This is a genomic window from Agromyces mediolanus (genome assembly GCF_023715325.1).
GTDB lineage: Bacteria > Actinomycetota > Actinomycetes > Actinomycetales > Microbacteriaceae > Agromyces > Agromyces mediolanus_A.
On sequence record NZ_JAMBNX010000001.1, the window covers coordinates 565,588 to 622,359 of the forward strand.

The 56,772-nt window shown below is 72.1% G+C and carries 50 protein-coding genes and 1 riboswitch (2 of these 51 cut by a window edge); of the genes, 27 read left to right on the forward strand and 23 right to left on the reverse strand.

Features of this window, described 5'->3' with window-relative positions:
- A protein-coding gene (locus M3147_RS02650; protein ID WP_251201912.1) for a TOPRIM nucleotidyl transferase/hydrolase domain-containing protein crosses the window boundary here: on the reverse strand, positions 1-124 show its beginning. 476 nt of this gene lie to the left of the window's left edge; 124 of the gene's 600 nt are visible here — the first part of the coding sequence; its start codon is at positions 122-124; its stop codon lies beyond the left edge, outside the window.
- Between the two features lie 130 nt (positions 125-254).
- On the opposite strand from M3147_RS02650, the gene M3147_RS02655 reads away from it, so the two are divergent.
- Positions 255-1,082: a putative protein N(5)-glutamine methyltransferase gene (locus M3147_RS02655; protein ID WP_251201913.1), complete on the forward strand. Its 828-nt coding sequence runs from the start codon at positions 255-257 to the stop codon at positions 1,080-1,082.
- Between the two features lie 10 nt (positions 1,083-1,092).
- Here M3147_RS02655 and M3147_RS02660 read toward each other — a convergent pair whose 3' ends face one another.
- Complete coding sequence (locus M3147_RS02660) at positions 1,093-1,770, reverse strand: phosphoribosyltransferase (protein WP_251201914.1); 678 nt, start codon at positions 1,768-1,770, stop codon at positions 1,093-1,095.
- A gap of 122 nt (positions 1,771-1,892) precedes the next feature.
- Here M3147_RS02660 and M3147_RS19470 point away from each other — a divergent pair, with 122 nt between their 5' ends.
- On the forward strand, positions 1,893-3,653 hold the full coding sequence (locus M3147_RS19470; protein WP_308201037.1) for a VWA domain-containing protein: 1,761 nt from the start codon (positions 1,893-1,895) through the stop codon (positions 3,651-3,653).
- Positions 3,654-3,760: 107 nt separating this feature from the next.
- On the opposite strand, the gene M3147_RS02670 is transcribed toward M3147_RS19470, so the two are convergent.
- From M3147_RS02670 to M3147_RS02700, 7 genes are all read right to left on the reverse strand, one after another.
- Positions 3,761-5,362, reverse strand: coding sequence for a DHA2 family efflux MFS transporter permease subunit (locus tag M3147_RS02670; RefSeq protein ID WP_439954176.1), 1,602 nt, complete (start codon positions 5,360-5,362; stop codon positions 3,761-3,763).
- Positions 5,363-5,494: 132 nt separating this feature from the next.
- The gene (locus tag M3147_RS02675) at positions 5,495-5,632 is read right to left on the reverse strand and encodes a hypothetical protein (RefSeq protein ID WP_189084548.1); all 138 of its coding nucleotides are present in this window, start codon (positions 5,630-5,632) and stop codon (positions 5,495-5,497) included.
- A gap of 39 nt (positions 5,633-5,671) precedes the next feature.
- Entirely contained in the window at positions 5,672-6,820 is a 1,149-nt protein-coding gene (locus tag M3147_RS02680; RefSeq protein WP_251201915.1) for a cysteine desulfurase family protein, read from the reverse strand.
- On the reverse strand, positions 6,817-7,683 hold the full coding sequence (gene nadC / locus M3147_RS02685; RefSeq protein ID WP_251201916.1) for a carboxylating nicotinate-nucleotide diphosphorylase: 867 nt from the start codon (positions 7,681-7,683) through the stop codon (positions 6,817-6,819). The genes M3147_RS02680 and nadC overlap by 4 nt, the downstream gene beginning before the upstream one ends.
- Positions 7,683-9,314 (reverse strand): L-aspartate oxidase, encoded by a 1,632-nt coding sequence (nadB, locus tag M3147_RS02690; RefSeq protein ID WP_251201917.1) that lies wholly within the window; start codon positions 9,312-9,314, stop codon positions 7,683-7,685. Before nadB ends, nadC begins: the two co-directional genes overlap by 1 nt.
- Positions 9,315-9,316: 2 nt before the next feature.
- Positions 9,317-10,666: a quinolinate synthase NadA gene (gene nadA / locus M3147_RS02695; RefSeq protein ID WP_251201918.1), complete on the reverse strand. Its 1,350-nt coding sequence runs from the start codon at positions 10,664-10,666 to the stop codon at positions 9,317-9,319.
- The gene (locus tag M3147_RS02700; protein ID WP_251201919.1) at positions 10,663-11,373 is read right to left on the reverse strand and encodes an NUDIX hydrolase; all 711 of its coding nucleotides are present in this window, start codon (positions 11,371-11,373) and stop codon (positions 10,663-10,665) included. The genes nadA and M3147_RS02700 overlap by 4 nt, the downstream gene beginning before the upstream one ends.
- Before the next feature lie 198 nt (positions 11,374-11,571).
- Positions 11,572-11,670: riboswitch (glycine riboswitch) on the forward strand.
- A gap of 132 nt (positions 11,671-11,802) precedes the next feature.
- On the opposite strand from M3147_RS02700, the gene gcvT reads away from it, so the two are divergent.
- From gcvT to M3147_RS02720, 4 genes are all read left to right on the forward strand, one after another.
- Complete coding sequence (gene gcvT / locus M3147_RS02705) at positions 11,803-12,969, forward strand: glycine cleavage system aminomethyltransferase GcvT (protein ID WP_251201920.1); 1,167 nt, start codon at positions 11,803-11,805, stop codon at positions 12,967-12,969.
- 54 nt (positions 12,970-13,023) lie between these two features.
- Positions 13,024-13,395 carry a glycine cleavage system protein GcvH gene (gene gcvH, locus M3147_RS02710; protein WP_251201921.1) on the forward strand — a complete coding sequence of 124 codons (372 nt, stop codon included), beginning with the start codon at positions 13,024-13,026 and terminating at the stop codon, positions 13,393-13,395.
- Between the two features lie 15 nt (positions 13,396-13,410).
- The gene (gene gcvP, locus M3147_RS02715) at positions 13,411-16,338 is read left to right on the forward strand and encodes an aminomethyl-transferring glycine dehydrogenase (RefSeq protein ID WP_251201922.1); all 2,928 of its coding nucleotides are present in this window, start codon (positions 13,411-13,413) and stop codon (positions 16,336-16,338) included.
- 122 nt (positions 16,339-16,460) lie between these two features.
- Positions 16,461-16,862, forward strand: a complete 402-nt coding sequence (locus M3147_RS02720) for a hypothetical protein (protein WP_251201923.1) — start codon at positions 16,461-16,463, stop codon at positions 16,860-16,862.
- Here M3147_RS02720 and M3147_RS02725 read toward each other — a convergent pair.
- Positions 16,801-17,565, reverse strand: coding sequence for a CPBP family glutamic-type intramembrane protease (locus M3147_RS02725; RefSeq protein ID WP_251201924.1), 765 nt, complete (start codon positions 17,563-17,565; stop codon positions 16,801-16,803). The genes M3147_RS02720 and M3147_RS02725 overlap by 62 nt on opposite strands.
- Positions 17,566-17,772: 207 nt before the next feature.
- On the opposite strand from M3147_RS02725, the gene M3147_RS02730 reads away from it, so the two are divergent.
- The 6 genes from M3147_RS02730 to M3147_RS02755 all read left to right on the forward strand — a co-directional run bounded on the left by M3147_RS02730 (position 17,773) and on the right by M3147_RS02755 (position 26,304).
- Complete coding sequence (locus M3147_RS02730; protein ID WP_251201925.1) at positions 17,773-19,398, forward strand: peptide ABC transporter substrate-binding protein; 1,626 nt, start codon at positions 17,773-17,775, stop codon at positions 19,396-19,398.
- Positions 19,399-19,580: 182 nt separating this feature from the next.
- Positions 19,581-20,510: an ABC transporter permease gene (locus tag M3147_RS02735; RefSeq protein WP_251201926.1), complete on the forward strand. Its 930-nt coding sequence runs from the start codon at positions 19,581-19,583 to the stop codon at positions 20,508-20,510.
- A complete protein-coding gene (locus M3147_RS02740) occupies positions 20,500-21,453 on the forward strand; it encodes an ABC transporter permease (protein ID WP_230766214.1) in 954 nt (317 codons plus the stop codon). The genes M3147_RS02735 and M3147_RS02740 overlap by 11 nt, the downstream gene beginning before the upstream one ends.
- A complete protein-coding gene (locus M3147_RS02745; RefSeq protein WP_251201927.1) occupies positions 21,450-23,228 on the forward strand; it encodes a dipeptide ABC transporter ATP-binding protein in 1,779 nt (592 codons plus the stop codon). The genes M3147_RS02740 and M3147_RS02745 overlap by 4 nt, the downstream gene beginning before the upstream one ends.
- A 159-nt stretch (positions 23,229-23,387) precedes the next feature.
- On the forward strand, positions 23,388-25,292 hold the full coding sequence (gene typA, locus M3147_RS02750; protein ID WP_251201928.1) for a translational GTPase TypA: 1,905 nt from the start codon (positions 23,388-23,390) through the stop codon (positions 25,290-25,292).
- A 337-nt stretch (positions 25,293-25,629) separates the two neighbouring features.
- Positions 25,630-26,304, forward strand: a complete 675-nt coding sequence (locus tag M3147_RS02755; RefSeq protein WP_251201929.1) for a M23 family metallopeptidase — start codon at positions 25,630-25,632, stop codon at positions 26,302-26,304.
- Positions 26,305-26,359: 55 nt separating this feature from the next.
- On the opposite strand, the gene M3147_RS02760 is transcribed toward M3147_RS02755, so the two are convergent.
- Positions 26,360-27,184: an enoyl-CoA hydratase/isomerase family protein gene (locus M3147_RS02760; RefSeq protein WP_251201930.1), complete on the reverse strand. Its 825-nt coding sequence runs from the start codon at positions 27,182-27,184 to the stop codon at positions 26,360-26,362.
- A gap of 87 nt (positions 27,185-27,271) precedes the next feature.
- Between M3147_RS02760 and M3147_RS02765 the strand changes: the two genes are divergently transcribed.
- From M3147_RS02765 to M3147_RS02785, 5 genes are all read left to right on the forward strand, one after another.
- Positions 27,272-27,721 (forward strand): hypothetical protein, encoded by a 450-nt coding sequence (locus M3147_RS02765; protein ID WP_251201931.1) that lies wholly within the window; start codon positions 27,272-27,274, stop codon positions 27,719-27,721.
- A complete protein-coding gene (locus M3147_RS02770; RefSeq protein ID WP_251201932.1) occupies positions 27,718-28,158 on the forward strand; it encodes a hypothetical protein in 441 nt (146 codons plus the stop codon). The genes M3147_RS02765 and M3147_RS02770 overlap by 4 nt, the downstream gene beginning before the upstream one ends.
- Positions 28,159-28,206: 48 nt before the next feature.
- Positions 28,207-28,527, forward strand: a complete 321-nt coding sequence (fdxA, locus tag M3147_RS02775) for a ferredoxin (protein ID WP_251201933.1) — start codon at positions 28,207-28,209, stop codon at positions 28,525-28,527.
- A gap of 2 nt (positions 28,528-28,529) precedes the next feature.
- The gene (gene dapC, locus M3147_RS02780) at positions 28,530-29,633 is read left to right on the forward strand and encodes a succinyldiaminopimelate transaminase (RefSeq protein WP_251201934.1); all 1,104 of its coding nucleotides are present in this window, start codon (positions 28,530-28,532) and stop codon (positions 29,631-29,633) included.
- A 146-nt stretch (positions 29,634-29,779) separates the two neighbouring features.
- Positions 29,780-31,111 (forward strand): citrate synthase, encoded by a 1,332-nt coding sequence (locus M3147_RS02785; RefSeq protein WP_251201935.1) that lies wholly within the window; start codon positions 29,780-29,782, stop codon positions 31,109-31,111.
- 79 nt (positions 31,112-31,190) lie between these two features.
- Here M3147_RS02785 and M3147_RS02790 read toward each other — a convergent pair whose 3' ends face one another.
- Both M3147_RS02790 and dapD read right to left on the reverse strand, forming a co-directional pair.
- Positions 31,191-33,758 (reverse strand): penicillin acylase family protein, encoded by a 2,568-nt coding sequence (locus tag M3147_RS02790; protein ID WP_439954177.1) that lies wholly within the window; start codon positions 33,756-33,758, stop codon positions 31,191-31,193.
- A gap of 93 nt (positions 33,759-33,851) precedes the next feature.
- The gene (gene dapD / locus M3147_RS02795) at positions 33,852-34,814 is read right to left on the reverse strand and encodes a 2,3,4,5-tetrahydropyridine-2,6-dicarboxylate N-succinyltransferase (RefSeq protein WP_251201937.1); all 963 of its coding nucleotides are present in this window, start codon (positions 34,812-34,814) and stop codon (positions 33,852-33,854) included.
- 83 nt (positions 34,815-34,897) lie between these two features.
- Between dapD and dapE the strand changes: the two genes are divergently transcribed.
- From dapE to M3147_RS02810, 3 genes are all read left to right on the forward strand, one after another.
- Positions 34,898-35,998 (forward strand): succinyl-diaminopimelate desuccinylase, encoded by a 1,101-nt coding sequence (dapE, locus tag M3147_RS02800; RefSeq protein ID WP_251201938.1) that lies wholly within the window; start codon positions 34,898-34,900, stop codon positions 35,996-35,998.
- An 8-nt stretch (positions 35,999-36,006) separates the two neighbouring features.
- Positions 36,007-37,251: a hypothetical protein gene (locus tag M3147_RS02805; protein ID WP_251201939.1), complete on the forward strand. Its 1,245-nt coding sequence runs from the start codon at positions 36,007-36,009 to the stop codon at positions 37,249-37,251.
- Between the two features lie 95 nt (positions 37,252-37,346).
- A complete protein-coding gene (locus M3147_RS02810) occupies positions 37,347-37,517 on the forward strand; it encodes a DUF3117 domain-containing protein (RefSeq protein WP_189084574.1) in 171 nt (56 codons plus the stop codon).
- Positions 37,518-37,624: 107 nt separating this feature from the next.
- Here M3147_RS02810 and M3147_RS02815 read toward each other — a convergent pair whose 3' ends face one another.
- Positions 37,625-38,257, reverse strand: a complete 633-nt coding sequence (locus M3147_RS02815; RefSeq protein ID WP_251201940.1) for an O-methyltransferase — start codon at positions 38,255-38,257, stop codon at positions 37,625-37,627.
- A gap of 86 nt (positions 38,258-38,343) precedes the next feature.
- Between M3147_RS02815 and M3147_RS02820 the strand changes: the two genes are divergently transcribed.
- Positions 38,344-38,736, forward strand: coding sequence for a sec-independent translocase (locus M3147_RS02820; protein ID WP_251201941.1), 393 nt, complete (start codon positions 38,344-38,346; stop codon positions 38,734-38,736).
- Between the two features lie 27 nt (positions 38,737-38,763).
- Here the strand turns inward: M3147_RS02820 and M3147_RS02825 are convergent, their stop codons facing one another.
- The gene (locus M3147_RS02825) at positions 38,764-40,314 is read right to left on the reverse strand and encodes a succinic semialdehyde dehydrogenase (protein WP_251201942.1); all 1,551 of its coding nucleotides are present in this window, start codon (positions 40,312-40,314) and stop codon (positions 38,764-38,766) included.
- A 56-nt stretch (positions 40,315-40,370) separates the two neighbouring features.
- Between M3147_RS02825 and M3147_RS02830 the strand changes: the two genes are divergently transcribed.
- Both M3147_RS02830 and M3147_RS02835 read left to right on the forward strand, forming a co-directional pair.
- Complete coding sequence (locus M3147_RS02830) at positions 40,371-41,777, forward strand: MFS transporter (RefSeq protein ID WP_251201943.1); 1,407 nt, start codon at positions 40,371-40,373, stop codon at positions 41,775-41,777.
- Positions 41,774-43,306, forward strand: coding sequence for a pyridoxal phosphate-dependent decarboxylase family protein (locus M3147_RS02835; protein ID WP_251201944.1), 1,533 nt, complete (start codon positions 41,774-41,776; stop codon positions 43,304-43,306). The genes M3147_RS02830 and M3147_RS02835 overlap by 4 nt, the downstream gene beginning before the upstream one ends.
- Positions 43,307-43,410: 104 nt before the next feature.
- On the opposite strand, the gene M3147_RS02840 is transcribed toward M3147_RS02835, so the two are convergent.
- Genes M3147_RS02840 through M3147_RS02850 form a run of 3 tightly spaced genes read right to left on the reverse strand, consistent with a single transcriptional unit; the run spans position 43,411 to position 46,469 of the window.
- On the reverse strand, positions 43,411-44,577 hold the full coding sequence (locus tag M3147_RS02840; protein WP_251202145.1) for an Mrp/NBP35 family ATP-binding protein: 1,167 nt from the start codon (positions 44,575-44,577) through the stop codon (positions 43,411-43,413).
- Between the two features lie 55 nt (positions 44,578-44,632).
- Positions 44,633-45,151, reverse strand: a complete 519-nt coding sequence (locus M3147_RS02845; RefSeq protein ID WP_251201945.1) for a DUF1003 domain-containing protein — start codon at positions 45,149-45,151, stop codon at positions 44,633-44,635.
- Complete coding sequence (locus M3147_RS02850) at positions 45,138-46,469, reverse strand: magnesium transporter MgtE N-terminal domain-containing protein (RefSeq protein WP_251201946.1); 1,332 nt, start codon at positions 46,467-46,469, stop codon at positions 45,138-45,140. Before M3147_RS02850 ends, M3147_RS02845 begins: the two co-directional genes overlap by 14 nt.
- Positions 46,470-46,815: 346 nt before the next feature.
- Between M3147_RS02850 and M3147_RS02855 the strand changes: the two genes are divergently transcribed.
- Positions 46,816-47,673 (forward strand): general stress protein, encoded by an 858-nt coding sequence (locus M3147_RS02855; protein WP_251201947.1) that lies wholly within the window; start codon positions 46,816-46,818, stop codon positions 47,671-47,673.
- A 178-nt stretch (positions 47,674-47,851) separates the two neighbouring features.
- On the opposite strand, the gene M3147_RS02860 is transcribed toward M3147_RS02855, so the two are convergent.
- Positions 47,852-49,426, reverse strand: a complete 1,575-nt coding sequence (locus M3147_RS02860) for an aminopeptidase P family protein (protein ID WP_251201948.1) — start codon at positions 49,424-49,426, stop codon at positions 47,852-47,854.
- 97 nt (positions 49,427-49,523) lie between these two features.
- On the reverse strand, positions 49,524-50,543 hold the full coding sequence (locus tag M3147_RS02865) for an endonuclease/exonuclease/phosphatase family protein (RefSeq protein WP_308201038.1): 1,020 nt from the start codon (positions 50,541-50,543) through the stop codon (positions 49,524-49,526).
- A gap of 150 nt (positions 50,544-50,693) precedes the next feature.
- Between M3147_RS02865 and M3147_RS02870 the strand changes: the two genes are divergently transcribed.
- Entirely contained in the window at positions 50,694-51,563 is an 870-nt protein-coding gene (locus tag M3147_RS02870) for a PHP domain-containing protein (RefSeq protein WP_251201949.1), read from the forward strand.
- A 118-nt stretch (positions 51,564-51,681) separates the two neighbouring features.
- Here the strand turns inward: M3147_RS02870 and M3147_RS02875 are convergent, their stop codons facing one another.
- Complete coding sequence (locus M3147_RS02875) at positions 51,682-53,175, reverse strand: DEAD/DEAH box helicase (RefSeq protein ID WP_251201950.1); 1,494 nt, start codon at positions 53,173-53,175, stop codon at positions 51,682-51,684.
- Positions 53,176-53,331: 156 nt separating this feature from the next.
- Between M3147_RS02875 and M3147_RS02880 the strand changes: the two genes are divergently transcribed.
- On the forward strand, positions 53,332-54,048 hold the full coding sequence (locus M3147_RS02880; protein WP_251201951.1) for a ferritin-like fold-containing protein: 717 nt from the start codon (positions 53,332-53,334) through the stop codon (positions 54,046-54,048).
- A gap of 51 nt (positions 54,049-54,099) precedes the next feature.
- Here M3147_RS02880 and M3147_RS02885 read toward each other — a convergent pair whose 3' ends face one another.
- The gene (locus M3147_RS02885; protein ID WP_251201952.1) at positions 54,100-54,408 is read right to left on the reverse strand and encodes a hypothetical protein; all 309 of its coding nucleotides are present in this window, start codon (positions 54,406-54,408) and stop codon (positions 54,100-54,102) included.
- A 1-nt stretch (position 54,409) separates the two neighbouring features.
- Entirely contained in the window at positions 54,410-54,634 is a 225-nt protein-coding gene (locus M3147_RS02890) for a DUF3107 domain-containing protein (RefSeq protein WP_251201953.1), read from the reverse strand.
- Between the two features lie 92 nt (positions 54,635-54,726).
- Between M3147_RS02890 and M3147_RS02895 the strand changes: the two genes are divergently transcribed.
- A protein-coding gene (locus tag M3147_RS02895) for a UrvD/REP family ATP-dependent DNA helicase (RefSeq protein WP_251201954.1) crosses the window boundary here: on the forward strand, positions 54,727-56,772 show its 5' portion. The gene runs 1,077 nt beyond the window's last position; 2,046 of the gene's 3,123 nt are visible here — the first part of the coding sequence; the start codon lies at positions 54,727-54,729; its stop codon lies beyond the right edge, outside the window.

Below are 56,772 nucleotides of genomic sequence, written 5' to 3' on the forward strand. Positions count from 1 at the left end.
CCGAGCCGTCGAAGTGGATGCCTCGCGAGGCCGCCAGGCGTTCGACGACGACCGCATCGCTGTCGCCCTCGACGAGCACGGCCACCCGGGGCGCCGTGCGGGCGGGGAGTTCGAGGACGCGCATGATGAGCCCAGCCTGACAGCGGCGGAGCCGATCCGCCAGCGCCCGCGGCTCCCCACCCCGAGTTGCCCAACTTTCATGAAAGTCGGGCAACTCCGGGGGTGGAGAGCCGCGGGGGGAGGAAGATGGTCGCGTGACGACCAGGCCCGCACCCCCGGAGCGCGATGTGCTCGCCGCGAGACTCCGTGCCGCCGGCTGCGTGTACGCCGAGGAGGAGGCGGCGCTGCTCCTCGACGCGGCCGGCCTCCTCGACGCGGCCGGCCCCTCGGGTGGTGGCGCCGCCGAGCTCGAGCGGCTCGTCGTGCGGCGCGAGGCGGGGGAGCCGCTCGAGCAGCTCCTCGGGTGGGCGGACTTCGACGGCATCCGGCTGCAGCTCGAGCCCGGCGTCTTCGTGCCCCGCGCACGCACCCTGCTCGTCGCCCGCGAGGCCGAGCGGTTGGCGCGCTCCGCCGCCGCGCCGGCCACGGTGCTCGACCTCTGCTGCGGCGCCGGCGCGATCGGCGCCCTGTTGCAACGGGAGCTGCCGGGCGTCGAGCTCGTCGCGGTCGATCTCGACCCGGCCGCGATCGCCGCCGCGCGTCGCAACCTCGAGCCGGCGGGTGGGGTGGTGCGCCAGGGCGACCTCTTCGACGCCGTGCCCATCGGATTCCTCGGCGGCTTCGACGTCATCGCGGTGAATGCCCCCTACGTGCCGACCGCCGAGATCGCGCATCTGCCGCCCGAGGCGCGCGAGCACGAGCACCGGGTCGCGCTCGACGGCGGCCCCGACGGGCTCGCCCTGCACCGCCGGATCGTGGCCGGGGCCCGGCGGTGGCTCCGACCGGGCGGCGCCCTCGTCATCGAGTGCGCCGAACGGCAGGCGGAGCACTCTGCGGCGCTGTTCGCGCGCGCCGGGTTCTCGAGCGAGGTGCTCGCCGACGAGACCCTCGAGGCGACGGCGGTGCGCGCCCGGCTGCGTTGAGCGCGACCGCTCAGCCGCGAGGCGCGCCGGGCGTCCGGCGCAGCAGCTCGTCGACGTCGGCGTCCGGCGTCTGAGCGAAGTCGAGGTACCAGGCCCCGACGGCGCCGAGCGCGGCCGGGGCGGACAAGACGACCGTCTCGTCGAAGCCGTCGAGCTCGGCGAGCGCCTGCGGGGACGCAACCGGGGCGGCGAGCACCAGCCGAGCGGGGCCGAGCGCCCGGAGCACACGCCCCGCCGCCGCCACGGTGGCGCCGGTCGCGATCCCGTCGTCGACGAGCACGACGGTGGCACCGCGGATCGTGCCGGCCGAGGCATCCGTGCGCCACCGCGCTGCGCGCCGCTCGACCTCCGCGGACTCGCGGGCGACGATCGCGGCGAGCTGCGCGTCGTCGACGTGCGCTGATTCGATCACCTCGTCGTTCCACACCAGCACCGCATGCGCCGCCGCGCCGGAGCCGGCCTGGCCGAGCGCGCCCATCGCGAGCTCGGGCTGATCCGGGACGCCGAGCTTCCGCACGACGACCGCCTCCAGCGGCGCCCCGAGGCGGGCTGCGACCTGGGCGGCGACGGGCACACCGCCGCGGGGAATCCCCACGACGACGAGCGGCTCCGGCCAGTTCGCTCGCCGGCGCTGCAGGGCTTCGCCGAGCAGACGCCCGGCGTGGGCTCGATCGCGGAACGGTTCCATGACGTTCTCCGTCGTGCCATCCTCGCACGATCCCCTATGCTGTTCTCGTTCTCTTCCCCCTCGAACGGGGGAGCCCGTTCGAGGGGCGGCGGCAAAGCGGCCGACGCTCACCTGGAGTGCAAGTGGGACGACACAGCGACCCGGTGCCCGAACCGGGAACCCGATCGCGCCGTGACGCGAGACGAGCCGAGCGCCGCGGCGCCGGCACGCCTCGTCGTCGGCGCGCCCTGATCGCCGGCGGCATCGCGGTGGTGCTGGTCGCCACCGGCGGCGCGCTCTGGGCCGGCGGCGTGATCGCGCCACCCGCGGCACCGGCCGCGGCCGAGGGCTGCGCCACCCCGCGGGCGATCGTCGTCGTCGCGGATCCGTCCATCGCCGACGCCGTGCGCGAGACCGCCGAACGGCTCGACGCCGACGCCGACGCATGCCTCGCCGCCGAGGTCGTCTCACAGGACTCGGCGGACTCGGCCGCGGCGCTGGCCGCGGGCAGTTTCACGGGCGATGCGTGGATCCCGGACTCGAGCGTCTGGGTCGCGAGGCTCGGCGCGCTCGCCCAGGCGTTCGGCCGGCAGGCGCCGGTGCTCGACTCCCAGGGCTCCGTCGCCGTCTCGCCGGTGGTGCTCGCGACCCCGAGCGCCGCGGTGGACGCGCTCCCGGTGGAGCCGAGCTGGGCGGCAGTCCGGGACCGGACGCTCACCGCACTCCTGCCCGACCCGGAGGCCAGTGCGGCGAGCCTCGCCGCTCTCTCCGCGGTGCAGTCGGTCTCCGCTCCAGAAGAACCACGGCAGCTCGCCGCGGCGATGCTCGCGCTCGGCCGGGTCATCCCCGCCTCGGCGGACGCGGCGATCTCCTCGGCGGCGGCCGGTTCGGTCGTGGTGATGAGCGAGTCCGAGGTCGCCCGCCACAATCGCGACCGCCCCGCGCAACTCCTCGTCGCGAGCTATCCGGCCGACGGCACCGTCGTCCTCGACTACCCGTTCGTGCGCGTGCCGGCGGCGGCCGGCTCCGGCTCAGCCGATGCCATCGCGGCCGCGCACGCCGACACCGCCACCGGCATCGCGGACTTCGAGACCGCCCTCCGCGCCGAGGCCGGTCCGCTGCTGCACGCGGGATTGCGCCGCCCGGACGGCTCCGGCACGATCACGACCTCCGGCGTCAGTGCGGAGCTGCCGTTCCCCGACACCGTGCTCGAGACCGCGCTCGCCGCCGACTCGCTCGGCGCGGGGCAGCTCGAGCTGCTGCGCCAGTGGGGGGTCATGACGCTCCGCTCGCGCATGCTGGCGGTCATCGACGTCTCGGGATCCATGGCGGATCCTGCGGGCGACGGCATGCGACGGATCGACTTGTTCCAGCGGGCCGCCGGGGGAGCCCTCGCCCAGTTCTCGGGGGAAGTCCAGCTCGGCGTCTGGATCTTCTCGACGGCCCGCGACGGCGAGCGCGACTGGGAGGAGCTCGCCCCGATCGCCCCACTCGCGGACGAGGGGCACACGGCGCAGGTGATGGGCGTGGTGGCCTCGCTGCCGGACCGGCTCGGCGGCGCGACCGGCCTGTACGACACGACGCTGGCCGCGGTCGATCGCGTGCGCGAGGGCTACGACCCGCAGAAGATGAACTCGGTGCTGCTCATCACGGACGGCCGGAACGAGGACGAGAACGGGCTCGAGCTCGATCAGCTGCTCTCCCAGCTCGCCGAGCGTCAGGATCCCGAGCGCCCGGTGCCGGTGATCATGGTCGGTTTCGGACCGGACACCGACCTCGAGGCGATGCAGCGCATCGCCGACGTCACCGGCGGGGCGGCGTACTCGGCGACGAGGCCGGAAGACCTCGGCATCGTGCTCGTGGACGCCCTCTCGCAGCGTGCGTGCCGCCCGGACTGCGGCTGAGCGGCCCGGCGGCGCCGCGGCCCGGCGGCGCCACGGCCCGGCGGGCGCCCGGACACGGCGACGGCCTCGGCACCAGAGGTGCCGAGGCCGTCGATTCTCGCCGAGGCTCAGTGCCCGATCGGTGCACCCTCGCCCATGTCGGCGGGCTTGCGCACGAAGAACGTGCCCACGACCGCAGCGATCGAGATGATCGCGCCGACGAGGAACGCGGCGCGGATGCCGGCCGCCTCAGAGGTCTCGAGCGTGGCCCCCGTCGCGGCGACCGCCGCCGACTGCGCCGTCATGACCGTGATGAACAGCGCGGTGCCCGCGGCGCCCGCCACCTGCTGCACGGTGCCGACGATCGCCGAGCCGTGCGAGTAGAACCGCGGTTCGATCGAGCCGAGCGCCGAGGTGAACAGCGGCGTGAACATGAACGCCAGCGCTGCGGAGAGCACGATGTGCGCGACGAGCATCATCCACCACGGCGTCTGCTCGCTGACCATGGTGAGTGACCAGAGCACGCCGCTCACGACGATGCTGCCCGGCACGAGCAGCGGCGCCGGGCCCACCCGGTCGTACAGGCGGCCGACGGTCGGCCCGAGCAGGCCCATCACGAGCCCGCCGGGCAGGAGCAGCAGCCCGGTGGCGAGCGGCTCCAGGTGCAGCACGTTCTGCAGGTAGATCGGCAGCAGGATGATCGTGCCGAACAGCGCCGCCATCATGACGACCATGAGCGCGATCGACACCGCGAAGTTGCGCGAGTGGAAGGTGCGCAGGTCGAGGAGCGCGCGGTCGCGACGCTGCAGCAGCAGCTGACGCCAGATGAACGATCCGAGGGCGATGACGCCGACGCCGAGCGCGACCCACAGCGGCACGGTGTCGCCGGGCGCCTTGCCGGTGACGACCCCGCCGAGGATGCTCAGGCCGTAGACGATGCCGCCGAAGCCGAAGGCCGACAGCACCACGGAGAACACGTCGAGGGGGAGCACGCGGGTCTCGCTGACGTTCTCGACCTTGCGGAAGCCGATCACGAGCATGACCAGGGCGATCGGCAGCACGAACCAGAACATGAATCGCCACGAGAGGAAGTTCAGCACGAGGCCGGAGATGGTCGGCCCGATGGCGGGCGCGACCGACATCACGATCGACACGCGGCCCATGAAGCGGCCGCGGTCGCTCGGGGCGACGACCGTCATGAGGGTCGTCATGAGCAGCGGCATCATGATCGCCGTGCCGGTGGCCTGCACGATGCGGCCGCCGAGGAGCACCTCGAAGCCGGGCGCCGTCGCGGCGATCAGCGTGCCCGCCGAGAACAGCGACATGGCCGTGATGAACATCGCCCGGGTCGGGAACCGCTGCAGCAGGAAGCCCGTGATCGGGATGACGACCGCCATCGTGAGCATGAACGCGGTGGTCAGCCACTGCGCGGCCGACAGCGAGATGTGCAGGTCGTCGACGAGGTGCGGGATGGCGACGCCCATGATCGTCTCGTTGAGGAAGACGACGAAGGTGGCGCCGAGCAACAGCCAGATGACCTTGGTGTCGCGGGCGCCGTGCTCGGGCTGGCCGGCGCGGATGGCCGCGTCCGCCGCGGCGGCTGCGGGCGAGTCGGCGAGGGCCGCGTCGGCGGCGGCGGCGGTCGAAGCGGTGTCCGTCCGGCCGGCGGACGGGGCGGGCTGAACGGAGTCGAGGTCGGAAACGGCGCGTTCGGTCAAGGAGGTTCCCATCGAGAAGGGCGGCGCGGACGAGCGCCTGAGAGTGGTGCGTCGGTGGAGAGTGCAACCCGCCCAGGTTCAGGCGCTATTCCCAGATCCGCAGATCGATAGGAACGAATACGAAACGCGAGGAATCGCGGCGAGTTACGGCGCGGGCGCGGGCCCGTCGGTCGGGCTCGGCTCGGGGAGCCAGCCCTTCAGCAGCTGCTCTTCGGGAGCGAGCTCGTCTTCGATGCGGCGCTCGCGCTCGTCATCGGAAGGGGTGGGAGTTGCATCGCTCATGGTTCCAAGATAGCGCGGGCCACCGACACGCGCACGGGATCAGCTGCCGGAGCCGAGGCCACGCACCGCTGCGACCGCCCGGGTCGCCGCGGCCACGGTCGCCTCGATCTCCTCCGGCGTGGTGGTCGTGCCGAGGGTGAAGCGCACCGCGGTCCCCGCGAGCTCGGCCGGGACGCCCATGGCGGTGAGCACGTGCGAGGCGTCGCTGCGGCCGACGGCGCATGCCGAACCGCTCGAGGAGAGCACGCCGTCGCGCTCGAGCTCGAGCAGCACCGCCTCGCCGCTCGCCCCCGGGAAGAGGAACGACGCCGTCGACGCGAGCCGCCGGACCGGATGGCCGGTGAGGCGGGCGTCGGGGATGCCGGCGACCACTCGGGCCACCAGGGTCCGACCGAGCTCGTCCACCCGGGCCGCGGCCGTCTCCCGCTCCCGTTCGGCGAGCTCGAGCGCCGTCGCGAAGGCCACGGCGCCGGCCACGTTCTCGGTGCCTGAGCGTCGGCCGCGCTCCTGCCCGCCGCCGTGCAGCACCGGCTCGAGCGCCACCCGGCCGCGCACGACGAGCGCCCCGATGCCCTTCGGGGCTCCCACCTTGTGCCCGGCGAGGCTCAGGGCGTCCACCCCGAGGACGTCGAGCTCGAGCGGCAGCCGGCCGGCGGCCTGCACGGCGTCGCTGTGCACCACGGCGCCGCGATCGCGGGCGAGGGCGGCGAGTTCGGCCAGCGGTTGCACGGTGCCGACCTCGTTGTTCGCGAGCTGGATCGACACGAGCGTCGTGTCCGGGCGCAGCACCGCGGCGAGCGCGTCGGGGTGCACGAGGCCCGAGGCATCCACCGGTACGACGTCGAGCGCGAAGCCGTGCACGCGCTCCAGGAACCGCGCCGACTCCAGCACCGCCTCGTGCTCGATCGCGGAGACGACGAGGTGCCGCCCGCGCGGCACCGCAAGCGCGGGGCCCTTCACCGCGAGGTTGTCGGCCTCGGTGCCACCGCTCGTGAACACGACCTCGCCGGGCCGTGCGCCCGTGACCGCAGCGACCCGCTCGCGCGCCCACTCCAGCGCGGTCGCCGCCTGCTCGCCGAGCCCATGGCTGCTCGAGGGGTTGCCGAATGCGCCCGTGAGGTATGGCCACATCGCCTCGAGCGCCTCGCGGCGGACGGGGCCGGTCGCGGCGTGGTCGAGGTAGATCACCGGGCGCCGTCCGCACGCACGTCGAGATCGAGGCCGAGATCGAGGGACCGCACCGAGTGGGTGAGGGCGCCGACCGAGACGACGTCGACCCCGGTCGCGGCGATCGCGGCGACGGTGCCGAGGTTCACGCCGCCGGAGGCCTCGACGATCGCGCGCCCGGCGATCCGCTCGACGCCGGTCGCGAGATCCGCCAGCGAGAAGTTGTCGAGCATGATCGTGTCGGCCCCGCCGTCGATCACGGCGTCGAGCTGGTCGAGCCGGTCCACTTCGACTTCGAGATGCACGGTGTGGCCGAGCCGGTCCCGAGCGGCGCGCAGCGCCGTCGCCAGGTCGACCCCGCCGGCGGTGAGCACCGCGAGGTGGTTGTCCTTCGCCATCACGGCGTCGGACAGCGAACGACGGTGGTTCCGCCCGCCGCCGTCGCGCACCGCGCGCCGCTCGAGGCTGCGGAGGCCGGGGGTGGTCTTCCTCGTGTCGACGATGCGCGCGCCGGTGCCGGCGACGGCGGCGACGTACTCGGCGGTGAGCGTGGCGATGCCGCTCATCCGTTGCACCAGGTTGAGACCGACCCGTTCGGCGGTGAGCACCCCGCGCGCGGGACCGCGCACCGTTGCGAGCACCTGCCCGGCCTCGAAGCGCTCGCCGTCGTCCACCTGGAACTCGACCACGATCGCGGCATCGACGAGCCGGAAGGCGGTGCGGAACGCATCCGAGCCGCTGAGCACGCCCGCTTCCCGGGCGACGAGGGCCGCGTCGGCGGTGGCGTCCGCGGGGATGAGGGTCTCCGAGGTGAGGTCGCCCCAGGGGGCATCCTCGTCGAGCGCGGCGGCGACGAGGCGGTCGAGCTCTCGGTCGGTGGTCATCAGGCGGCCTCCTCGAACGGCGCGGTCGGGTTGTCGACGGGTGCTGCGCTCGGATCGTCGGTGCGGAAATGCGCGCCGACGCTCGTCGTCCGGGTGAGCGCCGCAGCCACGGTGCGGCGGGCGAGCTCGAGCAGGTTGCGGTCCTCGGCGGTGCGTCGGTCGCGGACCTCCGGTGCGCGCCAGGCGTCGAGGGCGGATGCCGCAGCTTCCAGTCCGGGGCCCGAGCGCTCGAGCCCGGCGGCGTCCCACATGAGCGCGCGCAGCGCCTCCCGGTCCATCGCTCGCCCCGCCTCTCGACTTGCCCGACTTTCATGAAAGTCGGGCAACTCAGGGGTGAGGTCTCGACTTGCCCGACTTTCATGAAAGTCGGGCAACTCAGGGGTGGAGTCTCGACTTGCCCGACTTTCATGAAAGTCGGGCAACTCGGAGACTGAGGCGGGGATGGCGGGGGTGGCGGGGGCAGCGACGAGGGCGCGCGCGGCGCGCTCGGCGAACACCGCAGCCTCGAGCAGCGAGTTCGAGGCGAGCCGGTTCGCCCCGTGCACGCCGGTGCGGGCGCACTCGCCGACGGCGAAGAGGTTCGGCAGGCCGGTTCGCGCGTCGAGGTCGACGACGATCCCGCCCATCGCGTAGTGCGCGGCGGGTGTCACCGGGATCGGCTCGCGCGACCAGTCGAACCCGGCGGCGCGGACGGCGCGGTCGAGCCCGGGGAACCGCCGGGCGAGCGCGTCGCGGCCGAGTGCCGTGGCGTCGAGCAGCACGGGCTCGCCGCCCTGCTCGGCCATGGCGTGCCACACGGCGCGCGCGACGACGTCGCGCGGGGCGAGCTCGGCGAGCGGGTGCAGATCAGCGAGGAACCGTCGCCCCGAGGCATCCCGCAGCACCGCGCCCTCGCCGCGCACGGCCTCGGAGATGAGCGGGGTCCCGGGCACGGCGAGCGCGGTGGGATGGAACTGCACGAACTCGAGGTCGGCGACCGCTGCGCCCGCGCGGGCGGCGGCGGCCACCCCGTCGCCCGTCGCGACGGCGGGATTCGTCGTGTGCCGGTAGAGCTGCCCCGCCCCACCGGTGGCGAGCACCACCCGATCGGCCCGGCGCTCGACGATCGCCCCGTCGGCGTCGAGCAGCACGGCGCCGACGACGGCGCCGCCCTCCACGAGGAGTTCGAGCAGCATGGTGCGCTCGTGCACCGCGACGGCGCGCCGGCGGACGGTCGCGACGAGCGCGGCCTCGATCGCCGCTCCGGTGGCGTCTCCGCCGGCGTGCACGACGCGCGCTCGGGAGTGCGCCGCCTCGAGCCCGCGCTCCAGCCCGGAGTCGTCGCGATCGAAGCCGACGCCGAAGCGGATGAGGTCGCGCACCCGGGCGGGCCCCTCCTCGCAGAGGACGCGCACCACCCCGGGGTCGGCGAGCCCGGCGCCCGCGGCGATCGTGTCGGCGTAGTGTCGCTCGGCGGAGTCGTCGGGGAACAGGGCGGCGGCGATCCCGCCCTGCGCGTAGCGGGTGCTGCCCTCGGCGAGCTCGGTCTTCGTGACCAGTTCGACGGCGCAGCCGGCCTCGGCGGCGCGCACCGCCGTCCAGAGGCCGGCGATGCCGCCGCCGACGACGAGCACGCTCGGGGCGCTCGGCACGGTCAGCTCCGGCTCGAGAGCGGCGCCCCGCTCACGGGCGCTCCGCTCGGCAGCGCCCGCAGCATCCGCTCGAGGGCGACCTTGGCGTCGGCGGCGACGGAGTCGGGCACCTGGATGCGGTTGACCACGCGCCCCTCGACGAGCTCCTCGAGCACCCAGGCGAGGTACCCGGGATGGATGCGGTACATCGTCGAGCACGGGCAGACCACCGGGTCGAGGCAGAAGATGGTGTGCTCGGGGTGCTCGGCCGCGAGTCGCTGCACGAGGTTGATCTCGGTGCCGATGGCGAAGGTGGTGCCGGCGGGCGCGGCCTGGATGGCCTTCACGATGAAGTCGGTCGAGCCGGCCGCGTCGGCCGCGTCGACGACGGGCATCGGGGACTCCGGGTGCACGACGACCTGCACGCCCGGGTGCTCGCGGCGCGCCTGCTCGATCTGCTCGACGGTGAAGCGGCGGTGCACCGAGCAGAAGCCGTGCCAGAGGATGACCCGGGCATCACCGAGCGCCGCCGCGTCGTTGCCGCCGAGCGGCTGACGCGGGTTCCACATCGGCATCGCCTCGAGCGGCACTCCCATCGCCTTGGCGGTGTTGCGGCCGAGGTGCTGGTCGGGGAAGAAGAGCACGCGCCGGCCGCGCTCGAACGCCTGCTCGAGCACGGTGCGGGCGTTGGAGGAAGTGCAGACGATGCCGCCGTGCCGTCCGACGAATCCCTTGAGCGCCGCAGAGGAGTTCATGTAGGTCACCGGCACGACGGGAAGGAGCCCGTCGGCGTCGGGCACGTCGAGCTCGCCGTAGACGGTGGCGAGCTGCTCCCAGCACGCCTCGACGCTCGCCTCGTCGGCCATGTCGGCCATCGAGCAGCCGGCGGCGAGGTTCGGCAGGATGACGGCCTGCTCGGGCCGGGAGAGGAGGTCGGCGGTCTCGGCCATGAAGTGCACGCCGCAGAAGACGATCGCCTCGGCGTCCGGCCGGGTCAGCGCGGCGTTCGCGAGCTGGAACGAGTCGCCGACGAAGTCCGCGTGCTGCACCACCTCGTCGCGCTGGTAGAAGTGGCCGAGGACGACGACGCGCTCGCCGAGCGTCTGCTTCGCGCGGCGGATGCGCTCGTGCAGCTCTTCGTCGCTCGCGAGCCGGTACGCCTCGGGCAGCGCCCCTTGGCGGGGCGAGCCCGTGGGGATGACGTCGCCCATCGACGCGCCGGGGCCGTAGGTGGCGGGGCCGGCATCGAAGGTCCAGGGGCCGTCGGCGAGCTCCGGCGCGCAGCTCTCGCCGCCGCTCGCACCGCTCGCGATGAGGCGGATGCTGCGATCGACGGATGCCGCGCGGCGGACATCGAGGGAGGTGGGGCTCATGACGCGGTCCTCTCGGTGGGGCGGAACGGTTCCCGCGCGCCCGGCGCCGTGGCGGCCGGGGCGTAGCGGTACAGCTTCGGCGGGCGGTGCGGGGTGCCGGCGCGGTGCTCGCCGGTTTCCTGCAGTCCGCCCGAGGCGAGCATGGTGCGGCGGAAGTTCGCCGGGTCGAGCTGGCGGCGGAGCACGGCCTCGTAGACCTCGCGCAGTTCGGCGAGGGTGAAGGTGCGGCCGAGCAGGGCGTGCGCGATCTCCGAGTACTCGACTTTCGTGCGCAGCCGCCAGAGGGCGTAGGCGATGATGTCGGCGTGGTCGAACGCGAGCTCGGGCAGGGTGTCGGCGGGGACCCAGCGCACGTTCGGCCCGATCGTGGCTCGCGCGGCCTCGTCGTTCGGCAGCAGCGCCCAGTACACGACGGAGACGACGCGTTCGCCGGGGGAGCGGTCGACGCCGCCGAAGGTGTAGAGCTGCTCGAGGTAGCTGGGTGCGAGCCCGGTCGTCGATCGCAACGTGCGGGCCGCGGCGGTCTCGAGCTCCTCGTTCGGCGGGAGCCAGCCGCCCGGCAGCGCCCAGTGGCCGAGTTGCGGTTCGCGGGTGCGGCGGACGAGCGGCGTCCAGAGTGCGGGAGGGCCGCCTGCGCGATCGGCGCGGAGGGCGAAGATCACTGTGGAGACGGCGAGGCGCACCGTGCTCGGCGGGGTCGTCGGCATCTGGCTCTCCCTTCGCTCCGGTCGGCGGCCGCTCCTCCGACCACGGGCTTCGAGTCAGAATGACTCGAAGCTGGATTGATCTGCAGCTTACAGTCGCATTGACTCGAAGGCGAATCCCTTCGGCGTCGGGCGCGTGGTCGCCGCACAGCGGGGCGACGGGTGGGGTAGGATCGGGCACACAACCGCATACCGGGCCATCGACGCGTCGCGGGAGAGCCACCGGCAGTGAACGTCGGGGGCACCGAAGGAGCAAGCCTCCCCGCCAATCTCTCAGGTACACGACACCGCGATGACGAGGCCGCTCTGAAAAGTGCCCGTTCGGGCCGCCCACGGTGAAAGCGCACATCCCGCGCGAAACTCTCAGGCTCATGACAGAGGGGGAGTTCTCACGCGGCATCCGCCGCGCGTCTCGACGATCGAGGAGAACTCGTGTCCGATTCCGGAACCACCCCCGAAGAGCGCCGCAGCCCGCTCGATGCCGTGCACCGTGCCGCGGGCGCCTCGTTCACGGACTTCGCCGGCTGGCAGATGCCCGTGCGCTACTCGAGCGATCTCGCCGAGCACCGCGCGGTACGTGAGCACGCGGGACTCTTCGACCTCTCCCACATGGCGGAGATCTCGCTCATCGGCCCGGACTCCGCGGCAGCCCTCGACTCCGCGCTCGCCGGAAAGCTCTCGGCGATCGCGGTCGGACAGGCGAAGTACTCGCTGCTGCTCGCCGAGGACGGCGGCATCATCGACGACCTGGTCGTCTACCGCACGGGGGAGGACCGCTTCCTCGTCGTCGCGAACGCGTCGAACCGCGAGGTCGTCGCCGCTGAGCTCGTCGCGCGCGCCTCCGGCTTCGAGACCTTCGTCTCCGACGAGAGCGACGACATCGCCCTCGTCGCCCTGCAGGGCCCCGACGCACGCGCCGTGCTGCTCGAGACGCCGGGATTCGGCGTCGAGGGGCCGGGCAACGACCAGGAGGACTTCGATCTCGCGATCGCCGAGCTGAAGTACTACCGCTCGTTCCCGGCGACCTTCGAGGGCGAGCCCGTGCTCGTGGCCCGCACCGGCTACACCGGTGAGGACGGCTTCGAGCTCTACCTTGCGCCGGAGCAGGCGCCGAAGCTCTGGGCGGCGCTCGCCGAGACCGGCGGTCCGCGCGTCGTCCCCTGCGGGCTCGCGAGCCGCGACACCCTCCGCCTCGAGGCGGGCATGCCGCTCTACGGGCACGAGCTCGGCCGCGGCATCCTGCCGGTGCAGGCCGGGCTCGGCCGGGTCGTCTCCCTCGCCAAGGAGGGTGACTTCGTCGGCCGCGCGGCGATCGAGCGCGGCCCCGCCGACGGGGCGCCCGTGCTCGTCGGGCTCACCGCCGAGGGGCGCCGCGCCCCCCGCGCCGGCTACGAGGTGTACGACGGAGCGTCGGCCGACGCCCGCCGCATCGGCGAGATCACGAGCGGCGCGCTCTCGCCGACGCTCGGCCACCCGATCGCGATGGCGTTCGTCGCCCCCGAGCTCGCCGAGCCGGGCACCGTGCTGCACGTCGATGTGCGCGGCACCCGCATCCCCGCGACCGTCGTCGCGCTCCCCTTCTACACGCGCGCCGCCTGACGCGGCCCGCCGGCTTCGAACCGTTCACCGACCCCACCACCGAGGAGCATCCACATGACCGACGTCACCGCACTGCAGTACACCGAAGAGCACGAGTGGGTGAAGGTCGAGGGCGACACCGCCGTCATCGGCATCACCGACTACGCCGCGGAGAAGCTCGGCGACGTGGTGTACGTCGACCTCCCGGCCGCGGGCACCGCCGTGACCGCCGGCACCGTCGTCGGCGAGATCGAGTCGACGAAGTCGGTCGGCGAGCTCTTCGCACCCATCGACGGCGAGGTCGTGGAGGCGAACCAGGCCGTCATCGACTCGCCCGAGCTCGTGAACAGCGACCCGTTCGGCGAGGGGTGGCTCATCAAGGTGAAGGCGCCCGAGCTGCCGACCCTCATGACCCACGCCGAGTACCGCGCCTTCGTCGGCGAGTAAGGACCCCAGCGCCCGATGAGCACCACCTCGACGTTCGACCTCGACGCCTTCGGGCGCCGCCACATCGGCACCACCGCCGACGACCAGCAGCGCATGCTCGCCGAGCTCGGCTACGACTCGCTCGACGCGCTGATGTCGGCCGCCGTGCCCGCCTCGATCCGCATGGGCGAGGTGCTGAACTCCGCGATCCCGGCCGCGGCGACGGAGCGCGAGGCACTCGCCGAGCTGGCGGCGCTCGCGGCGCAGAACACCGTGCGCACCTCGATGATCGGCCTCGGCTACTCGGGGACGATCACGCCGGCCGTGATCCAGCGGAACGTGCTCGAGAACCCCAGCTGGTACACCGCGTACACGCCGTACCAGCCGGAGATCAGCCAGGGCCGGCTCGAGGCGCTCATCAACTTCCAGACGATGGTCGAGGACCTCACCGGGCTCGACATCGCCAACGCCTCCATGCTCGACGAGGGCACGGCGGTGGTCGAGGCGATGCTCCTCGCCCGGCGCGCCTCGAAGTCGCCGTCGAACCGCTTCGTCGTCGACGCCGACGCGCTGCCGCAGACGAAGGCGCTGCTCGCCTCCCGCTCGGCCGTCCTCGGCATCGAGCTCGTCGAGGTGCCGCTCGCCGAGCTCGTCGAAGCGAGCGGGCCGCACGAGGCACCCTTCGACCGGCTCAGGGAGCAGCTCGGCGAGCACTTCGGCGTGTTCGTGCAGTATCCCGGTGCCTCCGGACGCGCCTGGGACCCGACGGCCGTGCTCGCCGCCTCGAAGGCGCAGGGCGGGCTCGCGGTGGTCGCCGCCGATCTGCTCGCCCTCGCCGTGCTCACGAGCCCCGGCGAGCTCGGCGCCGACGTCGCCGTCGGCACCACGCAGCGATTCGGCGTGCCGATGGGCTTCGGCGGACCGCACGCCGGTTACATGGCCGTCCGCAAGGGCCTCGAGCGGCAGATGCCGGGCCGACTCGTCGGCGTCTCGGTGGATGCCTCGGGCGCGCCCGCCTACCGGCTCAGCCTGCAGGCCCGCGAGCAGCACATCCGCCGCGAGAAGGCGACGTCGAACATCTGCACCGCCCAGGTGCTGCTCGCCGTGATGGCGTCGATGTACGCGGTCTACCACGGCCCCGCCGGCATCCGCCACATCGCGGTGACCACCGCGCAGAAGGCCGCCGCGCTCGCCGGGGTGCTCACCGGCTACGGGCTCACGCTCGTCAGCGAGACGTACTTCGACGCGATCGAGGTGCACGTGCCCGGCCTCGCGAAGAACGTCGTGGCGCGCGCCCGCGAGCTCGGGGTGCACCTCTGGGAGGTCGACGAGGCGACGGTGCATGTCGCGGTCGACGAGACGACCACCGAGGCGGAGCTCGCCCTCGCGGCCCGCGCCTTCGGCCTGCCGGAGGAGACCACCGTGCCGGTGGACCTGCGCACGCTCCCGGCGAGCCTGCCGTCCGGCCTCGCCCGCTCGAGCGCGTACCTCACGCACCCGGTGTTCAACACGCACCAGTCCGAGACGCAGATGATGCGCTACCTGAAGACGCTCGCCGACCGCGACTACGCGCTCGACCGCGGCATGATCCCGCTCGGCTCGTGCACCATGAAGCTGAACGCGGCGACCGAGATGCAGGCGGTCACCTGGCCGGCCTTCGCGAACCTGCACCCGTTCGCGCCGGAGGCCGACGTCGTCGGCAGCCTCGGGCTCATCGAGCAGCTCGAGAGCTGGCTCGCCGAGGTCACCGGCTACGACACGGTCTCGTTGCAGCCCAACGCGGGCAGCCAGGGCGAGCTCGCGGGCCTGCTCGCGATCCGCGGCTACCACGACGCGAACGGCGAGCACGAGCGCGACCTCTGCCTCATCCCTTCGAGCGCGCACGGCACGAACGCGGCCTCGGCAGTGCTCGCGGGCATGCGCGTCGTCGTCGTGGCGACCGACGAGCTCGGCAACGTCGACCTCGACGACCTGCGCGCGAAGATCACCGAGCACGCGGCATCCATCGCGGCGCTGATGATCACCTATCCCTCGACGCACGGCGTGTACGAGCACGAGGTGAAGGAGATCACCCAGGCGGTGCACGACGCCGGCGGCCAGGTCTACGTCGACGGCGCGAACCTCAACGCGCTGCTCGGCTACGCGCGGTTCGGCGACTTCGGCGGCGACGTCTCGCACCTGAACCTGCACAAGACGTTCTGCATCCCGCACGGCGGCGGCGGCCCCGGCGTGGGACCGGTCGCGGCGAAGGCGCACCTCGCGCCCTACCTGCCGGGGCATCCGCTGGCGCAGCGTCCCGATCACGCCGGTGGGTTCGTGCACGGCGGCGGACCGGTCTCGGCCGCGCCGTACGGCAGCCCGTCGATCCTGCCGATCTCCTGGGCGTACGTGCGCATGATGGGTGCCCAGGGCCTGCAGGACGCGACGGCGGCCGCGGTGCTCGGCGCGAACTACGTGGCGGCGCGCCTGCGCGAGCACTTCCCGGTGCTGTACACGGGGGAGCACGGGCTCGTCGCGCACGAGTGCATCCTCGACCTGCGGCCGCTCACGGCGGAGACCGGGGTCACGGTCGACGACGTCGCGAAGCGGCTCATCGACTACGGCTTCCACGCGCCGACGATGTCGTTCCCGGTCGCGGGCACGCTCATGGTCGAGCCGACGGAGTCGGAGGACCTGGCCGAGCTCGAGCGTTTCGTCGAGGCCATGGTGAGCATCAAGGCCGAGGCCGACGCGGTCGGCCGTGGGGAGTGGCCCGCCGACGACAACCCGCTGCGGAACGCGCCGCACACGGCCGAATCCGTCATCGCGGGGGAGTGGGCGCACCCGTACTCCCGTGAGCAGGCGGTGTACCCCGTGCGCTCGCTCGTGCGCAGCAAGTACTGGGCCCCGGTGCGCCGGATCGACCAGGCGTTCGGCGACCGCAACCTGGTCTGCGCGTGCCCGCCGGTGGAGGCGTTCGCCTGATTCCGAGCTGAACGGCGGGCGGATGGCCGGGCACGACGTGTCCGGGCCATCCGCCCTGCCGCTCGGAGCCCCACAGGTCTAAACTGAGGATCATTCACACGTGGAGGTGTCGGATGCTCCCCATGGACGCCCTGCTCGGGGCCGGATTCATCCTCTTCGTCGTGGGCCTCGCGGTCGCGACGAGCGATCGCTTCGGGCTGGACACCCGCGCCGGCCTCCTCGAGCGCCGCGATCCCGTGGCCGCGAACGCCATGCGGCGTGCGCAGGCGGTCCTGGAGCTGCGCGGCGGCTACGGCGACGAATGCGTCGGCGCGGTGTGCACGCCGAGCCGGAGGAGCTGGATCGACGGGGCCCGGGTGCGCGGCTCGGACACCGACCCGCGGGTCGAGGTCGCGGAGGAGCAGCTGCCGCCGATGCCGGCGACCGTGGTCGCCCTCGCGACGGCGACGCACGTGCCCGGCGTCAGGCGCCCGGCGCCGCGAACAGTCCCGGCCACCACGCGAGCGCCAGCGGGTACCCGATGAAGGCCGCCATGTCGAGCACCCAGTGCGCGATCACGAGCGGCATCGTGCGTCCCCAGCGCACATAGCACCAGCCGAAGACGATGCCCATCGCGACGTTGCCCGCGAACGGGCCGAAGCCCTGATAGAGGTGGTAGCTGCCCCGCAGCAGCGCGCTCGAGACGATCGTCGCCCAGGGGCCGACGCCGAGCTCCCGCAGCCGGGTGAAGAGGTAGCCGACGACGATGATCTCCTCGGTGAGCGCCGCCTTCATCGCCGCGAGCACGAGGATCGGCACCGTCCACCAGTGGGTGTCGAGCGGGGCCGGCACCACCGCCACGGTGATGCCCAGCGCGCGGCCGGCGGCGTAGAGCGCGAGCCCCGGGATGCCGATCGCCGCGACGAGCGCGAGCCCGGAGACGACGTCGTGGCCGGGGCGGGTGAGGTCGAAGCCGATCCGGCGGAACGGGCTGCGTCCCGGGCGCCAGAGCAGGTAGAGGGCGAGCGCGACGACGAACAGTCCGAAGAACACGTCGAGGAACTGATAGGTGAAGTCGAGCCACTCGCGGCTCGATCGGGACTGATTGATCGCCGCCGACTGCTCGGCGAGCGGGGTCGTGTCGGTGACCCGCGCGACGATCGAGACGATCGAGTAGACGGCCGATGCGCCGAGCGAGAGACCGAGCACGATCGCGAGCTCGACTCGCATACGACGGGCGGCTGACATGCGATCATCTTCGCATGGCGTCACTGGGCGCAAGATTCCTGCGCTTTCGCGTCGGAAAGTGGCGTCGCACGAGTCGTCAGGTTTCGCGTCGGTAACGGTTTGGCCGTGGAGTTTGCTTCGTGTGGGAGGACTCCTTAGCCTCGACATACCAGCGCTCGGGCGCGGCCAGAAGCCCTGCCTGCATGCGCACATCTCACAGGAGGAACATTGAAGATCAAGAGAATCGGCGTTGCCGCCATTGCTCTTGCTGCAGCCGGGGCGCTCACGCTCACCGGTTGCACGAGCGGCTCGCCGTCGTCGAGCGGTGCTGCCGGCGACACGTCGGCCATCATCACGACCAACGGCTCCGAGCCCCAGAACCCGCTGATCCCGACCAACACCAACGAGGTCGGCGGCGGAAAGATCCTCGACGCGATCTTCGCGGGCCTCGTGTACTACGACGCCAAGGGCGCCGTGCACAACGATGTCGCGGAGTCCATCGAGTCCGACGACGCGCAGAACTACACCATCAAGATCAAGCCGGACCTGAAGTTCACGAACGGCGACCCGGTGAACGCCGAGTCGTTCGTGAAGGCGTGGAACTACGGTGCCGCGCTCGACAACGCGCAGCTCTCCAGCTACTTCTTCGGTGACATCGAGGGCTTCTCGCTCGACGAGAACCGCCCCGAGCTCTCGGGCCTCAAGGTCGTCGACGACCTGACCTTCACGGTCGCGCTCGTGCAGCCCGAGTCGGACTTCCCGCTCAGCCTCGGCTACTCGGCGTTCTACCCGCTCCCCGAGTCGGCGTGGGACGACCTCGAGGCCTTCGGTGAGAACCCGATCGGCAACGGCCCGTACATGCTCGACGGCGAGGGTGCCTGGAAGCACAACGAGGACATCAGCCTCGTCACGAACCCCGACTACGACGGTCCGCGCAAGGCGCAGAACGGCGGGCTCGACATCATCTTCTACGCCTCGCAGGACGCCTCGTACGCCGACCTGCAGGGCGGCAACGTCGATGTCGTCGACCAGATCCCGGAGGCGGCGCTCAGCAGCTACGCCGACGAGTTCCCGGACCGCTCGGTCAACCAGGCCGCCGCGATCTTCCAGTCCTTCACCATCCCCGCGCGCCTGCCGCACTTCGCGGGCGAGGAAGGCCAGCTCCGTCGCGCCGCCATCTCGATGGCGATCAACCGCGAGGAGATCACCGACGTGATCTTCGAGGGCACCCGCACCCCGGCGCACGACTTCACCTCGCCCGTCATCGACGGCTACTCGGAGGACGTGCCCGGCTCTGAGGTGCTCGAGTTCAACCCGGAGAAGGCGAAGGAGCTGTGGGCACAGGCCGACGCCATCTCCCCGTGGAGCGGCGCCTTCCAGATCGCCTACAACGCCGACGGTGGCCACCAGGGCTGGGTCGACGCCGTGTCGAACCAGCTGAAGAACAACCTCGGCATCGACGCGTCGGGCAACCCGTACCCGACCTTCGCCGAGGCGCGCACCGAGATCACCAACCGCACCATCCAGACCGCGTTCCGCAGCGGTTGGCAGGCCGACTACCCGGCGCTGTTCAACTTCCTCGGGCCGCTGTACGGCACGGGTGCCGGTTCGAACGACGGTGACTACTCGAACCCCGAGGTCGACGCGCTCCTCAAGGAGGGTCGTGCCGAGACCGACATCGACGCCGCGAACGAGAAGTTCCAGCAGGTCCAGGAGATCCTGTTCAAGGACCTCCCCGCGGTTCCGCTGTGGTACTCGAACGTCAACGGCGCGTGGAACGACACCGTGGACAACGTGGAGTTCGGCTGGAACTCGGTTCCGCTGTACTACCAGATCACCAAGGCTGCGGAGTAGTTCCCAGCCTGCGACGACTCAGGGTTAGACTCTGAGGCGCCCGTGGGGCGGCGGTCATCAGACCGCCGCCCCACACCCACGTGTCCCGCGGTCTCGCGAACGGCGTAGCATCGTAGGGCGACTCCACAACGGTGAGGTTTCTTCCAATAATGTCCACAACCGCAGAAGCCGAGGCCTGATCCATGGCCGGCTACATCCTGCGCCGACTGCTGCAGGCGATCCCTGTCTTGCTCGGCACCACCTTCCTGATCTACTTCATGGTCTTCGCCATGCCGGGCGACCCCGTCGTCGCCCTGTTCGGTGACAAGACCCCGCCCCCCCAGGTGCTCGAGGCGGTGCGCGAGCGCTACAACCTCGACAAGCCGTTCATCGTCCAGTACCTGCTGTTCCTCGGCGGCATCTTCCGCGGTGACTTCGGGGTCTCCTTCTCGGGCGAGCCGGTCTCCGACATCCTGGCCCGCACCTTCCCGGTGACGCTGCAGCTCGCGGCGATCGCCACGGTGTTCCTCGCCGTCGGCGGCATCCTCATCGGCCTCATCTCGGGCCTGCGCAAGGGTGGCATCTTCGACGCGAGCGCGCTCGTGGTGAGCCTCATCCTCATCTCGCTGCCGATCTTCGTCGTCGCCTTCACCGCGCAGTACATCTTCGGCGTCCAGCTCGGCTGGTTCCGGACGACCGTGGGGTCCGGAGCGCCGATCCAAGACCTGATATTGCCGGCAATGGTGCTGGCCACAGGAAGCTTCGCGCAGATCGTCCGACTGACGAGGGCGTCGGTCATCGAGACGGACGGTCAGGACTTCGTTCGCACCGCCGCGAGCAAGGGCCTGTCCCGGCGACGCATCGTCCCCGTGCACATCCTGCGCAACTCGCTCATCCCGGTCGTGACCTACATCGCCGTGGACTTCGGCGTGCTCATGGTGGGCGCCACCGTGACCGAGGGCATCTTCAACGTGCCCGGCGTCGGTCGCACCCTCTACCAGGCGATCATCCGCGGGGAGGGACCGACCGTCGTCTCCTTCGTGACCGTCATGGTGCTGATCTACCTCATCGTGAACCTCCTGGTGGATCTGCTGTACGCCGTTCTCGACCCGAGGATCCGCTATGTCAAGTAACACCCGATCCACCCAGCAGCACTACGTCGCCCCGGTCGAGGAGACCCCGCTCGTCGCCATCGACGCCGTGAAGGCCGAGGGCAAGCCCTCGAACCTCTGGCGAGACGCCTGGGCCGACGTGCGCCGCCGCCCGATGTTCTGGATCTCGGCGGCGATCATCCTGCTCGTCGTCGTGGTCGCCCTGTTCCCGGGTCTGTTCACCCAGGTGCCGCCGAACAACGACTGCCAGCTGTCCAACAGCAACGCCGGTCCCGCGCCGGGCCACCCGCTCGGCTTCACCAAGCAGGGCTGCGACATCTACTCGCGCATCATCCACGGCACCTCGACCTCGCTCTCGGTCGGCCTCATCGTGACGGTGCTCGTGGCGGTGCTCGGCATCCTGTTCGGCGCCTTCGCCGGGTTCTACGGCGGCTGGGTCGACTCGGTGCTCTCCCGTCTCGGTGACATCTTCTTCTCGATCCCCTACATCCTCGCGGCCGTCGTCGTCATGTCGGTGCTCTCGAAGTACGCGAGCATCTGGACGATCGCCTTGGCGATCGGCATCTTCGCGTGGCCAGCGACAGCGCGTGTGTTGAGAGCCGAGATCCTGAGGGTGAAGAACTCCGACTTCGTGATGGCGGCCACCGCCCTCGGCGTCTCCCGGTTCCGCATCCTGCTCCGGCACGTGCTGCCGAACTCGATCGCCCCGGTGATCGTGATCACGACCATCTCGCTCGCCTCGGCGATCGTCGCGGAGGCGACCCTGTCGTTCCTCGGCGTCGGCCTGCCGTCGAGCATCATGTCGTGGGGCAACGACATCAGCCAGGCGCAGCGGGACCTCCGCACCGCGCCGCAGACGCTGATCCTCCCGTCGATCGCGCTGAGCGTGACCGTGCTGAGCTTCATCATGCTCGGCGAGGTCGTCCGCGACGCGCTCGACCCGAAGGCGAGGGCTCGTCGATGACCGAGATCGAGACCGAGAAGACGATCGGAACCCCCGTGCCCGAAACCCGTACCGACGACGAGCGCCCCCTGCTCGAGATCAAGGATCTCAAGGTCGGTTTCAAGACGCAGACCGGCATGGTTACGGCCGTCGACGGCGTCGACATCACCCTCTATCGCGGGCAGAGCCTCGCGATCGTGGGGGAGTCGGGCTCCGGCAAGTCGACGACCGCGCACGCGATCATCAACCTGCTGCCCGGCTCCGGCCAGATCGCCAGCGGTCAGATCCTGCTCGACGGGCAGGACCTGACCAAGGCGAGCAAGCACGAGATGGAGTCCATCCGCGGCCGCAAGGTCGGCTTCGTCCCGCAGGACCCGATGTCGAACCTGAACCCGGTCTGGTCGATCGGCTTCCAGGTCGAAGAGGCGATCCGTGCGAACGGCATCGCGAGTGAGCGCAAGGCCGTCAAGGCCCGCGCGATCGAGGTGCTGAAGGAGGCGGGCCTGCAGGACGCCGACCGTCGCCTGAAGCAGTTCCCGCACCAGTTCTCCGGCGGCATGCGCCAGCGCGTGCTCATCGGCATGGGCCTCGCGGCGAACCCGCAGCTGCTCATCGCCGACGAGCCCACCTCGGCGCTCGACGTCACGGTGCAGCGGGTCATCCTCGACCACCTCGAGTCGCTCACCCGCGAGCTCGGCACCACGCTGCTGTTCATCACGCATGACCTGGGTCTCGCCGCCGAGCGCGCCGAGCAGCTCGTCGTGATGTACAAGGGCCGGGTGGTCGAGTCGGGCCCGTCGCTGCAGATCCTGCAGAACCCGCAGCACCCGTACACGCAGCGCCTCGTCGCCGCGGCGCCGAGCCTCGCCTCGCGCCGCATCCAGGCCACGGGCAGCATCAAGGCCGCCGAGGACTCGATGGGCGAGGATGCCGCGGCCGCCGCAGGCGAGGCGATCGACCTGATCGCGACCGCCGAGGCGCGGGCGGAGGCGCTCGAGACCGCTGCGGCGCAGCCGCCGGCGATCGTCGTGGAAGACCTGACGAAGGTCTACAAGATCCGCGGCACGGGCGACTTCACCGCGGTCGACAGCGTGTCGTTCCAGATCGCGAGGGGCACCACCACGGCGCTCGTCGGTGAGTCGGGATCGGGCAAGTCGACCGTCGCGAAGATGCTGCTGAAGCTCGAGGACTCGACCTCCGGTCGCATCCTCGTCGGCGGCGCGGACCTCGCGAACGTGCGCGGCAAGGAGCTCTTCGCGCTCCGCAGCCGCATGCAGCCGGTCTTCCAGGACCCGTACGGTTCGCTGAACCCGCTCCGCAACATCGGCAACACGATCGGCGAGCCGCTGATGACCCACAAGGTGGGCACCAAGGCGTCGCGTCGCGAGCGCGTGTTCGAGCTGCTCGACCAGGTCTCGCTGCCGCGCACCCTCGTCGGCCGCTACCCGAACGAGCTCTCCGGCGGCCAGCGTCAGCGCATCGCCATCGCGCGGGCGCTCGCGCTGAAGCCCGAGATCGTCGTGCTCGACGAGGCCGTCTCGGCCCTCGACGTGCTCGTGCAGGCCCAGATCCTGCGCCTGCTCGCCGATCTGCAGGCCGAGCTCGGGCTCACGTACCTCTTCATCACGCACGACCTCGCGGTCGTGCGCGTCATCGCTGACAACGTCTGCGTGATGCAGAAGGGGCGCATCGTCGAGGCCGCGACCACCGACGAGGTGTTCGAGAACCCGCAGCAGCAGTACACGAAGGACCTGCTCGCCGCGATCCCGGGGGCGAACATCCCGCTCGGCGTCTGATCCGACCGTCAGGAGGCCCGGTCCGCACACGCGGACCGGGCCTCCTGCGTCCGCCCGCCGGGTCGGCCCGGGAACCCGGTGCCGGAGCGTTCTCCACAGTGCGATACGATGTCAGGCGGCCGAGTCCGGCCGATCATCCACCGACAGGAGCCTTCCTTCATGGCGCTCGCCCACCGCACCGATCTGCGCAACGTCGCGATCGTCGCCCACGTCGACCACGGCAAGACGACGCTCGTCGATGCCATGCTCAAGCAGACGAACTCCTTCGCGGAGCACGCGCACGTCGACGATCGCGCCATGGACTCGAACGAGCTCGAGCGTGAGAAGGGCATCACGATCCTCGCCAAGAACACGGCGGTGGAGTACAAGGGCGCGCACGCGAAGGACGGCCCGGTCACGATCAACGTGATCGACACCCCCGGCCACGCCGACTTCGGCGGCGAGGTCGAGCGCGGCCTGTCGATGGTCGACGGCGTCGTGCTGCTCGTCGACTCGTCCGAGGGGCCGCTGCCGCAGACCCGCTTCGTGCTGCGCAAGGCGCTCGAGGCCCGGCTGCCGGTCATCCTCCTCGTGAACAAGACCGACCGACCCGACGCGCGCATCGCCGAGGTCGAGGAGGAGAGCCACGACCTGCTGCTCGGCCTCGCGAGCGACCTCGCCGACGACGTGCCCGACCTCGACGTCGACGCGCTGCTCGATGTGCCGGTCGTCTACGCCTCCGGGAAGGCGGGCCGCGCCTCGCGCAACCGCCCCGCGAACGGCGAGCTGCCCGACAACGGTGACCTCGAGCCGCTGTTCGAGGCCATCCTCGAGCACGTGCCCGCCCCGAGCTACGACGATGAGGCGCCGCTGCAGGCCTGGGTCACGAACCTCGACTCCTCGCCGTTCCTCGGCCGCCTCGCGCTGCTGCGCGTCTTCAACGGTCGCATCAAGAAGGGCCAGACGGTCGCCTGGGTGCGTCACGACGGCAGCCACTCGAACGTGCGCGTCACCGAGCTGCTGAAGACGAAGGCCCTCGAGCGGTTCCCCGCCGAGGACGCCGGTCCCGGCGACATCATCGCCGTCGCCGGCATCGAGGAGATCACGATCGGCGAGACGCTCGCCGACCCGGAGGACGTGCGGCCGCTCCCGGCGATCCACGTGGACGACCCGGCGATCTCGATGACGATCGGCACGAACACCTCGCCCATCGTCGGCAAGGTGAAGGGGCACAAGCTCACCGCTCGCATGGTGAAGGACCGGCTCGACCGGGAGCTCATCGGCAACGTCTCGCTGAAGGTCGTCGACATCGGCCGCCCGGATGCCTGGGAGGTGCAGGGCCGCGGCGAGCTCGCCCTGGCGATCCTCGTCGAGCAGATGCGCCGCGAGGGCTTCGAGCTCACGGTCGGCAAGCCGCAGGTGGTCACGAAGCAGATCGACGGCAAGCTGCACGAGCCGTTCGAGCACCTGACGATCGACGCCCCCGAGGAGTACCTCGGCGCGATCACCCAGCTCCTGGCCGCCCGCAAGGGGCGGATGGACAACATGTCCAACCACGGCACCGGCTGGGTCCGCATGGAGTTCATCGTGCCGAGCCGCGGTCTGATCGGCTTCCGCACGGAGTTCCTCACCATCACGCGCGGCACCGGCATCGCGAACGCGATCTCCCACGGCTACGAGCCGTGGGCGGGCACGATCACGACGCGCAACAACGGCTCCATCGTGGCCGACCGCGCCGGTGTGGTCACGCCGTTCGCGATCATCGCGCTGCAGGAGCGCATGTCGTTCTTCGTGAACCCGACCGAGGAGGTCTACGAGGGCATGGTCATCGGCGAGAACTCGCGCGCCGACGACATGGACGTGAACATCACGAAGGAGAAGAAGCTCACGAACATGCGTTCGTCGACGGCCGACACCTTCGAGTCGATGACGCCGTCCCGCCAGCTGACGCTGGAGGAGTGCCTCGAGTTCGCCCGTGAGGACGAGTGCGTCGAGGTGACGCCCGAGAAGGTGCGCATCCGCAAGGTCGAGCTCGACGCGACGGCCCGCGCTCGCGCGACCTCGCGCCTGAAGAAGCAGGGCTGATCCGGGATTCCACCGATCTTGTTCGGATGCCGCGGGCTTCGGCCCGCGGCATCCGTCGTTTCCGGGGCGGCGCGCGTGCTGCCGTGGCTCGGGTAGTCGATTCGGGATGCCTGGCCGGGGTCATCCCCAGGATTCATGCATTTGGATGAAGCTCCCAGGGAAACCCGCGTACGGTAGCCGAGGTCCTTCGATAAAGATTCGATAACGAACGCATGAACCCGATACGAAACGCATGACGAATTCCCCCGCATCCCGAGGCCGCCGCGCGGCCGCCCGCCCGGCCCGACGCCGCCGTTCCAGCCCCCCGCCCGCTAGGCGCGCCCTCGCGACCCTCGGCATGACGTTCGCCGGTGGCATGATCCTCGCCACGAGCCTGCCCGCGCTCGCGGTCACCGCGACCTCCACCGAGCCGACCGCCTCCGTCTACGCACCCGTCGTCGACGTGCTCGCGCCGAAGCCCCAGGAGCTCACGGTCGGCAGCGACGTCGTCGCGGCCGGTGTGGCGGTCGACGAGTTTACGGCCGTCGCCGCACCGCCGCCGATCGCTGCTTCGGTCGCGGGCCTCGGCACGGTCGAGATCCAGCGCACCGACGCGATCGTGTGGCCGGTCACCAACCCCGGCCGCATCAGCGACGGCTTCGGGCCGCGGTCCGCGCCCTGCGCCGGGTGCTCGACGTTCCACAAGGGCGTCGACTTCATCCCTGGCGTCGGGACGCCGGTGATGTCGATCGCCGACGGCGTCGTGGTCACCGCCACCGAGAACGGCGGCGGCCTCGGGGTGAACGTCGAGGTGCAGCACAACATCGACGGCGAGCTGCTGACCAGCTCCTACTCGCACATGCAGTTCGGCTCGCTCCAGGTCTCGGTGGGCGACTCGGTCGTCGCCGGCCAGCAGCTCGGCAGCATCGGCTCGACCGGTCAGTCGACCGGCCCCCACCTGCACCTCGAGATGTACGGCACCGACGACGCGCGCTTCGACGGGATGGCCTGGCTGAGCGCTCGGCTCGGCTGACCACCCGCTCGCCCCGCTGCCCGACCCGCGGCCGCCTCGGCGGCGGCCGAGCGACTCAGCGGCCCGTGAAGGCCGGGTCGCGCTTCTCGAGGAAAGCGGCGACGCCCTCGCGCATGTCCTCGGTGCGGAAAGCGTCCCGGAACCCCTCGATCTCGAGCAGCGTCGCGGTGGCGGTCGGCGTTCCGGCCGCGCCGACGAGCACGCGCTTCGCGAGCGCGACGGCCGTGGCGGCATTCGCGCCGATCAGCCCGATCGTCTCGCGGGCGCCGGCGAGGAGCGCCTCGCGGTCGTCGAAGCGCCGCGTCACGAGGCCGAGTCGAGCAGCCTCGTCGACCCCCATCTGGCGCCCGGTGTAGATGAGCTCCTTCGCGAGCGCCGGGCCGACGGCGCGGGGGAGCCGCACCGTGCCGCCGAAGCCGGGGATGAGCCCGAGGTGCACCTCGGGCTGGCCGAAGCGCGAGGCCTCGGTCGCGTAGATGAAGTCGCAGGCGAGGGCGAGCTCGAGCCCGCCGCCGAGCGCGTAGCCGTCGACGCAGGCGATGACGGGCAGTGGCAGCGCCTCGATCGCCGCGGCCACCGCATGCCCCCGCTCCGCCGTCTGCGCGCCTTCGTCGGGGGTGAGCCCGGCCATCGCCGAGATGTCCGCGCCCGCGACGAACGCCCGCCCGCCCGCCCCGAGGAGCAGGACCCCGGCGAGCTCGCCCGGATCGGCGGCGAGCTCGGCGACGAGCTCGGCGAGGCCGTCGAGGACCTCGGGGGACAGCGCATTCAACGCCTTCGGCCGGTCGACGGTGATGGTCGCGACGCGGCCGTCGCGCTCGAGGCGCACCACCGGTGCGGCCGTTCCATCGCTTCGCTCGACGTCGTCGTTGCTCGTCATGCCCGCGCCTCCCATTCGCCCCGGCCGGGGCCTCCCGCCTCACGCTACGCCATGTCCGCCGAGGGCGGTCGGCGGTAGACTCGCCGCATGTCCGTCGCGCATCCTCGTCTCCGTCTCGGCGTACTCGCCGCCACCGCCGTCTTCGCGGCGACCGCGCTCACCGGCTGTTTCGCGAACCCGGTCGAAGACCTCGTGAACCAGGGCATCGAGGGCGCCGTCGAAGAGGCCACCGGCGGCGACGTCTCGCTCGGCGGCGAGCTGCCCGCCGATTTCCCCGACGACGTGCCGCTCGTCGACGGCGAGATCGTCTTCGCCGCGGGGACCGCGGGCGAGGGGTGGCTCGTCACCATGACCTCGTCGTCCGCCGACCCCGTGGCCGACGCCGTCGCCGCGCTCGAGGCTGCGGGCTTCGCGCCCGACACCACGCTCTCCGGGGCCGACGCCGGCGCTGCCGTCTACGCGAACGCGACGTACCTCGTGCTCGTCGCGGGCGATGGTGAGAACGTGGCCTACACGGTCACGGCGAAGCCCCAGTGAACGACCACGCGGCGCAGTCCTCGGTCTGGAGCCGGGTCGGCGGACTGCTGCTCGCCGGGCTGATCGGCGTGGTCTACGGTGCCGTCGCGACGATCGGCCACCGCCAGAGCATCGAGCTCGGCGGGGTCTCGATCCCGTGGGGGCTCGTCGCCGGCCTCCTCGGCGTCGCGGCGCTGCTGCTCGGCATCCGCCTGGTGGCCGGTGGCCGCTGGGCCGCGGCCGCCGCAGCGGTCGGCGTCATCGCGATCGTCGCGCTGCTGTCCCTGCCCGGCCCCGGTGGCTCGGTGCTCATCGCGAGCGGCCTCGTCGGCACCGCCTGGTCGATCGGGCCGGCGCTCGTCGCCGTGCTCGTGGTCGCGTGGCCCTCGTTGCCGCAGCGGCGACGGCCGCTCGCAGCGGTTCCCGCGTCGTCCGGTGACGCGTCCCCGGCGCCGTGACCGAGGAGCCCGCTCTAGACTGAAGCGACCGCTTCGAAGGGACGAGCCGTGACGTATGTGATCGCGCTGCCGTGCGTGGATCTGAAAGACCGCGCCTGCATCGACGAGTGCCCGGTGGACTGCATCTACGAGGGTGAGCGATCGCTGTACATCCACCCCGACGAGTGCGTCGACTGCGGTGCGTGTGAGCCGGTGTGCCCGGTCGAGGCGATCTACTACGAAGACGACCTCCCCGACGAATGGGCCGACTACTACAAGGCCAACGTCGAGTTCTTCGACGAGATCGGCTCGCCCGGCGGCGCCGCCAAGGTCGGCGTCATCGCCTACGACCACCCGATCGTCGCGGCCCTGCCTCCGCAGGTGCACTGAGCATGGTGCGCGGCGAGCTGCCCGACTACCCCTGGGACCTCATGGCGCCGTACCGCGAGACGGCGGCAGCACATCCCGACGGTCTCGTCGACCTGTCGATCGGCTCGCCCGTCGACGCGACGCCTGCGGTCGTGCGCGAGGCGCTCGCCGGAGCGACCGACGCGCACGCGTACCCGACCACGGTCGGCACCGACGCGCTCCGTTCCGAGATCGTGCGCTGGTTCGCGGGGCGCCGCGGGGTCACCGGGCTCACCGAGGCGAACGTGCTGCCGACGATCGGGTCCAAGGAGCTGGTCGCGCTCCTGCCGTTCCTCCTCGGCCTCGGCGAGGGTGACGTGGTGGTGCACCCGCGAGCGGCCTACCCGAGCTACGAGATGGGCGCCGTGCTCGTGGGGGCGACGGCGATGGCCGCCGACGATCCCGCCGAGTGGCCGGCCGAGACGAAGCTCATCTGGCTGAACAGCCCCGGCAACCCCGACGGTCGCGTCCTCGGTCTCGACGAGCTGCGGGCCGCCCGAGCCCGCGCCCACGAGCTCGGCGCCGTCATCGTGAGCGACGAGTGCTACGCGGAGCTCGGCTGGGAGGGGGAGTGGGCGAAGACGCCCGTGCCCTCGCTGCTCGACCCGCGCGTGATCGGTGACGACCGGCGCAACACGCTCGCCATCTACTCGCTGTCCAAGCAGTCCAACATGGCCGGGTACCGGGCGGCGTTCGTGGCGGGCTGCCGCGGGGTCGTCTCGCGCATCACGACCGTCCGCAAGCACGCCGGCCTGATGGTGCCGTACCCGCTGCAGCAGGCCATGGTCGCCGCGCTCCGCGACGAACGTCACGTGGCCGAGCAGAAGGCGCGCTACCGAGCCCGGCGCGACCAGCTGAAGCCGGCGCTCGAGGCGGCCGGGTTCCGCATCGATCACAGCGAGGCGGGGCTCTACCTGTGGGCGACCGAAGGGCGCGACGCCTGGGAGAGCATCGAGCGGCTCGCGGGCCTCGGGATCCTCGGCGGGCCCGGGCACTTCTACGGGGTGCACTATCCGCAGCACGTCCGGCTCTCGCTGACCGCGAGTGACGAGCGGATCACTGCGGCATCCGCTCGTCTGCGCGGCTGACGCGCTGATCCACACCCGATTGTCGGCATTCTCCAAGGATCCGGCGATGCTTTGGCGGGTGCGACAGTGTGCTCCGGGCGCGTCTAGGCTGTACTCGGGCAGCGGCCGCCAACCGGGCTGCGCTCTTGAAGGCAGGTGACCGCACCATGACGATCACAGGAGGCGCCGTGACCGACGTCGTGAACTCCGCGGCCGGGCAGAACCCCGCGACCGCGACCCTGAACTACCCGGGCGGCACCGCCGAATTCCCGATCACCCCCGCCGTGCAGGGCAATGCCAGCATCGACCTGTCGACACTCACCCGGCAGACCGGGCTCACCGGGCTCGACTACGGCTTCGTGAACACGGCCTCCACCCGGTCCGAGATCACGTACATCGACGGCGAGCAGGGCATCCTCCGCTACCGCGGGTACCCGATCGAGCAGCTCGCCGAGCACTCGACGTACCTCGAGGTCGCCTGGCTGCTCATCTACGGCGAACTGCCGACGGCCGACCAGCTGGCCGACTTCGACGACAAGGTCCGCCGCCACACCCTGCTGCACGAAGACCTGAAGCGCTTCTTCTCGGCGCTGCCGCACACGGCGCACCCGATGTCGGTGCTCTCGAGCGCCGTCGCCGCACTGTCGACGTACTACGAGGGCTCGTCCGACCCGCACGACCCCGACCACGTCGAGGTCACCACGCTGCGCCTCCTCGCGAAGCTCCCGGTCATCGCCGCCTACGCGCACAAGAAGAGCGTCGGTCAGGCGTTCCTCTACCCCGACAACTCGCTGAACTTCGTCGAGAACTTCCTGCGCCTGAACTTCGGCAACATGGCCGAGCCGTACGTGCTCGAGCCCACGCTCGTGCGCGCGCTCGACCGCCTGCTCATCCTGCACGAGGACCACGAGCAGAACGCCTCGACGTCCACGGTGCGCCTCGTCGGCTCGACGGGCGCGAACCTCTACTCGTCGATCTCGGCCGGCATCCAGGCCCTCTCGGGTCCGTTGCACGGCGGCGCGAACGAGGCGGTGCTGCAGATGCTCGCCCGCATCCAGGACTCCGGCGAGGGCGTCGCGAAGTTCGTCGAGCGCGTGAAGCGCAAGGAAGACGGCGTGAAGCTCATGGGCTTCGGGCACCGCGTCTACAAGAACTACGACCCGCGCGCGAAGATCGTCAAGGAGTCGGCCGACGCCGTGCTCGAGAGCCTCGGGGTGAACGACCCCCTGCTCGACATCGCGAAGGAGCTCGAGCAGTTCGCGCTGCAGGACGACTACTTCAAGGAGCGCCGGCTCTACCCGAACGTCGACTTCTACACGGGTGTCATCTACAAGGCGATGGGCTTCCCGACGCGCATGTTCACCGTGCTCTTCGCGATCGGCCGACTGCCCGGCTGGATCGCGCACTGGCGCGAGATGAACCTCGACCCGCAGACGAAGATCGGCCGCCCGCAGCAGCTGTACACGGGGGCGCCGGAGCGTCGCTACCCGGGCGCCTGAGGGCTTCGGCCCAAGGAGCCTGCTCGATCGAACGCCGGCCGCGTCACGCGTGCCGGCGTTCGGCGTCTCTCCGCTCGGTTCAGCCCGCGGGACGCAGCGTCAGCTCGGCGACGGATGCCTCGGCGACCGCCTCCGGCGAGTACGCCCAGGGGCGCTGTTCGCCGCGCTGCCAGAGCGGCGCCTGATCGTCGTAGTTGCGGTGGAACGCGTGGCCGGAGGCGCCGGTGAGGTTCACCCAGGTCGAGCGGTCGAAGTCGGACAGGTCGACGACCATGCGCATCGAGGGCACCCAGTCGACGCCGTAGCCGAGCGAGGCATCCCAGCCGATCGCGTTCACGATCGCCGAGCCGCCGCCGAGCCGGTACGGTCCCCGATTGAAGAGCCACTCGATCGGCGCGATACCCGATTCGCCGAAGCTCTGGTTCGTGAGGGTCAGTGTGTGCAGTTCGCCCCAGCGCCAGTGCTTCGGATCGGACCCGAGCAGACTGCGCGACTCCGACCACGCACGCTCGAGCGCGTCCGCGATCATCTCGTCACGGCCGGTGACGCCGCGCTGCTCGTCGGTCCACCAGTGCGACTCGGGCTCGCTGAGCAGGGTGCCGACGACGCTGAACCAGCGGTCGCCTCCGACGGGGCGGGTCCCCTCGGGCAGCCCGCCGAACATCTCGTCGAGCAGCGTGCGCCAGAACACGGCGAAGTAGGCGGCCTGGCCGCTGTCGGCGTCGGCGCGCCCGTCCCACCCCGCGAGGTACTCGGCGCCGGACTTCGCGTCGCCCGTGAGCTCGAGTGCGGAGATGAGCGGCAGGAATGCCTCGGCGTTCGCGTCGCGGGTGTCGAGCTGGATGTCGGCGAGCTCCTCGGCGCTCAGCTTCGCCCCGCCCTCCAGGGCCTCGGCGAGGCGTCGCTCGATCCCGTCGGCGCGGTAGCCGAGATCCCAGTCGGCGGTGAGGAACGGTCCGTCGGCGGTGACGGCGTTGTTCGCGGTGACGATGACGCCGCGCTCCGGGTTCAGGAGCGAGGGGAGCTGTTCGAAGGGGATGGTGCCGGTCCAGCGGTTCGCGCTCGTCCAGCCCGGCAGTGGGACCGTGCCGTCGCCGACGCTGCGGATCGGGATGTCGCCCGGCGCCTGGTAGCCGATGTTGCCGTCGACGTCCGCGTAGACGAGGTTCTGGCTCGGCACGTCGAACAGCGAGGCGGCCGTGCGGAAGTCGTCCCAGTTCTGCGCGCGGTTCAGCGCGAAGATCGCCTGCGGCGTGGTTCCCGGGGTGAGCGCGGTCCAGGCGAGCGAGAGCTCGAGGGAGCCCTCGCCCGCATCGGCCTCGTCGGCGGCCGCGGCGATGCGCTCGAAGCTGTCGCCGATGCCCGTGACGAGCGGGCCGCGCCCGGTCGCACGGACCGTGAGCGTGACCGGATCGCCGCCGGCGACCTCGATCGTCTCCTCGCGCAGCTGCAGTGGACGGCGCACCCCGTCGAGCTCGTACTCGTCCCCGTCGACGCGCTCGAGGAACAGGTCGGCGACATCGGGCCCGAGGTTCGTGAACCCCCAGGAGATGCGGTCGTTGTGGCCGATGACGACACCCGGCAGGCCGGAGAAGGTGTAGCCGGCGACGTCGTACGCGCAGCGCTCGGACCGTTCGGCGCAGCGCAATCCCATCTGGTACCAGATCGACGGCATCGCGGGGCCGAGGTGCGGGTCGTTCGCGAGCAGCGGCAGGCCCGACTCGGTGTGCGCGCCCGAGACCACCCAGGAGTTGGAGCCGAGGTCGCCGCCGGCCGGGCCGAAGAGCTGAGGCAGCTCGTCGAGTGCGGCGCGGAGCGCTCGGAGCGAGGCGGCGGCGTCCGCGGGGCTGGCAGAGGCATCCGCGTCGCCGTCGTCGATCGGCGAGACGTCCTCGCTCGCGGCGGGCGCCGCTGTGGCGGGCGGTCCGTCGAGAATGGTCGGCATCGAGCCGAAGGGGTAGCCGGGGTGCAGGCGGGCGACTTCCTCCGCCGGGAGCTCCGTGGCGAGGAGGGCACGGTCGATCTCGTCCTCGAGGTTGCTGCGCAGGTCCCAGGCCATCGCCTTGAGCCAGGCGATCGAGTCGACGGCCGTCCACGGCTCGGGGGAGTAGCCGGGGTTCTGCAGCCCGAGCACGGCGTACTCGAGCGAGAGCTCCGCGCCGCTGCGCTCGGCGAGGTACGCGTTCACCCCCTCGGCGTACGCGTCGTAGATCGCGCGAGTGGCCTCGTCGAGCAGCTCGTACTCCTGCTCGGCGACGCCGCGCCAGTTCAAGGTGCGGATGAAGGCGTCAGTCGGCACCTGCGAGGCCCCGAAGAGCTCGGCGAGGCGACCGGCCGTGACATGACGGCGGAAGTCCATCTCCCAGAAGCGATCCTGCGCGTGCACGTAGCCCTGGGCGAGGAAGAGGTCGCGATCGCTCGACGCGACGACGGTCGGGATGCCGGCGTCATCGCGTTCCACCGTGACCTCGGCCTCGAGCCCGGGGATCTCGATGGTGCCGCTCGTCTGGGGGAATGAGCGCTGCACCGTCCACCAGCCGAAGCCCCAGCCGGCTCCGGCGAGGACGAGCACCGTGACGAGCACGCCGACGAGGAACTTCAGCAGACCCGACCGACGGGTCCGCGGTGCATCCGTGCCCAATGCCACTCCCTCGTGACGTGCATGACGGCGGCCGCCACGCGGCGGCCTGGGCACTCACTGTACCGGAAGCCGGCTTTCCCGAATCGGGCGGGGTCGCGGTCAGGCGTGCAGCGCCTCGTTCAGCACGACGCCGCTGCCCGAACGGGACAGCACCTCGACCCGGCCGTTCAGCGAGTTGCGCCGGAAGAGCAGCCCGGGCCGGCCCGAGAGCTCGAGCGCCTTCACGGCGCGCTCCTCGCCCTCGCCCACGATGGCGACCTTCGTACCGGCCGTCACGTAGAGCCCGGCCTCGACGACGGAGTCGTCGCCGATCGAGATGCCGATGCCGGAGTTCGCCCCGAGGAGCGCGCGCTCGCCGATCTCGACGCGCTGCGTTCCGCCGCCCGACAGTGTGCCCATGATCGAGGCGCCGCCGCCGATGTCGCTGCCGTCGCCCACGACGACGCCCTGGGAGATGCGCCCCTCGACCATGGAGGAGCCCAGCGTGCCGGCGTTGAAGTTCACGAAGCCCTCGTGCATCACGGTCGTGCCGGGCGCGAGGTGCGCGCCGAGGCGCACTCGGGAGGCGTCGGCGATGCGCACCCGGTCAGGCGTGACGTAATCGAGCAGACGCGGGAACTTGTCGACGCCAGTGGCGTGGATGCCGTGCCGTTGCAGCACCGGCCGCAGGCGGTCGAAGTCGGCGGGGTGCACGGGGCCCGCGTTCGTCCAGACCACCGTGGGCAGGTGTCCGAAGACGCCGTCGAGGTTCAGGCCGTTCGGCCGCACCAGCAGGTGCGACAGCAGGTGCAGGCGGAGGTAGGCGTCGGCCGTGCCGGTCGGCGCCGAGTCGAGCTCGATCTCGACGGTGACGGCCTCGATGGTGACGGCGCGTCGCTCGTCGGCCCCGGTGAGCGCCTCGATCTCCGCGGGCAGGATCCAGCGTTCGCGGCCGGTCGGGATGGCGCCGAGCGCGGGGCTCGGGAACCAGGTGTCGAGCACGGTGCCGTCGGCGGCGATCGTGGCGAGCCCGTCGCCCCAGGCGCGGCGGTCGGAGGCGGGAGCGGCGGCGTTCTCGGACATGCCTTCCAGCGTATCGATCGCCGCAGCGATGTGACGCCCCGGGGCGGCCCGGGGCCCCGGCGGCTCCCCAATAGACTCGTGGGATGCCGGATGCAGCCGCTCTCCCCACCCTCGACCTCGCTGCGGACGTCGTGACGATCACGCGGTCGATCTGCGACATCCCGAGCGTCTCGGGTGACGAGGGCCCGCTGGCGGACCGGGTCGTGCAGGCCCTCAGGGGCGCCGCCCACCTCGAGATCATCCGTGACGGCGACGCCGTCGTCGCGCGCACGAACCTCGGTCGAGCCCGCCGCGTCGTCATCGCCGGCCACCTCGACACCGTGCCGATCAACGGCAACGTCCCGACCCGGTTCGAGACCGACGACGACGGCACCGAGTTCCTCTGGGGGCGGGGGACCGTCGACATGAAGGCCGGGGTCGCCGTGCAGCTGAAGCTCGCCGCCGAGCTCGCCGCGCCCGCCGTCGACGTGACCTGGGTCTGGTACGACCACGAGGAGGTCTCGGCGGCGCTGAACGGCCTGGGGCGCATCGCCCGCACCGCGCCGGAGCTGCTCGCAGGTGACTTCGCGATCCTCGGGGAGCCCTCGAACGGGCAGGTCGAGGGTGGCTGCAACGGCACGCTCCGCGCCGAAGTGCGCACGAACGGCGTGCGGGCCCACTCGGCCAGGAGCTGGGTCGGCGAGAACGCGATCCACAAACTCGCCCCGGCGCTCGCGAAGCTCGCCGCCTACGAGGCGGAGACGGTCGAGGTCGACGGTCTCGCCTACCGCGAGGGGCTGAACGCGGTCATCGTCCGGGGCGGCATCGCGGGCAACGTCATCCCGGACGAGGCGGTGCTCGAGGTGAACTACCGCTTCGCGCCGTCGAAGTCCGCCGCGGAGGCCGCCGCGTTCGTCACCGACTTCTTCGCCGGTTACGAGGTCGCGGTGGTCGACGCCGCCGACGGCGCACGCCCCGGCCTGGACGACCCGCTCGCGCTCGAGTTCGTGCGCGCCGTCGGCGCGGAGGCGCGCCCGAAATACGGCTGGACGGATGTCGCCCGCTTCAGCGCCATGGGCGTGCCGGCGGTGAACTTCGGCCCCGGCGACCCGTTGAAGGCGCACGCCGACGACGAACGGGTCGCGGTGCAGCAGATCGTCGACTGCGAGCGGGCGCTGCGCGCCTGGCTCACCGCTGCCGGCTGAGGCATCCGATGCCTCCGGTCCAGGCCGACCCGTCGCCCGTGACGGTCCGGGTGTCGCGCTGGTCGCCGCGGGTGCGTTGGCGGCTGCTGCCGTGGTGGGCGCGAGTGACGCTGATCTGGTTCGGCGCCCGCGCGCTGACGACGGTGTTCGTGCTGATCTTCGCGGACGGGCAGCTCGCGAACGCCTGGACCGGGGCGAAGCCCGATCTGTTCGCGTTCTCCAACCTCTGGGATGCGCGCTGGTACCAGATCATCGCGACGGGCGGCTACCCGAGCGAACTGCCGCTCGACGAGAGCGGGCACGTCGCAGAGAACGCGTGGGCGTTCCTCCCGGTGTTCCCCGCGATCGTGCGGGGGGTCACGTTCCTCGGCGTCGGCTGGAACGTCGCCTCGGTGCTCGTCGCCGTGGTGGCCGGCCTCGGTGCGGCGCTCGTGCTGCACCGGTTGCTCTCGCGCTTCCTCGAACCAGACCGGGCGATGTTTGCGATCGTGCTGTTCGCCGTCGCGCCCGTGTCGCCCATCATGCAGTTCGGCTACGCGGAGTCGCTCGGCGCGCTCCTGCTGGCCACGGCACTCCTCCTGCTCGTCGAGCGGAGGTACGGATGGCTCGTGCCGGTGGTCGCCGTGTGGGCGTTCACCCGGCCGGGCGCCCTCGCCTTCGCCCTCACGCTCGGCCTGCACTTCCTCGTGCGCTGGTGGCGCCGGCGCGACGACCCGTTCCCACCGCGCGAGCAGTTCCTCGTCGTCGGCGTCGGGCTCTTCGCCGCGGTGGTCGGGTTCGCCTGGCCGGGAGTGGTCTGGGCCGTCACCGGGGAACTGTCCGGCTACACGGAGACCGAGCTCGCGTGGCGGGCCGGCTACGTGGGGCACCAGGAGCTCGTGCCGTTCACCGCGTGGTTCCAGGGCGGGGCCTGGTGGGCGGACTTCGTCGGCCTGCCGGCCTGGGTCGGGATGCTCGTCGTGGGCGTGCTGATCGCGGGATTCGCGCTCCTGCTCGTGCTGCCGGCCGTGCGACGTCTCGGCACCGACATCCGGCTGTGGCTCGCCTCCTACGGGCTCTACCTGCTGGCGGTGTTCTTCCCGCAGTCGAGCACCTTCCGCATCGTCATGCCGATGTTCCCGCTCGTCGGCGCGCTCGCCGTGCCTCGTGCCCGCTGGTATCGCTGGAGCATCGTGGTCGTGTTCCTCGCCCTGCAGTGGGTGTGGCTGCACATCTGCTGGGCGGTGTCCGCCTACGACTGGAGTCCGCCCTGACGCACGAGTGAATTCTTCACACAACTCGCCCGGGATTTCCGAAGGACTCCTGACATGGCAGATAATAGAAGCTCAGCCACGAAAGGGGTAACTCAATGGCGGCTATGAAGCCACGCACCGGAGACGGGCCGATGGAGGCTGTGAAAGAGGGGCGACTCATCATCGTGCGTGTGCCGCTCGAGGGCGGGGGACGTCTCGTGGTGTCGGTCAACGATGCCGAGGCGAAAGAGCTGTACGACGTGCTCGGGGGCGTAGTCAACGTCTGAGACGCGTCGAGCCGGGTGCCGATGACGCACCCGCGGCTCAGCGCCACGAGAGAGGCCCGAGCGCAACAGCGCTCGGGCCTCTCGGCGTCTCGGGGGCCGAAGCGGCGTCAGGACCCGAGACGGACGATCTGCAGCAGGCCGTCGCCGACCGGCGAGATGGCGGTCGCGACGGCGGCGGATGCCTCGAGCTCCGAGATCAGCGAGCGGAACGCGGTCGCCGTCTCGTCGCGCTTCGCCGGGTCGGCCACCCGGCCGCGCCAGAGCGCGTGCGCCACGACCACGCTGCCGCCGGCGCGCGCCAGCCGCAGCCCGTGCTCCACGTACTCGATCACGGATGCGGCGTCGGCATCGACGAAGACGAGGTCGTAGGAGCTCTCGTTCATGCGGGGGAGCACCTCGCCGGCGCGCCCGGTGATCAGCCGGATGCGGGCCGCCTGCACGCCGGCGTCGGCGAAGTGCTGACGCGCGTGCTGCTGATACTCGGTCTCGGTGTCGATCGAGGTGAGCATGGCGCCGCGGGCGTGCCGCAGCATCCACAGTCCGGAGACGCCGACCCCGGTGCCGAGCTCGATGATCGACTCGGCGCGGCTGGCGGCGGCGAGCAGGGCGAGCTGCGCACCGACGGCCGGCGACACCGGCTCGATGCCGAGCTCGAGGGACTGCTGCCGGGCGCGTGCGATCGCGTCGCTCTCCACGACGGCGTCGTCGGCGTACTTCCAGTTCAGGTCGTGTTCGGACACTTCCGGTCTCCCGCTCTCTCAACCCCCAAGGATAGGGGCGTCGGGCGGGTGCGCCCGCGCGCCTCGCCGCCGACTATCCTGTATGGGTGTTCGGTCTGACGTTCGAGAAGCTCCTCATCATCGGGGTGATCGCCGTCTTCCTGCTCGGGCCGGAGCGGCTGCCGCACTATGCGGCGCAGCTCGGCCGACTCGTGCGCTCGCTCCGCGACCTCGCGAGCGGCGCGAAAGACCGTATGCGCGAGGAGATGGGCCCCGACTTCGACGACGTCGACTGGAAGAAGCTCGACCCCCGCCAGTACGACCCGCGACGGATCATCCGCGAGGCGCTCTCCGATGTCGACCCGTTCGCCGAGGAGGCGCCGAAGCCGGTCGTCGCCCGCGCGGCCGTCAACGAGAACTCGGCGTACCTGCAGCGCAAGCGCAAGCGCGAAGCCCTCGGCGCCGATGAGCCGGCCCCGTTCGACTCCGAAGCGACCTGACGCGGCCCGTGCCGCGCCGGGCATCGGTCAGCGCCGGCGCACGGCCGCGAGCCCGCGGGCGAGCAGGAGCAGGAGCGGCGCCTGCTCGCGGTACTCGCGCGCCCACCGGGGAAGCTGCAGCAGGCCCGTCGTCGCCGACACCGTCACCGGCTCGACGAAGCGCAACAGCCCCTCGGGCCCGTTCCGCCGTCCGACGCCGGACTGCTTCTGCCCGCCCATCGGCGCATCGACCGAGGCGAAGGTCCCGCGGTAGCCCTCGTTGATGTTCACGCTGCCGGCCTCGAGTCGGTCGGCGATGCGCTGGCCGCGCGCCACCGAGCCGGTGAAGATCGCCGCGTTCAACCCGTAGTCGCTCGCATTGGCGGCCTGGACGGCCTCCTCCTCGCTGTCGACCAGGTAGAGCGAGGCGATGGCGCCGAAGGTCTCCTCGGCGTACACGTGCATGTCGGGCGTGACCCCGGTGATCACGGTCGGTGCGAAGAACCAGGGGCCGACCTCGGGGCGCGGGGCGCCGCCGACGAGCACGGTGGCGCCCTTCGCCACCGCGTCGTCGAGGTGCGCCGTGACGCGCTCGAGCTGCGCGGCGGAGGCCAGCGAGCCGAAGTCCGCGTCGAAGTCGAGCGCGGAGCCGAGCTTCGCGGCGCCGAGCTCGGCGACGAGCGCCTTCTGGAACGGTCCCGCGACGGCACGGTGCACGTAGATGCGCTCGATCGAGACGCACAGCTGGCCCATCGCCGAGAAGCAGGCGTGCGCGGCGCTCGCCGCGGCCTGTTCGGGGTCGACGTCGTCGAGCACGATGAGGGGATTCTTGCCGCCGAGCTCGAGCGAGGCGCCGACGAGGCGTCGCCCCGCCTTCTCGGCGATCTTGCGCCCGGTCGCGGTGGAGCCGGTGAAGCAGACGTAGTCGACCTCGTCGGTCAGTGCTTCGCCGACCTCGCCGGCGGGCCCCGCGACGACGGCCCAGAGCGCCTCGGGCACACCGGCCTCGACGAAGGCGCGGCGCAGCGCGAGGATGGAGAGCGCGCCCTGGTCGTCGGCCTTCTGCACGACCGCGCAACCGGCGGCGAGGGCGGGGACGACGTCCATCGCGGCGAGGCTCAGCGCGTAGTTCCACGGCGTGATGACGCCGACCACGCCCTTCGAGCGATAGCGCACGCGGGTCGTCGCGACGGTCGGGATGCCGCTGCGCCGGCGCCGCCCGCGGAGCACCCGCCTGGCGGAGAGCGCGTTGTAACGGGTGACGGAGACCGCCTGGAAGATCTCCTCGAAGGCCTGCCCGCGGGTCTTGCCGCTCTCGAGCTGGATGAGGTCGAGCAGCAGCTCGCGCTGCTCCAGCAGGAGCTCGTGCGCGCGGAGCAGCACACGACGGCGGTGCGCGAACCCCGCGCGGGCCCAACTGAGTTGTGCGAGCCTCGCACGCGACACGGCGTCGCGCACGTCGTCGGCGCTCGACTGCGGCAGCTCGTGGAGGGTCTCACCGGTCGAGGGGGTGGGCACGGGGCGGGTGACGGAGCCCGAGGCGACCACATCGTCGTCGAGGCTCGCGTACAGGGCGTCGGAGGCCGTCTGCGCTGGCATGCGCACAGTCTAGGTCAACTGTCCCACTTCGGGCCGGGATGCCCTATGCTGCCTCCATGCCCGCACCGGAGCGAACGCTGTCGCGCGGTGTCGTCACCCGCTACGCGATCGGTTCGATCGGCACCGGCGGCTTCGCGACGCTGCCCGGACTCGTGCTCATCTACTACCTGACCGACACGCTCGGCGTGGCCGCGCTCGCGGCCGGAGCCGTCGTCACCGCGGCCAAGGTGTGGGACGTCGTCATCGACCCGTGGATCGGCGGGCGCAGCGACCGAGCCCTCGCCACGAGCGGCAGCCGACGACGCGGGATGCTCGTCGGCGCGATCGGGCTGCCGATCGGCTTCGCGCTGACCTTCGCGGTCGTGCCAGGGCTCAGCCCCGCGGCATCCGGCGTCTGGGTGTTCCTCGCGTTCCTCGCGACCGCGACCTTCTTCAGCCTCTTCCAGGTTCCGTACATCGCCCTGCCCGCGGAACTCACCCGCGGCTACGACGAACGCACGAGGCTCCTGACCTGGCGCGTCGTCGTACTGACCATCGCGATCCTGCTCTTCGGCGCGGGCGGCCCAGAGCTGCGCGGCGCGTTCGACGACGAGCACCTCGGCTACCTCGTGATGGCGGTGGTCGCCGGCCTCGCGATCGGTGCAGGCATGCTCGTGGCGACGACGATCGCGCCGCGCCGCGGCCCCGTCGTGGAGCGTCCGCCCGCCGGGCCCGGCGCGGTCACGTCGCCCGGCGCGCTCGCCGGCTACCGCGAGGGCATCGCCGCCCTCCGGCGCAGCGCGCCGTTCCGTGCGCTGCTCACCGCGTTCGTGCTGCAGGGGCTGGCGACCGGACTGATGCTCGCCGGCGCCCAGTTCGTCGCCACCTGGGTGCTGCACGACGAACAGGCGGTCACGCTGCTCTTCGTCTCCCTCATCGCGCCCGCCGTGCTCGTCACTCCGCTCTGGCAGCTCGTCGCGAGGCGCATCGGCAAGGAGCGCGGCTTCGCCGCCTCGAGCGTGCTGTTCTCGCTCGCCGCGCTCAGCATGGTGGCGCTGGTCTGGGCGCCGGGGCCGTGGGTGTACGCGCCCGTCGCGCTCGCCGGCGCCGCGTACGCCGGCATGCAGTCGTTGCCCATGGCGATGCTGCCGGACGTCATCTCGCACGACGCCCGCCGCAGCGGACTCGACCGCGCCGGCAGCTTCGGCGGCGTGTGGACCGCCGGCGAGACCGCGGGCATGGCGCTCGGCGCGACCGTGCTCACGATCGTGCTCGCGCTCACCGGCTACCTGGAATCCACCGCCGGCGTCACCGTCGAGCAGCCGGACTCCGCCGTCACCGGCATCGCGATCGCCTTCAGCGCCGTGCCCGCACTGCTCGTGGCCGCGAGCCTCCTCGCGCTGCGCGGCTACCGGTTGCGCCGCGACGACATCGACGGCGACACCGGCGCTGCGCTCGCCGGTGAAGAGAGGACCACCGCATGAGCTTCCAGCAGGACCCCGCCGAGGTGCTCGCGCGCCTCGCCGCCCTCCGAGCCGCCGACGCGCCGACACACGGCGGTCGAGTGCTCTCCTACGTGTACGACTCGGGGCGCGCCGAACTCGACGAGCTCGCCGCCGGCGCGGCGCGGCTCGTTCAACCGGTGAACGGCCTGGACCCCACCACGTTCACCTCCGTGGCGGTGATGGAGGGGGAGCTCGTCGGGTTCGCCCGCGCGGCGTTCCACGGCGACGAGGACGTCGTCGGCTCGGCCACCTCCGGCGGCACCGAGAGCTGCCTGCTCGCCGTGAAGACCGCGCGCGACATCTGGCGGGCGGCGGGTGGGGAGGGCCGTCCCCGGCTCGTCGCGCCGTCCACGGTGCACGCCGCCTTCCACAAGGCGGCCGAACTCTTCGACCTCGCGCTCGACCTCGTGCCCGTGAGCGCATACGACGGCCGGCCCGACCCCGCGGCCTTCGGCGACCGGCTCGGGCCGGATGCGGCTCTCGCGGTCGTCAGCGCGCCCTCCTACCCGTTCGCGTCGCTCGACCCCGTGGCCGAGATCGCCGCGCTGGCCGAGGCCGCCGGGGTGGCGCTGCACGTCGACGCCTGCATCGGCGGCTTCGCCCTCGCGTTCTGGCCCGAGCCGCTGCCGGACTGGGACTTCCGAGTCCCCGGCGTGACGAGCCTCTCCGCCGATCTGCACAAGTACGGCTACGCGCCGAAGGGCGTCTCGGTGCTCCTGACCCGCGGCCGCGACCGGCAGCGCCCCCAGTACTTCGCCACGACGGGATGGCCCGGCTACCCGGTCGTGAACCCGACGCTCGCCGGCTCGAAGCCCGCCGGGCCGCTCGCCGCGGCCTGGGCGATCACGCAGTCGCTCGGCCCCGACGGCATGGCCGAGCTCACTGCCGAGGCTGCGCGCGCGACGGCGGCGATCATCGCGGCCGTGCAGGAGATCGACGGGTTGCGCATCGTCGGCGACCCGGTCGGACCGCTGCTCGCCGTCGAATCGGACGTCGACGTCGCGCCCGAGTCACGCGTCGACCCGCACCGCTGGGGGGACGCCGCCCTCGCCGCGGGGTGGCAGCTGCAGCTGCAGCCGGGATTCGCCCAGCCCGGGGGAGCGGCGCTGCCACGCACCACACACCTCACCGTCACCCCCGTGACCGAGCGCGTCCTCCCCGAACTGCTCCCCGCGCTCGCCGAAGCGGCGGACGCGGTGCGCGGACTTCCGCCCATCGACGGCGCCGAGGTCCTGGGGGAACTGCTCGCCGCTCGCCCCGAGCTCGCCGGGTCGCTGCTGCCGAGTGCCGACGGCGGTGCCGGTGCCGACGGTGCCGGGCGGCTCGAACTCGGCTCGGACCAGGCCGCCGGTCTGCTCGGCTCACTGGGGCTGCTCGGCGGCGAGGAGCCGCTCGCGACGCGGCTCGCGCCGGTGCTCGCCCTCGTCGAGGTGCTGCCGCGCCCGCTCACGGAGCGGCTGCTCGTCGAGCTCATCGCTCGCGCGGTGGAGCCGCCCCAGCCGTCCTGACCCCCGCTTCTCGAGTTGCCCGACTTTCATGAAAGTCGGGCAAGTCGGAACTTCTCGAGTTGCCCGACTTTCATGAAAGTCGGGCAAGTCGGGGTTGGAGTGGGTCAGCGGAGCGAGACGTCGAGGCGCCGCCCGGCGAGATTCCTCGGGCGCGAGGCGAGCTCACCGGCCAGCTGTTCGATGGCGCGCGCGGCCGGGTCGTCCGGCGCGGCGTGCACGACCGGGTCGCCGGCGTCCCCGCCCTCGCGGAGCGCCACCGAGAGCGGCACGCTCGCGAGCAACGGCACCGGCGCGTCCTGGCCCTCCGAGAGCCGTCGGGCGACCTCGGCGCCGCCGCCAGAGCCGAACAGTTCCAGCACCGTGCCGTCCGGTCCGGCGAGACCCGCCATGTTCTCCACGACGCCGATGAGGCGCTGACCGGTCTGGCGAGCGACGACGCCCGACCGCTCGGCGACGTCTGCGGCGGCCGGCTGCGGGGTCGTCACCACGACGACCTCGGCGTTCGGCAGCAGCTGGCCGAGCGAGATGGCGATGTCGCCGGTGCCCGGCGGCAGATCGACGAGGAGCACGTCGAGGTCCCCGAAGTACACGTCCGTGAGGAACTGCGAGAGCGTGCGGTGCAGCATCGGGCCGCGCCAGGCCACGGCGACCGAGGAGGCGCGCTGGCCGGGCTCGGTCGGCTCGATGAACATGCCGATCGAGATCGTCTTCACGCCGTGCGCCACCGGGGGGAGGATCATCTCGTCGACCCGCGTCGGCTTCGTCGGCGTGCCCTCGGCGTCGACGAGGCCGAGGAGGGCGGGGATCGAGAAGCCGTGCACGTCGGCGTCGACGAGGCCGACGGCGAGCCCGCGGGCGGCGAGCGCGACCGCGAGGTTCGCAGTGATGGTCGACTTGCCGACACCGCCCTTGCCGCTCGTGATCGCAATCACTCGGGTGAGGGTGCCCGGACCGAACGGGTTGCCGCGCGGACGGCCGGCACGCAGCCGCTCGGTGAGGGCGTTGCGCTGGGCGGGGGTCATCACCGTGAGCTCCACGTCGGCGTTGCCCGCTCCGGCCACGGACTCGGCCGCCGTCCGGACGTCGCGCTCGATGCGGTCGGAGGCGGGGCAGCCGACGATTGTGAGCCGGACGACGACGCGAACCCGCCCGGACTCGTCGGCCGTCACGGACTCGATCATGTCGAGCTCGGGGAGCGGTCGGCGGATCTCCGGATCGGTCACGCCGCCGAGAGCCGCGGTGACCCGACGCTCGAGCTCGGCGGGGGCCATCCGTCCACCCTCGGCGCCACCCGCTCGGGCGCCGACCGGGGGATCGGACACGTCGTCAGGATGCGGCATGCTCCGCCTCCTCTTCGTCGCGCCGGTCGAGCTCGTCGAGGATCTGCCGCAGTTCCTGGCGGATGAACTCCTTCGACGCGAGCTCCTTCACCGCGAGTCGAAGCGCGACGACCTCGCGTGCGAGGTACTCGGTGTCGGCGAGGTTGCGCTCGGCGCGCTGGCGGTCCTGCTGGATCTGCACTCGGTCGCGGTCGTCCTGACGGTTCTGCGCGAGGAGGATCAGCGGGGCCGCGTAGCTCGCCTGGAGCGACAGGATGAGCGTCAGCACGGTGAAGCCGAACGCCTGCGAGTCGAAGCGCCAGTCCTCGGGAGCGTAGCTGTTCCACATGAGCCAGGCGACGCAGAACACCGTCAGGCCGAGCAGGAACCACGGGGTGCCCATCGCGCGCGCCACCCACTCGGTGAAGCGCCCGAAGCGGTCGCGGTCGCCCGACAGCCGGAAGGGCGACGATCGCAGCATGCCCTTCGGGGTCTCGAATCGCCGGTCGTCGTCAGCGCGTGCCATCGCCTGCCCTCCTTCCCTGCGGGATGGGGATGCTCCCCGTGGTCAGCTGCGCGCGGGCGGTCGCCCGGCGAGTGAGCTCGTCCTCTTCGGGATGACTTCGCCAGTCGTCCGGCAGCAGATAGTCGAGCACGTCATCGATGGTCACCACCCCGACGAGTCGGTGCTTCTCATCGACGACGGGTACCGACACGAGGTCGTAGCTCGCGAGGATGCGGCTCACCTCGGCCGCGGAGGTGTCCGCGCGAACCGGCTCGAGGCCCTGGTCGATGAGGGACCCGAGCCGCTCGTGCGGCGGGTAGCGCAGCATGCGCTGGAAGTGCACGACGCCGAGGAAGCGCCCGGTGGGCGCCTCGTACGGCGGCAGGGTGACGCAGACGGCCGCCCCGAGCGCGGGCGGCAGGTCGTGGCGCCGGATGAGCGCGAGGCCCTCCGCGACGGTCGCGTCGGCCGAGACGATGATCGGCTCGGTCGTCATCAGGCCACCCGCGGTGTCGGGCCCGTAGGAGAGCAGGAGGCGCACGTCCTCGGCTTCCTCCGGCTCCATCAGCTCGAGCAGGTGCTCGCCGCGCTCCTCGGGGAGCTGCGCGATGAGGTCGGCGGCGTCGTCGGGCTGCATGCGGTCGAGCACGTCGGCCGCGCGGTCGTCGCCGAGCCCCGCGAGGATCGTGACCTGCTCGGACTCGGGCATCTCCTCGAGCACGTCGGCCAGGCGCTCGTCGGGCAGCTCCTCGGCCACCTCCTGGCGGCGCTGCGGCGGCAGGTCGAGGAGGGTGTTCGCGAGGTCGGCGGGCTTCAGTTCGGAGTAGGTGGCGATGAGCTGCTCGGCCGACTGGGCCTCACCGGGGGCGTTCGCCTCGCGCACCTCGCGCCAGGTCACGTAGGCCGACTGCCCCTTCGCGAACGGGGAGGCGCTCGCCTTCGGACGGCGCACGAAGAGCTGGTCGACCTCCCACTCGCCGGGCTCGCGCTCCTCGATCGCCACGTCCTCGATGGTGGCCTCGCCGCTGCCGTCGTTGAAGGACACCTTGCGGCCGAGCATCTCGGCGATGACGCGCACCTCGCCGCCGCGCTGCTCGAAGCGGCGCAGGTTGATGAGGCCGGTGGTGATGACCTGGCCGCCGCCGATGGAGGTGACGCGCCCGATCGAGAGGAACACGCGGCGTTTGCCTGGCACCTCGACGATGAGCCCGACGACCCGCGGCGGATCGGATTTGCGATACACGACGAGGACATCGCGCACGCGGCCGACCCGGTCGCCGGCGGGGTCGAAGACGGCGCACCCGGCAAGTCGGGCGACGAAGACTCTCGTGGCGCTCACGGATACCAACCTAGTCCCCGGTCCTGAGTGCGACGCCGGGGAGCGCGGCGGCTTCGGGCCGATGGTCCCCGAGCCTGTCGAGGGGTGGTTCCCCGAGCTTGTCGAGGGGCCCGGTGGTTCCCCGAGCTCGTCGAGGGGCGCTTCGACAGGCTCAGCGAACCAGGGGGGCGCTTCGACGAGCTCAGCAAACGGGGGGGGCGCTTCGACGAGCTCAGCGAACCAGGGGGCGCTTCGACAGGCTCAGCGAACCAGTGGCTCCACGGCCGAGGGGCCTGTTCGCTCCTGGCACGTGCGTTCCGGGCGCGATTCTCCGGCTCGGCGAAGCTCTGCGTGGGACAATGGCGCCATGAGCAGCTCCTCGCCGTTCGGCGGTCGCCTGGCCCAAGCGTTCCCGACCCTGCCCAAGGGCGAGACGGTCGCGAGCTACGAGACCTACGCCGAGGCGCAGGCCGCAGTCGATCAGCTGGCGAAGGCCGAGTTCCCCGTGAAGGAGCTCGCGATCGTCGGCACCGACCTCACGAGCGTCGAGCGCATCACCGGAAAGCTCACCTGGGGCCGGGTCGCGGGCGGCGGCGCGCTGTCGGGCGCCTGGTTCGGTCTCTTCCTCGGGCTGCTGTTCTTCATCTTCGCGCCGAGTGGCCCGACGCTCGGCATCCTGGGCGCCGCGGTGCTCATCGGCGCCGGCTTCGGGATGGTGTTCGGCCTCGTCTCCTACTCGATCAACCGTCGCCGCCGGGACTTCACCTCGGTGATGCAGGTGCTCGCCACCCGCTACGCGATCATCGCCGAGCCGCAGCACGTCGACCGCGCGCGCAACGTGCTCGGCGTCGACGCCCCGCCCGCGACCCCGCCGGCCGCCGGCTGGTCGTCCGGCTGGTCCTCCCGCGAGGACGCGGCCCGGTCCACCAGCAGCGCCGCGCCCGTCGCGGATGCCTCGACGGCACCGGATGCCTCGGCGGCACCGACCGCCCCGGCGGCGCCGGCACAGGGCTCGGCCGAGGAAGGCCGCCCGCTGACCTACGGCGAGGCACTCGACGCCGAGCGGCGCGCCCGTGCTCGCGAAGCCGCGGCGCGGGCGGCGGAGCAGCGTGCGGCGACCGAGCAGGCCGCGCGGGAGGCGGCAGCCGCCGAGGCATCCGCGCCCGCCGAGCCCGACTCGACCACCGAACCGCCGAGCGGCGACCCCGAGCGCCCGCGCGGCTGACCGCGAGTCCCGGCATCGGGCCGGGAGCCGTCTCAGACTCGGGCGAGTCGCACGACGAAACGTCCGGCGCGCCGGCCCAGGACGACGCGCTGCGCGATCATCGTGCGACTCGCCGCTCGACCGGCCGCTCCGGCACCACGAGTCCGACGCGCAACGGCGCGGAGGGGAACCGGGAGCCTCAGCCCCGGGCTCCCTGGACCCAGGCCTCGACCTCGGCCGCCGTGCGGGGGATGGCGGCCGAGAGGTTCACCGCGCCGTCGGCGGTGACGACGATGTCGTCCTCGATGCGCACGCCGATGCCGCGGAACTCCTCGGGTACGGTCAGGTCGTCGGGCTGGAAGTAGAGGCCGGGCTCGATGGTGAAGACCATGCCTTCCTGCAACTCGCCGTCGAGGTAGAGCTCACGACGGGCCTGCGCGCAATCGTGCACGTCGAGACCGAGGTGGTGGCTCGTGCCGTGCACCATGTAGCGGCGGTGGAACTGGTTCTCGGGCTGCAGCGACTCCTCGGCCGAGACGGGCAGGAAGCCCCACTCCGCCGTCTTGCGGGCGATCACGGCCATGGCTGCGGCGTGCACCTCGCGGAAGACGATGCCGGGGCGCACGATCGCGAAGGCCGCGTCGGCCGCCTCGAGCACCGCGTCGTAGACCTGGCGCTGCACCGCGCTGAACTCGCCGTTCACCGGGAAGGTGCGGGTGATGTCGGCGGTGTAGTAGCTGTCCATCTCGACGCCGGCGTCGAGCAGCACGAGGTCGCCCGGCACGACGGGGCCGTCGTTTCGGGTCCAGTGCAGGATCGTCGCGTGCGGACCGGCCGCAGCGATGGAGCCGTACCCGACGTCGTTGCCCTCGAGGCGGGCGCGAGTGGCGAACACGCCCTCGATGACCCGCTCACCGCGCACCTCGCTCGTGATGCGGGGGAGTTCCTGCAGCACCTCGGTGAAGCCGCGCTGCGTGGCGTCGACGGCGGCGCGGAGCTCGGCGAGCTCGAACTCGTCCTTCGTCAGCCGCAGCTCGCTCAAGGCGCGCGCGAAGTCGGCGTCGGGCTCGTGCTCGCCGCCGACCTCGAGGGAGAAGGGGGCGTCCTGCGCGTTCTCGCTGAGGGCTCGCTCGGCGGCGAATCGGATGCGGGCGTGGTCGACGCGCTCGGTCACGGCGGGGTCGGCCTCGCGGACGATGAGCGTCGACGTGTCGGTGGCGTCGACGACCGCGTCGAACCCGGCCAGGTCGGCGGCCTCGATCGCGAGTTCGGCGGCGACGTGGGCGACCGAGGGGCGGGCGCCGATCCAGAACTCGCCGATCGCGGGGTTCGCGTAGAACTCCTCGGAGTCCCGGCCGGCGCGCTCGCGGAAGTAGACCGTCGCGTCGTGCCCGCCCGCGGCGTTCGGCTCGAGCACGAGCACGGCGCCGGGCTCGGTGTCGGAGCCCCACCCGGTGAGGTGCGTGAACGCGGAGTGGGCGCGGAACGGGTAGTCGGTGTCGTTCGCCCGCTGCTTCATGTCACCCGCGGGCACCACCAGGCGCTGCCCGGGGAACTGCGCCGAGATCGCCGCGCGGCGCGCGGCGGCGTACGGCGCCTGACGGCGTGCGGTGGGGAGCGCCTCGTCGCGCTCGGCCCACCCGCTGCCGATGAACTGCTTGAAGCCCTCGGACCCGGGGGTCGTCGAGCGGTTCGCGTTGCGCCCGCTCTGCTCGTCGCTGTGGTCGCTCGCGCCCTCGGGCGCGGTCGTCGTCGAAGTGTCGCTCGTGGCCATGGCTCCATTCTCGCACCAGGAAGGTGGATGCCGACCGCGAGCCGACGTCTCCGAAGCTGCTGCGCCGAGGCGGCCGAGACCGCCCCGGCAGCCGCCGTCAGCCGCCGGTGCGGACGAGGGAGGCGACCACCGGCCGGTGGTCACTGCCGGAATCGTCGAGCGAGTCGATGACGCGGAACGACTCGACGCGCCAGTCGGAGGTCGCCAGCACGTGGTCGATGGGGCTGCCGAGCAGCGCGGGCACGTCGGTCGGCCAGGTGCCGATGCCCGCGGCACCCGCGGCGTTCGCGGCGTCGGCGCAGCGACCCAGGTCTCCGCCGTCGCTGCCGAGGCCGGCGAAGTGATCGAGCGTGGCATTGAAGTCGCCCGCCATGATGACGTTGCCACCGGAGCACTGCTCGGCGATCCAACCGAGATCGCTCCGCCAGTTGCGCAGCTCCCAGCGGACCGGTGCGACCGCGTGCACGGCGACGATCCGCGGGCCGTCGCCGTCGACCGGAACCGCGACGAGGGACGGCACCGTGTTGGTGTTGTCGGGCGGCCCGGGCCAGTCCGGGGTGACGACGGTGTACTCGCCGAGCTCGCTCGACACGAGGAGCGTCGTCGACCGGGCCTTGGCGATGTCGTCGAACGCCTGCCAGTGCACCCACATCGGGCTGCCGCCCTCGCGCATCGCGAGCGCGACCTCTTCTCCGAAGGGCTCGGTCGTCTCGGGCAGGACGACGATGTCGGCGCCGCGGTCGAGGGCGAGCTCGGCGACGACCGAGGCGTCGGGCTCCTCGCCGAGCGTGTTCCACGCGAGGACCGTGACGGCGTCGGGCGACGAGGCATCCGAGCCGCCGACGCCGCGAACCGCGAGCACCGCGGCGTTGCCGCCGGCGAACAGCAGGCTCACCGTCAGCATCGCGATCGCGAACCGTCGCGCTCGCCGACCGAGCGCGACGAGGGCGAATACCACCGCCACGATCACGCCGACGAGCACCCCCGCGCCGCGCAGGGCGACCACGTGCGCGGCGATCCACTGGTCTTGCAGCCCGACGCCCTGCGGCCACACGAGCACGGCGCCGATGACGGCGGAGGCGAGCACGACGAGCCAGCCGAGCAGACGGAGCAGCATCCTCCCAAGATAGGCGGCGGGGTGGGGTGGCGGCGGGGCATCCGCCGTGCGATCACTGGGAGTCGCCTGAGGCGGAGGTGTGGAGGAGGGATGCCACGCCGGGGCGTCCCGCGGGGGAGCGCCCCGGCCCCGCGGGCATAGCATGGAGGGATGGCCGAAGCCCCCGCCGTCGCCCTCGAGGCCGACCTGCACGTGCACTCGACGGTGTCCGACGGCACCGGCGCGCCCGCGCAGCTCCTCTTCGAGGCGGCCGAGGCCGGCCTGCAGGCGATCGCGCTCACCGATCACGATTCCACGGCCGGCTGGGCCGAGGCCTCGGCCGCCGTGCCCGCGAGCGGGGTCGCCCTCATCCCAGGCATGGAGCTCTCGACACGTGAGGGCTACCACAGCGTGCACATGCTGGGCTATCTGCTCGACCCCGAGGACCCGGCGCTCGTCGCGGAGACCCGACGCATCCGGGAGTCGCGCCTGAGCCGCGCCGAGCACATCGTGCGCCGCATCTCCCGCGACTACCCCCTCACCTGGGACGACGTGCTCGCCCACTCGGCGGAGGGGGCCACCATCGGCCGGCCGCACATCGCCGACGCGCTCGTCGCACGCGGGCACGCTCCCGATCGGTCGGCGGCGTTCGCCGGCATCCTGCACCCGCGCTCCGGATACGCCGAGCCGCACTACGCGCCCGACCCGATCTCGGGCATCCGGCTGATCCGTGGTGCCGGCGGCGTGCCGGTGCTCGCGCATCCCGGCACCCGCGGCTCCGACGCGGTCATCGCGCCGGCGCGACTCGCGCAACTCGTCGACGCCGGACTGTTCGGCCTCGAAGTCGACCACCCCGAGAACGAGCCCTCGGCGCTGCCGCGACTGCGCGAGCTCGCCGCGCAGTTCGACCTCGCGATCACCGGGTCGAGCGATTACCACGGCGACGGCAAACCGAACCGACTCGGCGAGCAGCGCACGGCGCCCCAGGTGGTCGCTCGGCTGATCGCCGAGGGGCGGGGGAGCAGCCCCGTCCTCCCCTAGCCTCGGGGGCGCACGGCGCGCGGCGCACGGCGCGCACGGAACAGGGCCGGGCGGTGCCCGCGAACGACGGAACGCCGGCCGCGCGAGCGCGACCGGCGTTCCGGAACGAGAGCGGTGGTCAGGCCTGCGGCGCGGCCTGGCTCGCGCCGGCTCCGCTCGAGCTGCCGCCGCGGCGGCGCCGGCGACGACGCGGAGCCGCGTTGCCGTCGTGGTGCTCCTTGCCCTTGCCGTCGTGCGTGCCGGCGCCGACCTCGCGTGCGGCGCCGTCGGCGTCGGAGGACTCGGGCGACGACGTGCTCGCGGCGCCCTCGGCGACCGCCGCGCCGCCGCGCGTGCGACGACGGCTCCGGCTGCGGGGGGCGCGCTCGGCGTCGCCCTCCGAGCGGCCGGCAGTGGCCGAGCGGTTGACCTGCGCGGTGGGGGCGGCGGGCTTCAGGCGCCCCTTGGTGCCGGCAGGGATGTCCAGGTCCGCGTAGAGGTGCGGGCTCGACGAGTAGGTCTCGGTCGGTTCCGGCTGTCCGAACTCGAGTGCGCGGTTGATGAGCGCCCACTTGTGCAGGTCGTCCCAGTCGACGAACGTCACGGCGATGCCCGTCTTGCCGGCGCGACCCGTGCGGCCCGCGCGGTGCAGGTACGTCTTGTCGTCGTCGGGGATCGTGTGGTTGATCACGTGCGTGACGTCGTCGACGTCGATGCCTCGTGCCGCGACGTCCGTGGCGATGAGCACGTCCTTCTTACCGGCCTTGAACGCGGCCATCGCGCGCTCGCGCTGGTCCTGGTTCAGGTCGCCGTGCACGGCCGCCGCGTTGAAGCCGCGGTCGTTGAGCTCCTCGACGAGCTTGGCGGCGGCGCGCTTCGTGCGGGTGAAGATCACGGTCTTGCCGCGGCCCTCGGCCTGGAGGATGCGCGAGATCACCTCGTCCTTGTCGAGCGAGTGCGCCCGGTAGACGAGGTGCTTGATGTTCGCCTGCGTGAGGCCCTCGTCGGGGTCGTTCGCGCGGATGTGGATCGGCTTCGACATGAACCGGCGCGCGAGCGCGACGATCGGGCCGGGCATGGTCGCCGAGAAGAGCATCGTGTGCCGCACGGCCGGCACCTTCGAGAAGATCTTCTCGATGTCGGCGAGGAAGCCGAGGTCGAGCATCTTGTCGGCCTCGTCGAGCACGATCTCCTGCACGGCGCCGAGCGAGAGCAGTCGCTGGCTGGCGAGGTCGAGGAGCCGGCCGGGCGTGCCGACGACGATCTGGGCGCCGGCCTTCAGCTGCTCGATCTGGCCCTCGTACGCCTTGCCCCCGTAGATCGAGACGATCTTCGTCGGGCGGTTCGAGGTGGCGAGCTCCAGGTCTTCGGTGACCTGAACCGCGAGCTCGCGGGTGGGCACGACGACGAGCGCCTTCACCCCGTGCTCCGGGTCGTCGCCGAGGCGCTGGATGAGCGGGAGGCCGAAGCCGAAGGTCTTGCCGGTTCCGGTCTTCGCCTGGCCGATGATGTCCTGCCCGGCGAGGGCGAGGGGAATGGTCTGCTCCTGGATGGGGAAGGCATCCACGATGCCCTTCCCGGCGAGGGCGTCGACGATGTCCGACGCGATGCCGAGCTCGGTGAATGTAGTCAAAACTTCTGCCTTGTCGTGTGCGTTCGCTGCGCGAATGATGAGGTGCGCCCTGCATTCGTCCACAGGCGCACGGCCGCGGGTCCATCGCCCGCGAGCCCGTTAAGACTAACGGAGGCGCGCCGTGAGCCCGTGCAGGCTGCCGATAAGCTGTCGCACGTGGTCTTCTGGTTGAAGCGGCGCAGGCCGCGCGCTGAGGCGCCCCGGCTGCGTCCGCGGGTCGCCGCGACCGAGCTCGCCCGGGTCGATTTCACCGAGCTGGTGCCCGACCCGTTGCCGTTCCTCGGTCAGGCGGCGTCCCTGCAGCTCGCCTTCTTTGAGTCGCTCGCGAAGGCGGTCGCCACCGCGCCCGATCTCGTGGCGAAAGAGGGGCTCTCGGTCGCCTCCGGTGAGGCGCTCGCGAAGCACCACGCCCTGATCGCCGAGCTGCGTCGCGCCGATGCAGACCCCGCCGAGTACCTGGCGATGTTCGCCGCCGCGACCGATCAGTTCCGGCAGCTCACGATCGGTGCCGACTGGCACGAGCTGCTGCTCGGCATCCACCTCACCTCCGGCATGCTCGACGACTTCTTCCTCCGGCTCTCCGCAGGACTCCCCGGGGAGCTCGCACGTCGGGTGCGGGGCATCCTCGGCGACCGTCAAGGCGCCCCGGTGCTCGAGACGCTGCTGACCCAGGCCATCGCGAACGAGCCCGGTCTCGCCGACCGTCTGGCCCTGTGGGGGCGCAGCCTGGTCGGCGACACCTTGCTCGTGGCGCGTAAGGCGCTCGAAGCGGCGGAGCCCGAAGCGCGTCACGGCGAGGACGTCGAGCCCGTGTTCACCGAGCTCATCGCGGAGCACACCAGACGGATGGACGCACTCGGCCTCACCGCGTGAGCCCGCGGCTCGGTCGACGCCTGAGGCTCGGACCCTCGCGGATGCCTCGGGTCAGGCCTTCGCGCCGGCGCCCGGGCGGGCGAGCCGCTCGAACAGCTCGGCGTCGTGGCGCTCGCGGCTCGGGCCGAGCAGGAACGCGGAGAGCGCCGAGACGATGCCGGCGGCGGCGAGCGACGCCACCCAGATCCAGCCGCCGTCCCACGGCCAGCCGAGCCAGGTGAGCGCCACCCACACGACGGCGGCGACCGCGGTGCCGATCGCCGGGATCAGCACGACGCCGTGCGTCGCCCGGCCGGGCACCGCGTACCGGGCGGCGAGGCCGAGCAGCGCGCCGCCCAGGGCGACGAACAGGAGTTCCATGTCAGGCGACGAAGCCGACGCGACGCGACTCTTCCGAGCCGATCTCGACGTAGGCGAGCGCGGTGCCGGGAATCACGTAGACCGTGCCCTTCTCGTCGCTCAGGCGCAGCGAAGGCGACTGCCCGGAGAGGGCCGCGGTGACGGCCTCCTCGACCTCGGCCGCGGTCTGCGCGGCCTCGAAACCGAGTTCACGGGGGGAGTTCTGGATGCCGATGCGAACGTCCACTGTGCGCCTTTCTCGTCGTGCTCTCACCCTATGTCACCCGGCCACGGCGGTGCTTCGCGTTCACTGTCGGCGGAACGGGTTAGCGTGGCGGCATGCCCCGCCCCGAAGCCCTCGTCGAGCAGCCAGCGCTCTTCACCGACGAGACCTTCGCGGGGCTCGAACTCGAGCACCTCGGCACCGAGCGGTCGGCCGCGGTGTTCGGAGCGCCCGGCTCGGGCAAGACGACGCTCGCGATCGAGCTCGTGGCGCGCCGCATCGAGGGCGGCTTCGCCGCCGACGAGGTGCTCGCGCTCGCCGCGACCCGCACGACGGCGAGCCGGTTGCGCGACCGCATCGCGGTCAGGCTGGGGGCGACCACACGGGGTCCGCTCGCGCGTACGGCCAACTCGCTCGCCTTCCAGCTCGTCCGCGCCTACACCGGCGAGCCGGTGACCCTCCTCACGGGCGCCGAGCAGGACCAGATCATCGCCGAGCTCCTCGAGGCGGCCGAGGCCGACGGCGGCGGTCCCGAGTGGCCGTTCGAGACCCGGGTGCGCGCGCTCCGCGGCTTCCGCAGCGAGCTCCGCGACCTGATGATGCGCGCGGTCGAGGCGCACGTCGACCCGGCGACGCTCGCCCGGCTCGGGCGCGAGACGGGGCGCCCCGAGTGGGTCGCGGCGGGCCGCTTCCTCGAGGAGTACCTCGAGGTGAAGGAGCAGCTCCGCGGCGGCCAGTACGACTCCGCGGAGCTCGCCGCGTTCGCCGCGGCGATCGTGCAGCGCAGCGTCCACGACGAGCGCGCGGCCACGGCGCTCGGCACTCTCGCGAAGCTGCGGCTCGTCGTCGTCGACGATGCGCAGGAGGCGACTGCGGCGACCGCCGCGCTCCTCGCCGCCTTCGCGGCCCGCGGCGTGCACGTCGTCGCGCTCGGCGATCCCGATGTCGCGAGCAACGGATTCCGCGGCGGGCGGCCCGAGCTGCTCGGCACCCTGTCATCGTTGCTCGGCACCCGGGCCGAGCGGTTGGAACTCACGCAGGTCCACCGGGGCCGGCCGGAGCTGCGCCGCCTCGTCGCCTCGGTCACCGGGCACATCGGCGCGGCGCTCGGCGGCGGCCACCGGGCGGCCGCCCCGCCGTCCGAGCCAGAGCCGCGTGACCCGCTCACCCCGGTGCTCGGCATCGAGGCGCCCTCTCATGCGGCCGAGTGCCAGCAGATCGCCGCGCTGCTGCGCGAGCGCCACCTGCTCGACGGCGTGCCATGGTCGCAGATGGCCGTCGTGCTGCGATCCGGGGCGGATGCGCCCGCCTTCGAGCGCGGGCTCGCGCTCGCCGACGTGCCGACGGCCGGCGCGCTCGTCCGCACCGCCCTCCGGGACGCCCCCGCCGCTGCGGCGCTGCTACGCGCCGCGTCGCTCGTGCTCGAGCGGGAGCCGTTGACCCCCGAGCTCGCCGTCGAACTGCTCACCGGCCCGCTCGGCCGGCTCGATCCGGTGGGACTGCGCCGACTGCGCCTGGCGCTGCGGCACGAGGAGCTCGCGGCCGGCGGCGACCGCACGGGCGACGAATTGCTCGTCGACGCCCTGTCCGCGCCGGGCGGATTCGAGACGGTCGACGCCGCAGCGGGCCGCCGGGCTGCGAAGCTCGCGCGGGTGCTCGCGGCGGCGCGCAGCCGAGTCGGCACCGGTTCGACCATCGAGGAGATCCTCTGGTCGCTGTGGGATCGCAGCGGGTTGGCCGAGGAGTGGGCGGCGCAGGCCGCGGGCACGGGCGTGCTGGCCGAGGAGGCGAACCGTGCGCTCGATGCGGTCGTGGCGCTGTTCTCCGCCGCGCAGCGCTTCGTCGAACGCACCCCCGGCGCGCCGGCGACGCGGTTCGTCGACGAGCAGTTCTCGAGCGAGCTGCCGGAGGACTCCCTCGCACCGCAGCGCACCGCCGAGTCGGTGTTCGTCGGCACCGCGCCCGCGCTCATCGGACGCGACTTCCAGGTCGTCGTCGTGGCCGGTCTGCAGGAGGGCGTGTGGCCGAACCTCCGGCCGCGCGGCACCCTGTTGAACGCCGCACTGCTGCCGGCCGTGGCCACCGCGTCCCGCGCGGGCGAGCCGCTGCCCGCCGCAGACTCGGCCGCCGATGCCCGGGCCGCGGTGCGCAGCGACGAGCTG

What these genes read in the sequence shown, in the direction of transcription:
- M3147_RS02660 (WP_251201914.1), bottom strand. Translation starts at nt 1,770, where the DNA reads ATGGAACCGTTCCGCGATCGAGCCCACGCCGGGCGTCTGCTCGGCGAA.
- M3147_RS02670 (WP_439954176.1), bottom strand. Translation starts at nt 5,362, where the DNA reads ATGGGAACCTCCTTGACCGAACGCGCCGTTTCCGACCTCGACTCCGTT.
- M3147_RS02675 (WP_189084548.1), bottom strand. Translation starts at nt 5,632, where the DNA reads ATGAGCGATGCAACTCCCACCCCTTCCGATGACGAGCGCGAGCGCCGC.
- nadC (WP_251201916.1), bottom strand. Translation starts at nt 7,683, where the DNA reads ATGACCACCGACCGAGAGCTCGACCGCCTCGTCGCCGCCGCGCTCGAC.
- nadA (WP_251201918.1), bottom strand. Translation starts at nt 10,666, where the DNA reads ATGAGCCCCACCTCCCTCGATGTCCGCCGCGCGGCATCCGTCGATCGC.
- M3147_RS02700 (WP_251201919.1), bottom strand. Translation starts at nt 11,373, where the DNA reads ATGCCGACGACCCCGCCGAGCACGGTGCGCCTCGCCGTCTCCACAGTG.
- gcvH (WP_251201921.1), top strand. Translation starts at nt 13,024, where the DNA reads ATGACCGACGTCACCGCACTGCAGTACACCGAAGAGCACGAGTGGGTG.
- gcvP (WP_251201922.1), top strand. Translation starts at nt 13,411, where the DNA reads ATGAGCACCACCTCGACGTTCGACCTCGACGCCTTCGGGCGCCGCCAC.
- M3147_RS02720 (WP_251201923.1), top strand. Translation starts at nt 16,461, where the DNA reads ATGGACGCCCTGCTCGGGGCCGGATTCATCCTCTTCGTCGTGGGCCTC.
- M3147_RS02725 (WP_251201924.1), bottom strand. Translation starts at nt 17,565, where the DNA reads ATGTCAGCCGCCCGTCGTATGCGAGTCGAGCTCGCGATCGTGCTCGGT.
- M3147_RS02735 (WP_251201926.1), top strand. Translation starts at nt 19,581, where the DNA reads ATGGCCGGCTACATCCTGCGCCGACTGCTGCAGGCGATCCCTGTCTTG.
- M3147_RS02740 (WP_230766214.1), top strand. Translation starts at nt 20,500, where the DNA reads ATGTCAAGTAACACCCGATCCACCCAGCAGCACTACGTCGCCCCGGTC.
- M3147_RS02745 (WP_251201927.1), top strand. Translation starts at nt 21,450, where the DNA reads ATGACCGAGATCGAGACCGAGAAGACGATCGGAACCCCCGTGCCCGAA.
- typA (WP_251201928.1), top strand. Translation starts at nt 23,388, where the DNA reads ATGGCGCTCGCCCACCGCACCGATCTGCGCAACGTCGCGATCGTCGCC.
- M3147_RS02755 (WP_251201929.1), top strand. Translation starts at nt 25,630, where the DNA reads ATGACGTTCGCCGGTGGCATGATCCTCGCCACGAGCCTGCCCGCGCTC.
- M3147_RS02760 (WP_251201930.1), bottom strand. Translation starts at nt 27,184, where the DNA reads ATGACGAGCAACGACGACGTCGAGCGAAGCGATGGAACGGCCGCACCG.
- M3147_RS02765 (WP_251201931.1), top strand. Translation starts at nt 27,272, where the DNA reads ATGTCCGTCGCGCATCCTCGTCTCCGTCTCGGCGTACTCGCCGCCACC.
- dapC (WP_251201934.1), top strand. Translation starts at nt 28,530, where the DNA reads ATGGTGCGCGGCGAGCTGCCCGACTACCCCTGGGACCTCATGGCGCCG.
- M3147_RS02785 (WP_251201935.1), top strand. Translation starts at nt 29,780, where the DNA reads ATGACGATCACAGGAGGCGCCGTGACCGACGTCGTGAACTCCGCGGCC.
- dapD (WP_251201937.1), bottom strand. Translation starts at nt 34,814, where the DNA reads ATGTCCGAGAACGCCGCCGCTCCCGCCTCCGACCGCCGCGCCTGGGGC.
- dapE (WP_251201938.1), top strand. Translation starts at nt 34,898, where the DNA reads ATGCCGGATGCAGCCGCTCTCCCCACCCTCGACCTCGCTGCGGACGTC.
- M3147_RS02805 (WP_251201939.1), top strand. Translation starts at nt 36,007, where the DNA reads ATGCCTCCGGTCCAGGCCGACCCGTCGCCCGTGACGGTCCGGGTGTCG.
- M3147_RS02810 (WP_189084574.1), top strand. Translation starts at nt 37,347, where the DNA reads ATGGCGGCTATGAAGCCACGCACCGGAGACGGGCCGATGGAGGCTGTG.
- M3147_RS02825 (WP_251201942.1), bottom strand. Translation starts at nt 40,314, where the DNA reads ATGCCAGCGCAGACGGCCTCCGACGCCCTGTACGCGAGCCTCGACGAC.
- M3147_RS02830 (WP_251201943.1), top strand. Translation starts at nt 40,371, where the DNA reads ATGCCCGCACCGGAGCGAACGCTGTCGCGCGGTGTCGTCACCCGCTAC.
- M3147_RS02835 (WP_251201944.1), top strand. Translation starts at nt 41,774, where the DNA reads ATGAGCTTCCAGCAGGACCCCGCCGAGGTGCTCGCGCGCCTCGCCGCC.
- M3147_RS02840 (WP_251202145.1), bottom strand. Translation starts at nt 44,577, where the DNA reads ATGGCCCCCGCCGAGCTCGAGCGTCGGGTCACCGCGGCTCTCGGCGGC.
- M3147_RS02845 (WP_251201945.1), bottom strand. Translation starts at nt 45,151, where the DNA reads ATGGCACGCGCTGACGACGACCGGCGATTCGAGACCCCGAAGGGCATG.
- M3147_RS02855 (WP_251201947.1), top strand. Translation starts at nt 46,816, where the DNA reads ATGAGCAGCTCCTCGCCGTTCGGCGGTCGCCTGGCCCAAGCGTTCCCG.
- M3147_RS02860 (WP_251201948.1), bottom strand. Translation starts at nt 49,426, where the DNA reads ATGGCCACGAGCGACACTTCGACGACGACCGCGCCCGAGGGCGCGAGC.
- M3147_RS02865 (WP_308201038.1), bottom strand. Translation starts at nt 50,543, where the DNA reads ATGCTGCTCCGTCTGCTCGGCTGGCTCGTCGTGCTCGCCTCCGCCGTC.
- M3147_RS02870 (WP_251201949.1), top strand. Translation starts at nt 50,694, where the DNA reads ATGGCCGAAGCCCCCGCCGTCGCCCTCGAGGCCGACCTGCACGTGCAC.
- M3147_RS02885 (WP_251201952.1), bottom strand. Translation starts at nt 54,408, where the DNA reads ATGGAACTCCTGTTCGTCGCCCTGGGCGGCGCGCTGCTCGGCCTCGCC.